Origin of the sequence: Ornithinimicrobium humiphilum (assembly GCF_006716885.1) — a bacterium.
Taxonomy (GTDB): domain Bacteria; phylum Actinomycetota; class Actinomycetes; order Actinomycetales; family Dermatophilaceae; genus Ornithinicoccus; species Ornithinicoccus humiphilus.
In genome coordinates this window covers 915,151-972,038 of the sequence record NZ_VFPU01000001.1, presented here as the reverse complement: position 1 = coordinate 972,038, position 56,888 = coordinate 915,151, and the positions used below count along the sequence as shown (strand labels likewise).

Annotated in this window: 53 protein-coding genes (2 of these 53 only partly in view); 9 read left to right on the top strand and 44 right to left on the bottom strand. The window is 73.4% G+C overall.

Annotated elements, in window-relative coordinates:
* From rph to FB476_RS04410, 9 genes are all read right to left on the bottom strand, one after another.
* Positions 1-780 carry the 5' portion of a ribonuclease PH gene (gene rph / locus FB476_RS04450; RefSeq protein WP_141817714.1) on the bottom strand. The gene continues 21 nt to the left of window position 1, outside the view, so the window shows 780 of its 801 coding nt (coding positions 1-780); it begins with the start codon at positions 778-780; the stop codon falls past the left edge of the window.
* A gap of 10 nt (positions 781-790) precedes the next feature.
* Positions 791-1,240 (bottom strand): hypothetical protein, encoded by a 450-nt coding sequence (locus tag FB476_RS04445; protein ID WP_238329544.1) that lies wholly within the window; start codon positions 1,238-1,240, stop codon positions 791-793.
* A 5-nt stretch (positions 1,241-1,245) separates the two neighbouring features.
* Entirely contained in the window at positions 1,246-1,728 is a 483-nt protein-coding gene (locus FB476_RS04440) for a cupredoxin domain-containing protein (RefSeq protein ID WP_141817713.1), read from the bottom strand.
* A gap of 22 nt (positions 1,729-1,750) precedes the next feature.
* Entirely contained in the window at positions 1,751-2,491 is a 741-nt protein-coding gene (locus tag FB476_RS04435) for a hypothetical protein (protein ID WP_141817712.1), read from the bottom strand.
* Positions 2,488-3,063, bottom strand: coding sequence for an RNA polymerase sigma factor (locus tag FB476_RS04430; RefSeq protein WP_141817711.1), 576 nt, complete (start codon positions 3,061-3,063; stop codon positions 2,488-2,490). The genes FB476_RS04435 and FB476_RS04430 overlap by 4 nt, the downstream gene beginning before the upstream one ends.
* 37 nt (positions 3,064-3,100) lie before the next feature.
* A complete protein-coding gene (locus tag FB476_RS04425; RefSeq protein WP_141817710.1) occupies positions 3,101-3,859 on the bottom strand; it encodes an MBL fold metallo-hydrolase in 759 nt (252 codons plus the stop codon).
* Positions 3,860-3,930: 71 nt separating this feature from the next.
* Positions 3,931-4,701, bottom strand: coding sequence for a trans-aconitate 2-methyltransferase (locus FB476_RS04420; RefSeq protein WP_141817709.1), 771 nt, complete (start codon positions 4,699-4,701; stop codon positions 3,931-3,933).
* A gap of 51 nt (positions 4,702-4,752) precedes the next feature.
* Positions 4,753-5,571, bottom strand: a complete 819-nt coding sequence (gene murI / locus FB476_RS04415) for a glutamate racemase (protein ID WP_141817708.1) — start codon at positions 5,569-5,571, stop codon at positions 4,753-4,755.
* Positions 5,572-5,575: 4 nt separating this feature from the next.
* On the bottom strand, positions 5,576-6,364 hold the full coding sequence (locus FB476_RS04410) for a fumarylacetoacetate hydrolase family protein (RefSeq protein WP_141817707.1): 789 nt from the start codon (positions 6,362-6,364) through the stop codon (positions 5,576-5,578).
* Positions 6,365-6,498: 134 nt separating this feature from the next.
* On the opposite strand from FB476_RS04410, the gene FB476_RS04405 reads away from it, so the two are divergent.
* Entirely contained in the window at positions 6,499-7,413 is a 915-nt protein-coding gene (locus FB476_RS04405) for a 3-methyladenine DNA glycosylase (RefSeq protein WP_141817706.1), read from the top strand.
* On the opposite strand, the gene FB476_RS04400 is transcribed toward FB476_RS04405, so the two are convergent.
* Together FB476_RS04400 and FB476_RS04395 are read right to left on the bottom strand one after the other, a co-directional pair.
* On the bottom strand, positions 7,398-8,498 hold the full coding sequence (locus FB476_RS04400; protein WP_141817705.1) for a branched-chain amino acid aminotransferase: 1,101 nt from the start codon (positions 8,496-8,498) through the stop codon (positions 7,398-7,400). The two genes, FB476_RS04405 and FB476_RS04400, sit on opposite strands and share 16 nt — an antisense overlap.
* Before the next feature lie 104 nt (positions 8,499-8,602).
* Positions 8,603-9,493 (bottom strand): ketol-acid reductoisomerase, encoded by an 891-nt coding sequence (locus FB476_RS04395; protein WP_170233517.1) that lies wholly within the window; start codon positions 9,491-9,493, stop codon positions 8,603-8,605.
* A gap of 107 nt (positions 9,494-9,600) precedes the next feature.
* Between FB476_RS04395 and FB476_RS04390 the strand changes: the two genes are divergently transcribed.
* Complete coding sequence (locus FB476_RS04390) at positions 9,601-10,083, top strand: hemerythrin domain-containing protein (protein ID WP_141817703.1); 483 nt, start codon at positions 9,601-9,603, stop codon at positions 10,081-10,083.
* A gap of 1 nt (position 10,084) precedes the next feature.
* Here the strand turns inward: FB476_RS04390 and FB476_RS04385 are convergent, their stop codons facing one another.
* The 24 genes from FB476_RS04385 to FB476_RS04270 all read right to left on the bottom strand — a co-directional run bounded on the left by FB476_RS04385 (position 10,085) and on the right by FB476_RS04270 (position 32,357).
* Positions 10,085-10,894, bottom strand: a complete 810-nt coding sequence (locus FB476_RS04385) for an ABC transporter permease (protein WP_141819851.1) — start codon at positions 10,892-10,894, stop codon at positions 10,085-10,087.
* A 32-nt stretch (positions 10,895-10,926) separates the two neighbouring features.
* Positions 10,927-11,793, bottom strand: coding sequence for an ABC transporter permease (locus FB476_RS04380; RefSeq protein ID WP_238329543.1), 867 nt, complete (start codon positions 11,791-11,793; stop codon positions 10,927-10,929).
* Positions 11,786-12,712, bottom strand: a complete 927-nt coding sequence (locus FB476_RS04375; RefSeq protein WP_141817702.1) for an ABC transporter ATP-binding protein — start codon at positions 12,710-12,712, stop codon at positions 11,786-11,788. The genes FB476_RS04380 and FB476_RS04375 overlap by 8 nt, the downstream gene beginning before the upstream one ends.
* 59 nt (positions 12,713-12,771) lie before the next feature.
* Entirely contained in the window at positions 12,772-13,566 is a 795-nt protein-coding gene (locus FB476_RS04370; protein WP_141817701.1) for a deoxyribonuclease IV, read from the bottom strand.
* Between the two features lie 43 nt (positions 13,567-13,609).
* Positions 13,610-14,125, bottom strand: a complete 516-nt coding sequence (locus FB476_RS04365; RefSeq protein WP_141817700.1) for a SixA phosphatase family protein — start codon at positions 14,123-14,125, stop codon at positions 13,610-13,612.
* Between the two features lie 23 nt (positions 14,126-14,148).
* Positions 14,149-15,093 carry an NAD(P)-dependent oxidoreductase gene (locus FB476_RS04360; protein WP_141817699.1) on the bottom strand — a complete coding sequence of 315 codons (945 nt, stop codon included), beginning with the start codon at positions 15,091-15,093 and terminating at the stop codon, positions 14,149-14,151.
* Between the two features lie 105 nt (positions 15,094-15,198).
* Positions 15,199-16,728: an Asp-tRNA(Asn)/Glu-tRNA(Gln) amidotransferase subunit GatB gene (gene gatB, locus FB476_RS04355; protein ID WP_420359365.1), complete on the bottom strand. Its 1,530-nt coding sequence runs from the start codon at positions 16,726-16,728 to the stop codon at positions 15,199-15,201.
* Between the two features lie 2 nt (positions 16,729-16,730).
* Positions 16,731-18,296 (bottom strand): Asp-tRNA(Asn)/Glu-tRNA(Gln) amidotransferase subunit GatA, encoded by a 1,566-nt coding sequence (gene gatA, locus FB476_RS04350; RefSeq protein WP_141817697.1) that lies wholly within the window; start codon positions 18,294-18,296, stop codon positions 16,731-16,733.
* 8 nt (positions 18,297-18,304) lie between these two features.
* Positions 18,305-18,601: an Asp-tRNA(Asn)/Glu-tRNA(Gln) amidotransferase subunit GatC gene (gatC, locus tag FB476_RS04345; RefSeq protein ID WP_141817696.1), complete on the bottom strand. Its 297-nt coding sequence runs from the start codon at positions 18,599-18,601 to the stop codon at positions 18,305-18,307.
* 55 nt (positions 18,602-18,656) lie between these two features.
* Positions 18,657-19,085 (bottom strand): glutaredoxin domain-containing protein, encoded by a 429-nt coding sequence (locus FB476_RS17175; protein ID WP_337678336.1) that lies wholly within the window; start codon positions 19,083-19,085, stop codon positions 18,657-18,659.
* Between the two features lie 29 nt (positions 19,086-19,114).
* The gene (locus FB476_RS04335) at positions 19,115-19,591 is read right to left on the bottom strand and encodes a DinB family protein (RefSeq protein WP_202876898.1); all 477 of its coding nucleotides are present in this window, start codon (positions 19,589-19,591) and stop codon (positions 19,115-19,117) included.
* A complete protein-coding gene (gene ligA, locus FB476_RS04330; RefSeq protein ID WP_141817695.1) occupies positions 19,588-21,843 on the bottom strand; it encodes an NAD-dependent DNA ligase LigA in 2,256 nt (751 codons plus the stop codon). The genes FB476_RS04335 and ligA overlap by 4 nt, the downstream gene beginning before the upstream one ends.
* Entirely contained in the window at positions 21,840-22,853 is a 1,014-nt protein-coding gene (locus FB476_RS04325; protein ID WP_141817694.1) for a DMT family transporter, read from the bottom strand. Before FB476_RS04325 ends, ligA begins: the two co-directional genes overlap by 4 nt.
* A gap of 120 nt (positions 22,854-22,973) precedes the next feature.
* A complete protein-coding gene (locus FB476_RS04320) occupies positions 22,974-24,047 on the bottom strand; it encodes a uroporphyrinogen decarboxylase/cobalamine-independent methonine synthase family protein (protein WP_141817693.1) in 1,074 nt (357 codons plus the stop codon).
* Positions 24,048-24,137: 90 nt separating this feature from the next.
* A complete protein-coding gene (locus tag FB476_RS04315) occupies positions 24,138-24,596 on the bottom strand; it encodes a DUF2752 domain-containing protein (RefSeq protein WP_141817692.1) in 459 nt (152 codons plus the stop codon).
* Positions 24,597-24,664: 68 nt separating this feature from the next.
* The gene (locus FB476_RS16625) at positions 24,665-25,006 is read right to left on the bottom strand and encodes a hypothetical protein (RefSeq protein WP_202876897.1); all 342 of its coding nucleotides are present in this window, start codon (positions 25,004-25,006) and stop codon (positions 24,665-24,667) included.
* Between the two features lie 135 nt (positions 25,007-25,141).
* Positions 25,142-26,263: a tRNA 2-thiouridine(34) synthase MnmA gene (gene mnmA / locus FB476_RS04305; protein WP_141817691.1), complete on the bottom strand. Its 1,122-nt coding sequence runs from the start codon at positions 26,261-26,263 to the stop codon at positions 25,142-25,144.
* On the bottom strand, positions 26,260-27,471 hold the full coding sequence (locus FB476_RS04300) for a cysteine desulfurase family protein (RefSeq protein ID WP_141819843.1): 1,212 nt from the start codon (positions 27,469-27,471) through the stop codon (positions 26,260-26,262). Before FB476_RS04300 ends, mnmA begins: the two co-directional genes overlap by 4 nt.
* A 159-nt stretch (positions 27,472-27,630) precedes the next feature.
* Positions 27,631-28,593 carry an electron transfer flavoprotein subunit alpha/FixB family protein gene (locus tag FB476_RS04295; RefSeq protein WP_141817690.1) on the bottom strand — a complete coding sequence of 321 codons (963 nt, stop codon included), beginning with the start codon at positions 28,591-28,593 and terminating at the stop codon, positions 27,631-27,633.
* Between the two features lie 31 nt (positions 28,594-28,624).
* Positions 28,625-29,404 carry an electron transfer flavoprotein subunit beta/FixA family protein gene (locus tag FB476_RS04290; RefSeq protein WP_141817689.1) on the bottom strand — a complete coding sequence of 260 codons (780 nt, stop codon included), beginning with the start codon at positions 29,402-29,404 and terminating at the stop codon, positions 28,625-28,627.
* 87 nt (positions 29,405-29,491) lie between these two features.
* Positions 29,492-30,265, bottom strand: coding sequence for a hypothetical protein (locus FB476_RS04285; protein WP_141817688.1), 774 nt, complete (start codon positions 30,263-30,265; stop codon positions 29,492-29,494).
* 1 nt (position 30,266) lies between these two features.
* The gene (locus FB476_RS04280; RefSeq protein ID WP_141817687.1) at positions 30,267-30,623 is read right to left on the bottom strand and encodes a PadR family transcriptional regulator; all 357 of its coding nucleotides are present in this window, start codon (positions 30,621-30,623) and stop codon (positions 30,267-30,269) included.
* Positions 30,624-30,987: 364 nt separating this feature from the next.
* Entirely contained in the window at positions 30,988-31,788 is an 801-nt protein-coding gene (locus FB476_RS04275; protein WP_141817686.1) for an enoyl-CoA hydratase/isomerase family protein, read from the bottom strand.
* On the bottom strand, positions 31,785-32,357 hold the full coding sequence (locus FB476_RS04270; protein ID WP_141817685.1) for a hypothetical protein: 573 nt from the start codon (positions 32,355-32,357) through the stop codon (positions 31,785-31,787). The genes FB476_RS04275 and FB476_RS04270 overlap by 4 nt, the downstream gene beginning before the upstream one ends.
* 115 nt (positions 32,358-32,472) lie before the next feature.
* Here FB476_RS04270 and glgX point away from each other — a divergent pair, with 115 nt between their 5' ends.
* Positions 32,473-34,617 (top strand): glycogen debranching protein GlgX, encoded by a 2,145-nt coding sequence (gene glgX, locus FB476_RS04265; RefSeq protein ID WP_141817684.1) that lies wholly within the window; start codon positions 32,473-32,475, stop codon positions 34,615-34,617.
* Between the two features lie 106 nt (positions 34,618-34,723).
* Here the strand turns inward: glgX and glgP are convergent, their stop codons facing one another.
* Complete coding sequence (gene glgP, locus FB476_RS04260; RefSeq protein WP_141817683.1) at positions 34,724-37,306, bottom strand: alpha-glucan family phosphorylase; 2,583 nt, start codon at positions 37,304-37,306, stop codon at positions 34,724-34,726.
* A gap of 122 nt (positions 37,307-37,428) precedes the next feature.
* Here glgP and FB476_RS04255 point away from each other — a divergent pair, with 122 nt between their 5' ends.
* The 5 genes from FB476_RS04255 (at position 37,429) to FB476_RS04235 (ending at position 49,535) form a co-directional block, all read left to right on the top strand.
* Positions 37,429-39,519, top strand: coding sequence for an alpha-1,4-glucan--maltose-1-phosphate maltosyltransferase (locus FB476_RS04255; protein ID WP_141817682.1), 2,091 nt, complete (start codon positions 37,429-37,431; stop codon positions 39,517-39,519).
* A 9-nt stretch (positions 39,520-39,528) separates the two neighbouring features.
* Positions 39,529-41,283, top strand: a complete 1,755-nt coding sequence (treS, locus tag FB476_RS04250) for a maltose alpha-D-glucosyltransferase (RefSeq protein ID WP_141817681.1) — start codon at positions 39,529-39,531, stop codon at positions 41,281-41,283.
* Positions 41,283-47,498, top strand: coding sequence for a 1,4-alpha-glucan branching protein GlgB (gene glgB, locus FB476_RS17170; protein ID WP_141817680.1), 6,216 nt, complete (start codon positions 41,283-41,285; stop codon positions 47,496-47,498). Before treS ends, glgB begins: the two co-directional genes overlap by 1 nt.
* Before the next feature lie 145 nt (positions 47,499-47,643).
* A complete protein-coding gene (locus tag FB476_RS17100) occupies positions 47,644-48,207 on the top strand; it encodes a MarR family winged helix-turn-helix transcriptional regulator (protein ID WP_202876896.1) in 564 nt (187 codons plus the stop codon).
* Positions 48,204-49,535 (top strand): MFS transporter, encoded by a 1,332-nt coding sequence (locus FB476_RS04235; RefSeq protein ID WP_202876895.1) that lies wholly within the window; start codon positions 48,204-48,206, stop codon positions 49,533-49,535. The genes FB476_RS17100 and FB476_RS04235 overlap by 4 nt, the downstream gene beginning before the upstream one ends.
* A 54-nt stretch (positions 49,536-49,589) precedes the next feature.
* Here FB476_RS04235 and FB476_RS04230 read toward each other — a convergent pair whose 3' ends face one another.
* From FB476_RS04230 to pip, 4 genes are all read right to left on the bottom strand, one after another.
* Positions 49,590-49,778, bottom strand: a complete 189-nt coding sequence (locus FB476_RS04230) for a PspC domain-containing protein (protein ID WP_141817679.1) — start codon at positions 49,776-49,778, stop codon at positions 49,590-49,592.
* Between the two features lie 71 nt (positions 49,779-49,849).
* The gene (locus FB476_RS04225; RefSeq protein ID WP_141817678.1) at positions 49,850-50,848 is read right to left on the bottom strand and encodes a co-chaperone YbbN; all 999 of its coding nucleotides are present in this window, start codon (positions 50,846-50,848) and stop codon (positions 49,850-49,852) included.
* Between the two features lie 74 nt (positions 50,849-50,922).
* The gene (locus tag FB476_RS04220) at positions 50,923-52,038 is read right to left on the bottom strand and encodes a prolipoprotein diacylglyceryl transferase (RefSeq protein ID WP_141817677.1); all 1,116 of its coding nucleotides are present in this window, start codon (positions 52,036-52,038) and stop codon (positions 50,923-50,925) included.
* 102 nt (positions 52,039-52,140) lie between these two features.
* Positions 52,141-53,109 carry a prolyl aminopeptidase gene (gene pip, locus FB476_RS04215; protein ID WP_141819837.1) on the bottom strand — a complete coding sequence of 323 codons (969 nt, stop codon included), beginning with the start codon at positions 53,107-53,109 and terminating at the stop codon, positions 52,141-52,143.
* Between the two features lie 79 nt (positions 53,110-53,188).
* Here pip and FB476_RS04210 point away from each other — a divergent pair, with 79 nt between their 5' ends.
* Positions 53,189-54,463: an NRAMP family divalent metal transporter gene (locus tag FB476_RS04210; RefSeq protein WP_141817676.1), complete on the top strand. Its 1,275-nt coding sequence runs from the start codon at positions 53,189-53,191 to the stop codon at positions 54,461-54,463.
* 12 nt (positions 54,464-54,475) lie between these two features.
* Here FB476_RS04210 and FB476_RS04205 read toward each other — a convergent pair whose 3' ends face one another.
* The 4 genes from FB476_RS04205 to FB476_RS04190 form a co-directional block, all read right to left on the bottom strand.
* Positions 54,476-54,991 (bottom strand): GNAT family N-acetyltransferase, encoded by a 516-nt coding sequence (locus tag FB476_RS04205; RefSeq protein ID WP_141817675.1) that lies wholly within the window; start codon positions 54,989-54,991, stop codon positions 54,476-54,478.
* 1 nt (position 54,992) lies between these two features.
* Complete coding sequence (locus tag FB476_RS04200; RefSeq protein WP_141817674.1) at positions 54,993-55,298, bottom strand: thiamine-binding protein; 306 nt, start codon at positions 55,296-55,298, stop codon at positions 54,993-54,995.
* A 99-nt stretch (positions 55,299-55,397) separates the two neighbouring features.
* Positions 55,398-56,360: a methylmalonyl Co-A mutase-associated GTPase MeaB gene (gene meaB, locus FB476_RS04195; protein ID WP_141817673.1), complete on the bottom strand. Its 963-nt coding sequence runs from the start codon at positions 56,358-56,360 to the stop codon at positions 55,398-55,400.
* A gap of 79 nt (positions 56,361-56,439) precedes the next feature.
* Positions 56,440-56,888 carry the final stretch of an acetyl-CoA C-acetyltransferase gene (locus FB476_RS04190; RefSeq protein WP_141817672.1) on the bottom strand. The gene runs 757 nt beyond the window's last position, so 449 of the gene's 1,206 nt are visible here — the last part of the coding sequence; the start codon falls outside the window, past its right edge; it ends in the stop codon at positions 56,440-56,442.

Here is a 56,888-nt window from a genome sequence, read left to right as displayed (position 1 = left end):
GTCGATGTCGGCACCCACGGCGCGGGCGTCGGCACCGCCGATGTCGTCGGCGCCCAGCGCCGCCTCCTGGCGGGCCGTGAGCTCGGCGCAGCCCTCGGCGGCGACGTCGAGGAGCACGTCGAGCAGCTCGCGGTCGAAGGGCACGCCCTCGGCGGTGCCCTGCACCTCGACGTAGCGCCCGTCGCCGGTCATGACGACGTTCATGTCGGTGTCGGCCCCGGAGTCCTCGACGTAGTCGAGGTCGAGCACGGCCTCGCCGTCGACGATGCCGACGCTGACCGCGCACACGGAGCCGGTGATCGGCTCGGCGTCCTGCGGGATCAGGCCCTGCTCGCGGGCGGTCTCGACGGCGTCCACGAGCGCGACGAAGGCGCCGGTGATGGCCGCGGTGCGGGTGCCGCCGTCGGCCTGCAGCACGTCGCAGTCGAGGTGGATGGTGTTCTCGCCCAGCGCGTCGAGGTCGATGACCGCGCGCAGCGAGCGGCCGATGAGCCGGCTGATCTCGTGGGTGCGCCCGCCGACGCGGCCCTTGACGGACTCGCGGTCGGAGCGGGTGTGGGTCGCGCGGGGCAGCATGGCGTACTCGGCGGTGGTCCAGCCCTTGCCGCTGCCCTTGCGCCAGCGCGGCACGCCGGCCTCGAAGGACGCCGCGCAGAGCACGCGGGTGCGGCCGAACTCGACGAGCACGCTGCCCTCGGCGTGGTCGAGCCAGTTGCGGGTGATGCGGATCTCGCGGAGCTGGTCAGGTGCGCGGCCGTCGTGGCGGCTACCGGTCGTCATACCGCCCAGACTAGTTGGTGCCCGGCCCCCGGCCCGTCTGCCGCAGGCCCACCACCGCGAAGATCGCGGCGAGCGCCTCCCCGGCGACGCTGACGACCTTCTCCGGCGACCAGAACGGGTCGTGCATCCGCGGGACGGGGCCGATCGGCGGCACGTCCACGAAGTGGTAGAGCAGCACGGGCCCCAGCGCCGACAGCGCCGCGAGCAGGGCGAGCGCGTAGGCCCACCGACGCCCCGTGACGAGCAGCAGCAGGGCGACGACGGCGGCGACGACGGCCTGGGCGCGGAAGAGGGTGCCGCCGCCGACCCCGCCCGGCGCGGCCACCTGCATGACGGGGGCGAGCATCAGGTGCACGACGGTGTCGGCGACGAGACCGAGCACGACGATCGCGCGGCTGACGAGCTCGGCCCGCGGCCGTGACGTCGCGCGGGCCGTGGGTGCCTCGGCGCGGGTGGTCATGGCGCTCATCCTTCCTCGGCGACGACGAGCGTCGCGGTCATCGCGGGGTGCGGGGTGCAGTGGAAGGGGACCTCGCCGGGCTCCTCGGGCGCGGTGAAGGTGACCTCCTCCCCCGGCCCGACGGGCACGTCGAAGGTCGCGCCGCCGTCGTCGGAGGTGACCGTGTGCCCGACGCCGTCGGCGTTGCGGACGGTGATCTGCGCGCCCGGGGGCACCGAGTCGGGCACGGAGTAGGCGAAGCCCTCGATGGTGATCACGACCTCCTCGGCCGCGGCCTCGTCGGAGGTGCCTGTCGACTCGTCGTCGGTTCCCGGTGCCGTCGAGGTCGCCGCCGGTGTGCTGGGTGCCGGCGCCGCGCCGTCGCCGCTGTCGCCCCCTCCCGGGTCGCCGCAGCCGGCCAGCAGGACGGCGGCCAGGGTGAGACCGCCGAAGGAGGAGAGCAGGGGTGCCCGGCGGGGGCCGCCGTCCTGTGCTGGGGTGCCGTGCATGGTGGTGGTACGGCCGGCCGCCTCAGGCGGATTGCGCCCCGAGGGCGGCGGTCGACCAGACGGCGCCGCTGGGCCCGACCAGCTCGACCGCCACGACGGCGTCCGGGTCCTCCACGGCCACGACCCAGCTGTTGGGGCGGTCGTCGGCCAGGCTCCAGGTCGCCACGTCCTGGGAGCTCCCGTCGGCGGTCCGCAGCCGGCAGGTGTAGCTGCGGCCGGACGGCCCGTGGGTCACGTCGACCACGAGGAAGGCGCCGGCGTCGCCGTAGCTCGGCGAGACCGTGCCGACCCGTCGGCCGTCGGCCGTGAGCAGCGGCGTCGCCCAGGGCGAGGGCTCCCCCCTCGTCAGGTATGCCGTGGCGCCGGCCCCGGTGGCCGCGCCCAGCACGGCCGCGGCGGCGGCGACCAGCACGGCGCGGCGTCCGGGCCTTGGATCCGGTGCGGGGCGGCGGGTCGGACCGGGGCCGCCGGCGGGGTCGGACGGTCCCGGGGCGTAGGCCTCGGCCAGGTCCTGGCGCGCCTCCTCCAGGCGCTGCAGCGCGATCTCCTCGAAGCCGGGCGGGGGCGCGATCCGCGGCACGGCGGGCAGCACGGCCTCGACCGCTCCGGCCAGGTCGTCGTAGGACCGTCGGCAGGCGGCGCAGGTCGCCAGGTGGACCGAGAGCCGGTCGGCGCCCAGGCGGTCGGCGTGGCCGAGCGCGAGCTCGACCAGCTCGTCCTCGTCGGGGCAGGGGCCGGGACCGGCCTGCTGCAGCTCACTCATCGCGTGCTCTCCATCGTGGCCCGCAGCCGGCGCAGGCCGGTGCGGATGCGGGTCTTGGCGGTGCCGAGCGGGATCTGCTCCCGCTCGGCCACCTCGGCGGCGGTGCAGCCGCCCAGCACCGCCAGCACGACCGCCCGGGCCTGCTCGGGCGCGATGCTGTGCAGCCGGCGGACCGCCTGCTCGGTCTCGAGCCGGTGCACCGCGCTCTCCTGCAGGTCGGGCGGCTGGGCGGTGGTGTCCTGCACGAGCTGGTCGAGCAGGTCGTCCTCGGTCGGCGCGCTGCGGCGGGCCCGGACGGCGTCGATCGCGGCGTTGCGCGTGATCGTCAGCAGCCAGGTGAGGACCGAGGCGCGGCGCACGTCATACCCTCCGGCGGCGCGCCAGGCGCGCACGAAGACCTCCTGGCTCACGTCCTCGGCGAGCGCGGCATCACGGGTGATGCTCACCGCGAGCCCGAAGACCGGCCCCTGGAAGCGGCGCACGAAGGCCGCCGACACGGCGGGGTCGTCCAGCGCCAGCCCCGCGAGCAGGGCGGCGTCGGCGGCGCGGTCGGCGCGCGAGACGGGGGCCATGTCCGGGACTACGGTCGGGCGGCCCGGAGGGATTGCCTCAGACCGTCACGGTGAGGCCGGGGCGGGCGACCTCGACCTCGCCGTGCCACACCTGGGAGGCCTCGGCGACGGCGTCCTCGGCGCTCGTCCAGGGCGGGAGGTGGGTGAGCATGAGCCGCCGGGCGCCCGCGTCCCGGGCGGCGGTCGCCGCGCGGTGGGCGGTGAGGTGGACGCCACGGCCGGTATCGCGGCCCTCGAGGTAGGAGGCCTCGGAGAGCACGAGGTCCGCTTCGTGCATGAGCGGCTCCAGCCCCGGGCAGGTGTCGGTGTCGCCCGTGAAGGCCAGCACCACGCCGTCGGCCGCGATCCGCAGGCCGAAGGTGGGGACCGGGTGCCGCACCGAGTAGGGGGTGACGCTGAACGGCCCGATCGTCACGGGCACGCCGTCCTCGAGGGCGACGAAGCGCATCCCGGCCATCGGGTCCGGCTCGTCCACGCCGTAGGCGCGGGCCAGCCGCTCCCCGGTGTTGCCGGGGCCGTAGACGACCAGGTCCTCGGTGGCGGGCCGGGGGCCGTGCTGGCGCATGACCCGCAGCCCGGTCATGTCGAGGCAGTGGTCCGGATGGAGGTGGGACAGGATCACGGCGTCCAACGACATCGGGTCGGTATGCCGCTGGAGCGCGCCGAGGGCGCCGGAGCCGAGGTCGAGGAGCACCTGCCATTTGCGGCCCTCGGCCTGCGCGCGGACGAGATAGCAGCTGGCCGGTGACTCCGGCCCCGCGAGGGACCCCGAGCACCCCACGATCGTGAGATCCATGCAGACATGGTGCCCGCTCGACCCCCTCCGCGTCAGGGGCAGGAGGACCCAATCTTCGACAGACCCCTCGGTCAGGCGCGGCGGGCGACGGCGAAGACCCGCCGGAAGGGCAGCACGACCCGCCCCTGGTCGTCGGCGGGATAGGCCTCCCGCAGGCGTGCCCGGAACTCTTTCTCGAAGCGCTCGCGCAGCCCGTCGGGCAGCGCCTGCAGGGTCGGCCTGGCGCCGGTGCCCGAGACCCACGTGAAGACCGGGTCGGGTCCGGTGAGGACGTGCAGGTAGGTGGTCTCCCAGGCGTCCACCTCGCAGCCGGCCTCCTGCAGGACGCTCAGGTAGGTCGCGGCGTCGTGCGACGCCGGGGCGGCGACCCCCCGCGTGTGCTCGGCGTAGGGAGGCCGGTCGGCGACCTCGGCCCGCAGGGTGTGGCTGGGCTCGCCGACGTTGCCCGGCACCTGCATCGCGAACCAGCCGCCGGGCGCGACGCGGCCGACGAGGGTCGGCAGCAGCTCCAGGTGACCGGGAACCCACTGCAGGGCGGCGTTGGTGACGAGCACGTCCACCGGGTCACCGTCGTGCGCGGCCCAGTCGCGCAGGTCGGCCAGCTCGGCGGTGATCCCGTGCACCCCGCCGGCGCGCTCCACCATCTCGGGGCTGGAGTCGACGCCGACCACCTCGGCCGACGGCCACCGCTCGGCGAGCAGCCGCGTGAGGTTGCCGGGGCCGCAGCCGAGGTCGACCACGGTGCGCGGCTCCTCGGCCCCCACCCGGGCGACCAGCTCGACGAAGGGGCGGCCGCGCTCGTCGGCGTAGGTCAGGTAGCGGTCGGGGTCCCAGCTGCGCACGCGGCCTCCTCGGCAGATTTATCTTGACGTCAAGATAATAGCGCGCCGGGCTCAGACCCGCTCATCGGCGCGGCCGACGAAGGCGCGGTGCACCTGCTCGACCTCGGGGCCGAGGAAGCGCCGGGCCAGGAAGGTGAAGCCCTGCGGGTCGCCGGTGGTCAGCCACTGGTGCTCGGGCTCGGTGCCCGCCGGCGCGAGCAGCCCACCGTCGGTGAGCACGCGGAAGAGGTCGGCGGCGGTCGCGGCCGCCGAGCTGACGAGCGTGACCTCCTCCCCCAGGACGTACTGCAGCGCCGAGGTGAGCAGCGGGTAGTGCGTGCACCCCAGGATCAGGGTGTCGACCTCACGCTCCCGCAGCGGCGCGAGATAGCCGCGCGCCGTCTCGAGCACCTCCGGCCCGCTCGTCACGCCCGCCTCCACGAGCTCGACGAAGCGGGGGCAGGGCTGGGACCACACCTGCACCTGCGGCGGCGCCGCGACGAAGGCGTCGAGGTAGGCGCGTGACTGGTGGGTGGCCTGCGTGGAGATGACCCCGATCCGGCCCGACCGGGTGACCGCGACCGCCCGCCGCACGGCGGGGCGGATGACCTCCACCACGGGCACGTCGTAGCGCTCCCGGGCGTCGGCCAGCACGGCGGCCGAGGCGCTGTTGCACGCGATGACGAGGGCCTTCACGCCGTGGTCGACGAGCCGGTCGAGGCACTCCAGGGCGAAGCGCCGCACCTCGGCGATCGGACGCGGACCGTAGGGGGTGCGGGCGGTGTCCCCGAGGTAGAGCACCGACTCGTTCGGCAGCTGGTCGAGCACCTCGCGCGCGACCGTCAGCCCGCCGAAGCCGGAGTCGAAGACCCCGATCGGGGTGTCGGCCATGCCGTCAGTCGCGCTCGCGGTCGTCGGCCGAGACGAAGGGGTTGGCGAGCGAGCCGATCCCCTCGACCGCGACCTCGCAGCGCTGGCCGGCGACGATCGGGCCCACACCCGCCGGCGTGCCGGTGAGGATGACGTCGCCGGGCAGGAGGGTGAAGGCCGCCGAGGCGTGCGCGATGATCTCGGCGACGCCGAAGACCATGTCGGCCGTGGTGCCGTCCTGGCGCGGCTCGCCGTCGACCGTCGCGGTGATCCGCAGGTCGGAGACGTCGAGGTCGGTCTCGATCCACGGCCCGAGCGGCGTGAAGGTGTCCATGCCCTTGGCACGGGCCCACTGGCCGTCGCCGCGCTGCAGGTCGCGCGCGGTGACGTCGTTGGCGACGGTGTAGCCGAAGATGACGCTGCGGGCGTCCTCGGCCGCGACGTCCTTGCAGACCCGGCCGATGACGACGGCGAGCTCGGCCTCGTAGGAGATCTCCTGCGCGAAGGAGGGGATGACCACGGGGTCGCCCGGGCCGCAGACCGAGGTGTTGGGGATGAAGAACATCAGCGGCTGCGCCGGCAGCTCGGAGCCCATCTCCTTGGCGTGGTCGGCGTAGTTCTTGCCGATGGCCACGACCTTGCTCCGTGGGATGACGGGGGCGAGCAGCCGCACGTCGTCGACGAGGAAGGTCTCGCCCGTGAGCTCGATGCGGGTGTACAGGGGGTCGCCGGTGATCTCGGCGATCTTCTCGCCGGCCCCGTCCACGAGACCGAACCGCGGGTCGTCACCGGTGGTGAATCGGCAGATGCGCATGGCCCCCAGCGTATGGGGTTCCGCCCGGTCGGCCGGGTCGCGGACCGGATCTGGGCGGGCGAATGTGACGAGGGGCACATCGCGCGGAGGGCGCGTGCGGGAGCGGGGCGTCCCACCACCTACCCTGGGACGTCGTGCAGGTCCTCCCCGAGCAGGTATGGCGCGAGCGCGCGGCGGTGCACGCCGCCGCCGTCGAGCGGCTGTCCGCCGACCGGCTCGCCCGCCGTGTCGAGGGCCGCAAGCACCCCGTCGACGACTTCCTCTGGGAGTACTACTCGATGCGGCCGGCCCAGCTGGCGCGCTGGCACCCCGGGGCCGGCGTGGCCCTCGAGGGCGCCCGGGAGCGCGAGGGGTGGTCCTTCTACACCTGGCACGAGGGCGCGGGCGACGGTGCGGGCACGGCATACCTGGACCTGGAGCGGTTCCGCGCGAAGCGCGGGCGGGCCGTGGAGTTCGTCCGCGGCCTGCTCTCCGCGACGCTCTCGCGACCGGGACGCTTCGGCTGCTTCGGGCTGCACGAGTGGGCGATGGTCTACCGCGCCTCCGAGGAGCAGGTGCGGCACGCCGGCTGGCCGCTGCGCCTGGGTGCCGGCGGCACCGACGAGGTGGTCGAGTCGCACACGGTGGCGTGCTCCCACTTCGACGCCTACCGCTTCTTCACCCCCGACGCGGCCCCGCGCAACACCCTGACGCCGACCCGCGAGGGCCAGCTGGACAACGAGCAGCCCGGCTGCCTGCACGCGGGCATGGACCTCTACAAGTGGTGCTACAAGCTGGCGCCGCTCGTGCCCGGCGAGCTGACGCTGGAGGCCTTCGACCTGGCGCGGGAGATCCGCGAGCTCGACATGCGCGCGGCCCCCTACGACCTGCGACCGCTCGGCTACGAGCCGGTGCGGATCGAGACGCCGGAGGGCAAGGCGGAGTACGTCGCGGCCCAGCGCGACTTCACGGTGCGCAGCAACGCGCTGCGGCGTCGGCTGCTCGACGCGCTGGGGCCGGCCCTCGCGGAGCCGGCCCCGGCGGTCGGAGGGGCTCAGACCAGCTTGTAGAGCCAGCCGTGGCGGTCCTCGGCGCGGCCGTACTGGATGTCGAGCAGCTCCTGGCGCAGCGACAGGGTCAGCTCGTGGCCGCCGGCCATCTCGAGCTCGCCGCCGTTCCAGGCGAGGCGCCCGACGGGCGTGATGACCGCGGCGGTGCCGCAGGCGAAGACCTCGGTGATCTCGCCGGAGGCGACGCCCTCGCGCCACTCGTCGATGGTGAAGCGGCGCTCCTGCACGTCCAGGCCGCGCTCGCGGGCGAGCTCGATCAGCGAGGAGCGGGTGACGCCCGGCAGGATCGTGCCGGTGAGCTCGGGGGTGACCACCCGGCCGTCGGCGTAGACGAAGAACAGGTTCATGCCGCCGAGCTCCTCGACGTAGCGATGCTCCTGCGCGTCGAGGAAGACGACCTGGTCGCAGCCGTGCTCGATGCCCTCGGCCTGCGAGGCGAGCGAGGAGGCGTAGTTGCCGCCGCACTTGGCCGCGCCGGTGCCGCCCGCGGCGGCGCGCACGTAGTGCTCGCTGACCCAGAGGCTGACGGGCTTGAGGCCGCCGCTGAAGTAGGCGCCGGCCGGGGAGCAGATGACCGAGAAGAGGTAGCGGTTGCTCGGGCGGACGCCCAGCGCCTCCTCGGTGGCGATCATGAACGGCCGCAGGTAGAGCGAGGTCTCGCCGGAGTCCGCCGACGGCACCCACCCCTGGTCGACGGTCACGACCTCCTTGATGGCGTCGAGGAACATCGTCGGGGGCAGCTCGGGCATCGCCAGGCGACGGGCCGAGGCGTTGAAGCGCTCGGCGTTGCGCTCGGGGCGGAAGGTCCAGATCGAGCCGTCCGCGTGGCGGTAGGCCTTCATGCCCTCGAAGATCTCCTGGGCGTAGTGGAAGACCGCCGCGGAGGGGTCGAGCTGGATCGGGCCGTAGGGCACCACCCGCGGGTCGTGCCACCCCTGCTCACGGTCCCAGTCGATCAGCGCCATGTGCTCGGTGAAGAGGTTGCCGAAGCCGGGGCTCTCCAGCAGCTGGGCGATCTCCTCCGCGGAGCGGCGCTCGGGGCGCTCGGTGACGGCGAAGGACGTGGACGTCGGCGTCATGGTCATGGGGCCAATGTATGCCGCTCCGCCGGTGGTCGGCACGGCGGCTCGGGTGCCCCGACGTCAAGGACGGGCCGCGGGCAGGCTTCCGGCGCCAGGTGCTCCGCGGCTCAGCGGATCCAGCTCATCATCGCCCGCACCCGCCGGCCGACGTGCTCCAGCGGGTGGGCCGCCCGTGCGGCGGCACGACGGGTCAACGGCTCGCCCTCGGACCCCCCGATGGGGTGGCCGGCGGGGCCGTACTGGCTGGCGAAGCCCGCCCCGTTGATCTGGTCCACGCGGGTCTTGAGGTCGTGCACGACCGCGAGGTAGGCGACCTCGTCCTCGACGCCGCGGCGGACGAGCTCGTCGAAGGCGGCCTCTACGGCCTTGCGCAGCGGGACGTGCACCCACTCCTCGGCCAGGTCCAGGGCGGTGGCCTGGTGCTCGACGGTGGTGACGATCGCACCGGAGCGCAGCGAGCCCATCGCGGCGGCGTAGGCGGTCAGCGTGGCCCAGGCGGCGCCGCTGCCGTCGCGGGCGACCGCGACGAGCGCCGGGCAGCCGCGGCCGTCGAGGAATTCCTCCCGGATGCGCTGGCCGTCGCCCACCGCGCGCAGCAGCGCCAGGTCGACGCCCTCGGGCACGCTCAGCGCGCCCGGCAGCACCTGGGCGCCGGAGGTGACGATGACCAGGTCACCGGGCTCGGTGTGCTCGTCCAGCAGCCGCTGGAGGTGCTCCAGGTCGAAGGTGGCCGGACCGGGGCTGTGGTCGTCGGCGGCGGGCACGAGCACGATGTCGCAGTGGGCGACGGCCTCCTCGGGCGACCGCACGGTCAGGCCCTCGATCTCGGCGCTGACGGCGCGACGGCTGTCGGGGTCGATGCCGACCCAGACGTCGACGCCGGAGTCGCGCAGGTTGAGGGCGTGGGCCTCGGCGACCGCGTCGTAGCCCAGGACGGCCACCTGCCGGTCCTGGAGCAGCGTCAGGTCTGCGGAGTCGGGGTCCAGGACGGTGCTCACGCGCACCACCCTAAGCGGGCGGGGCCCTTCTCCCCCCGCGGGGCCGCGCGGGGCGCCGGTTCGAGGGGTGCCCAGCCGCTCCGTCCCTCGCTAGGGTGGGCCGCCAGATGTCCGGAGCCTCCTCCCCCGACCGTGCCCGGGCGCTCAGCCTGGAGCTGCGTGCCGTGCACGATGACCTGCGCGAGCAGCTGCACACCGCGCTCGATGCGGTTCAGCAGGGTCGCGTCCCCGAGCCCGCACCGCGCCCGCTCGACCACTGCATCGCCTTCTGCGTGGCGCTGCACGAGCACCACACCGGCGAGGACCGCTCGGTCTTCCCGGCGCTGCGGGACGCCGCGCCCGAGCTGGGGGACACCATCGATGCCCTGGTCCAGGACCACTCGATGATCTCCTGGCTGCTCCAGCGGGCGGCGACCGCCATCGAGCGGGCCGCGGCCGGCACCGACCTCGGTGCCGTGGCGGCCGAGCTCGAGGGCATCGGCGCGATCCTGGAGTCGCATTTCCGCTACGAGGAGCGGACCATCTCCGAGGCCCTCGACCGCCTGCCGGACGCGGGCCCGCTCGCCCAGGCCCTGCGCCCGGGCGGCTGACTCAGCGCAGGAAGAGCTTGCGCAGCCGGACCGTCGTCAGACCGAGCCCGAGCACGGTCATGCCGACGAAGTAGAGGACGTGCACCAGGGTCGCCCCGGTGAAGTGCCCGAAGGACAGCTGGCGCATGAGCTCCACGCCGTGCCAGAGCGGCATCGCCATGACGAACCACTGGATCGGCTCGGGGTAGACCGAGATCGGGTAGAGGGTCGCCGAGAAGAGGAACATCGGCAGCATGACGAAGTTGATGAGGTCCATCTGCTGGAAGGTCTTCATGTAGCTCGTGATGCCCATGCCGAGGGCGGCGAAGCCGAAGGCGATGAGCACCGCGACGGGGACCATGAGCAGCGACCACCAGCTCGTCACGAGCCCCATGACCGCGAGCACGCCGAGGAAGCCCAGGGCGTAGAGGAAGCCGCGGAAGAGGGCCATGAGGATCTCGCCGAGCGCGACGTCGAGCGGGCCCAGGCTGGTCTGGAGCATCGCCTGGTAGAGCTTGGCGAAGCGCAGCTTGAAGAAGACGTTCCAGGTGGAGTCGTAGATCGCGCCGTTCATCGCCGAGGTCGCCAGCAGCGCCGGAGCGATGTAGGCGGCGTAGGGGATCGGCTCCCCCGCCGGGCCGGTGACCTCGCCCACGAGCCCGCCCATGCCGATGCCCATGGCCAGCAGGTAGAAGACCGGCTCGAAGAAGCCGGAGACGAGGATCATCCAGTTCTGGTTGCGGATGACCGTGAAACCGCGCTCGAGGACGGCGCCGACGTTGCCCGAGGAGAGGGCGCGCCTCGACAGCCCGCGGGTGCGGGGCGCCTCCACGGGGGCGGACGAGGGCGCGGGCGTGCTGGCGGTCACGAGCGCAACCTCCGGGTGTAAAAGCGGACGGCGAGCAGCATGCCGGTGACCGTGCAGGCGAGCAGGAAGGCGAGGTGCACGACGAGCATGAGCGGCGACATCGGCGCGCCGTAGCTGGCGAGCCGGGCGAGCTCGGTGCCGTGCCACACCGGCGAGATCCAGCCGATCCAGTGCAGGTAGGTCGGCATCGCCGAGAGCGGGAAGAAGGTGCCGGCGAAGAGGAACATCGGCATGACGACGAAGCGCTGGATGAAGGAGAACTGGAAGCCCTCGTCGGTCAGCGTCGAGGCGTAGGCCTGCAGCGGCGCACCGAAGGCGGTCGCGGTGAGCACGCCGATCGGGACCACCAGCCACGACCAGCCGCTCGGGGCGGCGCCGAAGGCCAGCATGATCAGCCAGAAGATCGTCGACTGGACCAGGAAGCGGATGACCACGGCCAGCAGGTGGCCCAGGGCGATCTGCCCCGGGCTGACCGGCGTGGAGACCGGGCCGTAGTAGAGGCGCTGCCACTTGAAGCCCTGCATGACGGGATAGGTCATCTCGCCGCTCACGGACATCACGACCGTGGAGACGAGCAGCGCCGGGGCCACGAACGTCAGGTAGTCGACGCCGTCGACGGAGCCCACGCCGGAGCTGACGAGCGTGCCCAGGCCGATGCCCATGGCGACCATGTAGAGGAGGGGCTGGCCGACGGCGTAGAGCATGATCGGCCAGAAGTAGGCGCGCATGCCGCGGAGCACCGTCTCGGCGTAGAACCAGGTGCCACGGGCGCGGGCACGGGCCGCCATGACGGTGTGCCCGGGGGCCCTGCCGGAGTAGGCCAGCGCGGCCGGGTCGAGCTCGGTGCGGACGTGCTCAGTCAACGAGCGTCCTTCCCGTCAGGCGCAGGAAGACGTCCTCCAGCGAGGAGCGACGCACCAGCGAGGTGATGGGGTGCAGGCCCCGGCGGTTGATCTCCTCCAGGGCGGCCTCCCCGTCGTCGGTGTAGACGAGGATGCGGTCGGGGAGCACCTCGTTGCGCGCGCCGACGCCCTCGAGCTGGGCGACGACCTGGGCGTTGCGCTCGGACCCGAAGCGGACCTCGACGACCTCGCGGGTGGAGTGCTCGCGGATCAGCTGGCGCGGGGAGCCCTCGGCCATGATCCGGCCGTGGTCGACGACGATGAGCCGGTCGCACAGCTGCTCGGCCTCGTCCATGAAGTGCGTCGTGACGACCAGCGTCGTGCCGGCCTCCTTGAGGCGGAAGAGCCGGTCCCAGAGCACGTGCCGGGCCTGCGGGTCGAGGCCGGTCGTCGGCTCGTCGAGCATGAGGATCTTGGGCTCGTTGACGAGGCCGCGCGCGATGGTGAGACGGCGCTTCATACCCCCGGAGAGGTCGCCGACCTTGGCGTCGGCCTTGGCCTCCAGCTGGGCGAAGGCCAGCAGCTCCTGCGAGCGCGGGAGCAGGTAGGAACGGGGCAGCCCGAAGTAGCGGCCGTACATGACGATGTTCTCGCGGACCCGCAGCTCTTCGTCGAGGTTGTCCTGCTGCGGGACGACGCCGAGGTGGGCGCGGATCTCCGGGCCGTGGTCGGCCGGGTCCATGCCGAGCACCGTCAGCTCGCCGCCGGAGCGGTCGAGGGTGCCGCCGATCATCCGCATCGTGGTCGACTTGCCGGCGCCGTTGGGCCCGAGCAGGCCGAAGCTCTCCCCCGCCCGGACCTCGAAGTCGATGCCGTCGACGGCGGTGAAGTCGCCGTACACCTTGCGCAAGCCACGTGCGCTGATCACCGGTTCTGCCACGTCGGAGCACTCTACGTCCGACCCCCGACAGACCTGCACGGGGTTGTCGAACAGGTTCGTCAGAGCCGCTCGCGGAGCCAGGCGAAGTCGGCCCGGTGCTCCTCCGGACCGCCCGGCGTCTCGCAGATGACCGGTGCCCCGGCGGCGCGGACCACGGCGGCGAGCTCGTCGGGATCGATCTGGCCGGTGCCGAAGCTGGTGTGCCGGTCGGCGCCGGAGTCGAAGGCGTCGCGGCTGTCGTTGGCGTGCACGAGGTCGATCCGGCCCGTGATCTCGTGGATGCGCTCGGCGGCCTCCGCCAGGGGGATGCCGCCGGCCCATGCGTGGCAGGTGTCGAGGCAGAAGCCGACGTTCTCGGCGCCGTCGGCCTCCTGGACGGCCGCCCAGAGCGCCTCGATGCGGTCCAGTCGCCGCGCCATGGCGTTGTCACCACCGGCGGTGTTCTCGATGAGCACCGGCACCTTGAGGTCGGTGGCCTGGATGGCCTTGCGCCAGTTGTCGAAGCCCGTGGCCGGGTCGTCACCCTTGTTGACGTGGCCACCGTGCACGATCAGGCCCTTGGCGCCGATCTCGGCGGCCGCGTCGACGTGCTGCTGGAGCAGCTTGCGGCTCGGGATGCGGATGCGGTTGTTGGTCGTCGCGACGTTGACGATGTAGGGCGCGTGGACGTAGAGGTCGACGCCCGCCTCCTCCGCCGCGGCCCGCAGCGCCGCCGCCCCGCCGGCGTAGTGGACCTCCGGGCCCTTGTAGCCCTGCGGGTCGCCGAGGAAGTGCTGCACGAGCGTGGTGCCGCGTGCCAGCGCCTCGGCGACGGGGTCGGTCTGGTCGACGTGCGCACCGATCCGGATCGTCATACCCGCCACTGTAGGCGGCGCCGGGGACAGGTGGTCGGCCCGCTCAGGCGCGGGCGGTGCGGACGGCGACGAGCCGGGCGTCGCCGGGGCCGAGGTCCGCCCAGGCCTCCTCGGTGGTGAGCACCGCGCAGGTGGCCGTGGGGAAGCCCTCGTCGAGAGCGGCCAGCGCGTCGGGGTCGGAGGCGTCCTCGTCGGCGAGACCGGCGGCGACGATGCCCATGACCGGCTGGTGGCCGACGAGCCAGACGACCGAGCTCTCCTCCGGCACCTCGCGGACCGCCTCGAGCACCCGCTGGGCACCGCCGTCGTAGAGACCGCGGCCGCCCCAGACCTCGACGTCGTCGGCGTCCGCACCCGTGAGCGCGTGCGCGGTGGTCTGCCGCGTCCGGGCCGCCGGGGAGGAGAGCACGAGGTCGGGGACCAGCGCCTCCCCCGCCAGCCACCGACCGAGCTCCTCGGCGTCGGCGCGGCCGCGGGGCGCGAGCTCGCGGGCGACGTCACCCTGCGGGTGCCCCTGCTCGGCCTTGGCGTGACGGATGACGACGAGCGTGCGGGTCATGGGGCCCACGCTAGCGCCGGGGCTCAGCCGGTCGCGACGACGTGGTCCAGCCGGCCCCGGTCCCGGTATGCGGTGAGCTGGCGGGTCAGGTAGCGCCCCATCCGCGGGAAGGAGGCGGGGCTCCCGCCGCCGACGTGCGGGCTGACCAGCACGCCGGGGGTCGACCACAGCGGGTGCCCCTCCGGCAGCGGCTCGGGGTCGGTGACGTCGAGCGCTGCGCGCAGGCGGCCGGCGGCGCACTCGCGCTGGAGGGCCTCGGTGTCCACCACCGGTCCGCGGGCGACGTTGACCACGAGGGCGTCGTCGGGCAGGGCGGCGAGCGCGGCGGTGTCGACCAGCCCGCGGGTCGCCTCGGTGAGCGGGACGGCGAGCACGAGGATGTCGGCCTCGGGCAGCAGCGCGGGCAGCTCCTCGATGCCGTGGACCCGGTCGACGAGGTCGTCGCCGGGGCGCGGCTGGCTGGCCACCGCCACGACCTCGCACTCGCTGGCGAGCAGCCGCCGGGTCAGCGCCCGGCCGATGCCGCCGTAGCCCACGACGAGCACCCGCGAGTCCGCGAGCGAGCGGAGCTTGCCGTCGCCGCCGCGCTCCCACCGGCCCTCGGACTGCGCCCGCACGTAGCCGGGCAGCCCCCGCTGCGAGGCGAGGATCAGCGCGAGCGCCAGCTCTGCCGTGGCGGTGTCGTGCACGCCGACCGCGTTGGCGAGGTCGACGCCGGCGGGCAGGTAGGGCAGCGCGTGCTCGTAGCCCGCGCTGGCGAGCACCACGCCCCGCAGGCCGGGGATCTCCTCGAGCCGGGTCAGCCAGCGGCCGGCCACGAACGGCAGCGACAGCACGTCGACCTCGCGGCCACCGCCGGGAGGCGTCTCGAGGTCCCGGGGGTCGTAGGGCAGGACCTCGACCCCGTCGACGGGGTCGAGGTGCTCGACGAACATGGTCGGGACCGCGACGACTGGCTGCCTGCTCATCCCGCACACGCTACGTCGCGGCCGTACCGGCCCCGAGCAGGGGTCGGACGGGCACGGCATACCCACGAGAGCAGGGGTCGTGCGATCAGCTGCGCGTGGCCCGGGTCAGCCCTCCACACCGAGCGTCGACAGGATGAGATCGCGGGCGCGGGCCGCGTCGGCCTGGCCGCGCATCTCCTTCATGACCTGACCGATGAGCGCGCCGACGGCCTGCACCTTGCCGCCGCGGATCTTCTCCACGACGCCCTCGTTGGCGGCGATGACCTTGTCGACCGCGGCCTGCAGCGCGCCGTCGTCCTGGACGAGCTCCAGGCCGCGGGCGTCGGCGACCTCGGTCGGGCCGCCCTCGCCGGCGAGCACGCCGTCGAGCACCTGGCGGGCCATCGAGTCGTTGAGGCGACCGCCGGTGACGAGGGAGTCCAGCTCGGCGATGTGCGCCGGCGTGACGCCCAGCTCTGTCACGGCCACGCCCTGGGCGTTGGCCCGGCGGGCGAGCTCTCCCGACCACCACTTGCGGGCGGCCGCGGGCGAGGCGCCGGCGGCGACGGTCTCCTCGATGACGTCGACCGCCTGGGCGTTGATGACGTCGCGCATCTCGAGGTCGGTGAAGCCCCATTCCTCCTGCAGCCGGCGGCGGCGCACGGCCGGGTTCTCCGGCAGCGTGGCGCGCAGACGCTCGACGTCCTCGCGGCTCGGGGCCACGGGCACGAGGTCGGGCTCGGGGAAGTAGCGGTAGTCGTCGGCGTCGGACTTGGGACGGCCGGCGGTGGTGATGCCGGTGTCCTCGTGCCAGTGCCGGGTCTCCTGGAAGATCTTCTCGCCGGCGTCGAGGACTGCGGCGTGCCGCGTGATCTCGTAGCGCACCGCCCGCTCGACCGAGCGCAGCGAGTTGACGTTCTTGGTCTCGGTGCGCGTGCCGAAGGTGTCCGAGCCGACGGGCATGAGGGAGACGTTGGCGTCGCAGCGGATGTTGCCCTGCTCCATGCGGCCGTGGGTGACGTCGAGGGCCCGCAGCAGGTCGCGCAGCGCCGAGACGTAGGCACGCGCCACCTCGGGGGCACGGGAGCCAGCGCCGGTGATCGGCTTGGTGACGATCTCGATGAGCGGGATGCCGGCGCGGTTGTAGTCGACGACGGAGTAGTCGGCGCCGTGGATGCGGCCGGTCGCGCCACCCACGTGGGTCGACTTGCCGGTGTCCTCCTCCATGTGTGCGCGCTCGATCTCGACGCGATAGGTCTCGACGCCCTCACCGTCCAGCGCCGGCAGCTCGACGTCCATGTAGCCGTTGAAGGCGATCGGCTCGTCGTACTGCGAGGTCTGGAAGTTCTTCGGCATGTCCGGGTAGAAGTAGTTCTTCCGGGCGAAGCGGCACCACTCGGCGATCTGGCAGTTGAGCGCCAGGCCGATGCGGATCGCGGACTCGACGGCCGTGGCGTTGACCACCGGCAGCGCGCCGGGCAGGCCCAGGCAGACCGGGCAGGTCTGGGTGTTGGGCTCGGCGCCGAAGTCGGTGGCGCAGCCGCAGAACATCTTGGTGGCCGTCGACAGCTCGACGTGCACCTCGAGGCCCATGACCGGCTCGTAGCGGCTCATCGCCTCGTCGAAGGGCACCACGGGGGCGCTGGTCTGGGTCACGCTCACGCGCGCGCCTCCTCGGTCTCGTCGGTGCGGGTATGCGGTGCCGCCGGGGCGGCCTCGGGCACCTCGGGCAGGCGGTCGATGACCAGGCCGCCCTGCACCTCGGCGAGACGGGCCTCGAGGGCCGCGCCCACGGCATACATGCGCTGGTCCTCCATGGCCGGGGCCAGGATCTGGAAGCCGACCGGCAGGCCGTCCTCCTCGGCGACGCCCGCCGGGATCGACATGCCGGGCACGCCGGCGAGGTTGGCCGGGATGGTGGCGATGTCGTTGAGGTACATCGCCATCGGGTCGTCGAGCTTGTCGCCGATCTTGAAGGCCGTGGTCGGCGCGGTCGGGCTGACGAGCACGTCGGCCTGCTCGAAGGCCGCGGCGAAGTCGCGAGCGATGAGCGTGCGGACCTTCTGCGCCTGGCCGTAGTAGGCGTCGTAGTAGCCGCTGGACAGCGCGTAGGTGCCCAGGATGATGCGGCGCTTGACCTCGTCGCCGAAGCCGGCGTCGCGGCTGGCGGCCATGACCTGCTCGGCGCTCGGGCTGCCGTCCGGCACGACGCGCCGGCCGTAGCGCATGGCGTCGTAGCGGGCCAGGTTGGAGCTCGCCTCCGACGGGAGGATGAGGTAGTAGGCCGCCATCGCGTAGGTGAAGTGCGGGCAGGAGACCTCGACGATCTCGGCGCCCAGCTCGCGCAGCTGGTCGAGCGCCTCCTCGAATCGGGCCAGCACGCCGGGCTGGAAGCCCTCCCCGCCGATCTCCTTGACGACACCGACGCGCAGGCCGGTCAGGTCGCGGGTGCCGGTGGCCGCCGCGACGACCGGCGGCACCGGGGCGTCGATGCTGGTGGAGTCCATCGGGTCGTGGCCGCCGAGCACCTCGTGCAGGAGCGCGGCGTCGGCGACGGTGCGGGCGCACGGGCCGATCTGGTCCAGGCTCGAGGCCAGCGCGATGATGCCGTAGCGGCTCACCCCGCCGTAGGTCGGCTTGGCGCCCACGGTGCCGGTCACGGCCGCGGGCTGGCGGATGGAGCCGCCGGTGTCGGAGCCGATCGCCAGCGGGGCCAGGAAGCCCGCGACGGCCGCGGACGAGCCACCGCCGGAGCCGCCGGGGATGCGCTCGAGGTCCCACGGGTTGCGGGTCGGGCCGAAGGCGCTGTGCTCGGTGGAGGAGCCCATCGCGAACTCGTCCATGTTGGTCTTGCCCAGGATGGGCATCCGCGCCTCGCGCAGCCTGGTCACGATCGTCGCGTCGTAGGGCGGGACGAAGTCCTCGAGCATGCGGGAGCCGGCGGTCGTGGTCAGGCCCTCGGTGCAGGCGATGTCCTTGACGGCGACGGGGACGCCCGCCAGGCGGGGCAGGCTCTCGCCCGCCGCGCGCGCCCGGTCGACCTCGGCCGCGGTGGCCAGGGCGCCCTCGGCGTCGACGAGCAGGTAGGCGTTGAGCGCGGGGTTGAGGCGCTCGATGCGGTCCAGATGGGCCTGGGTCAGCTCGACGGAGGTGAACTCCCCCGCGGCCAGGCCGTCGGCCATCTGGACGGCGGTGAGACGGGTCAGGTCGGTGGTCTGCGTCATGTCCGTCCTCACTCCTCGTCCAGGATCCGCGGCACGCCGAAGCGCCCGTCCTCAGGGTCGGGCGCGTTGGCCAGCGCCTGCTCGGCGCTCAGGCTGGGCCGCACCTCGTCCGGCCGGGTGACGTTGACCAGGGGCAACGGGTGCGACATCGGGGGCACGTCGGCGGCGGCGACCTCGTTGACCTGGCCGACCCACCCGACGATCTGGTCGAGCTGCCCGGCCAGGGTGTCGAGCTCGTGCTCCTCGAGCTGGATCCGGGCCAGCATGGCGACGTGCGCGACGTCCTCGCGCGAGAGGTTGGACATGGGGGCCAGTCTAGGTGCCACCCGCCGGGGCTCCTGCCCCCGTCCCCTCGTCCGGTCAGGCGCTGGTGAGGCGCTCCAGCACCATCGCCGGCTGCGGGTTGGTGTGCGGCACCCCGTCGATCACGACCGTCGGCACGGTCTCGTTGCCGTCGTTGACGCTGCGGACGAAGGCGGCCGCCTCCTCGTCCTGCCAGATGTTGACCCAGACGGCGCGCTCGCCGTCCTTGCCGAGGTGGCCCTTGAGGCGCTGGCAGAAGCCGCACCCCGGCCGCCAGTAGATGACCACCTGACGCTCGGACTCGGGCATGGCGAGGACCTCCTGGTGGGTGGTGGTGCGGCCGCCCCGCCAGGGAGCGGTCCACCACACGAGGGCGAGACCGACCACGGCGTAGCCGACGGCGAAGAACCAGTCGCGCTGCCAGAGGGAGGTGCCCACGACCAGCGCCACGAGGACGAGCAGGACGATCCACAACCGGCGACGCATGTCTCCAGGGTATGTCGTGCGCGCGCCGTTCAGCCGGTCGCGGCCCGGTGGCGCAGCAGGTCGGCGGTCACCTGCAGCTGGCCGTGGTGCTGCATCAGCTCCTCGAGCACGTGGACCAGCGCACCACCCTGGGTGCGGCCGGCGGGTCGGGCCGCGGTCTCGGGGCGGTCCTGACCGGGGCACGGCGCCGTCCAGTCGGCGCCGGCAAGGGCCTCGGCGAGCACCGCGCGGGCGGCCCGCACACGCTCCTCCAGGTCGGCGACCGTCCCCGCGGCGCGGAACTCGGCGTCGCGGTCACGATGGTTGGGCCGCCCGGCGACCTTGTGGCCTGCCCAGAAGTCGATGACGCCCGCGCAGTGCACGACGATCGCGTAGGGGCTGTTGCTGCCGGGCGCCTCGAGCCGATCGTTGACGAGGTCGTCGCCCAGCTCGCGGCAGAGCGCCAGCATCCCGTCGAGCGCGGTGTCGGCGAAGGACAGGACGTCGGCGTCGTCGAGGTGGTTCACCCCTCGTCCCCCTCACCCTCGTCGCCGTCGCCGTCCTCGGCCTCCTCGCCCAGACCCAGCGCGGCCGGGCCGCCCTCGAGCAGCCGCACGAACTGCTCCTCGTCGAGGATGGTCAGGCCCAGCTCCTCGGCCTTGGCGGCCTTGGAGCCGGCATTGGCACCGACGACGACGAAGTCGGTCTTCTTCGACACCGACCCGGCGGCCTTGCCGCCGCGGCTGACGATGGCCTCCTTGGACTCGTCGCGGCTGAAGCCCTCGAGCGAGCCCGTGACGACGACGGTCAGGCCCTCGAGGGTCCGCTCGACCGACTCGTCGCGCTCGTCGGCCATCCGCACGCCGTCGGCGGCCCAGCGCTCGACGATCTCGCGGTGCCAGTCGACCTCGAACCAGTCCTTGACCGACTCGGCGATCACCTGACCGACGCCCTCGGTCGCCGCCAGCTCCTCCACGCTGGCCGACCGGATCGCGTCCATGGACCCGAACTCGGTGGCCAGGGCCCGGGCTGCGGTGGGCCCGACGTGCCGGATCGAGAGGGCGACGAGCACCCGCCACAGGGGCTGGTTCTTGGCCTGCTGCAGGTTCTCGACGAGCTTGAGCCCGTTGGCCGAGAGCACCCGGCCGTCGACGACGGCGTCCTCCGGGTCGCTCTTTTTCGCGGCGCGGGTGTAGAGCGGCACCCGGCGGATGTCGTCGGCCGTCAGGGAGAAGAGGGTGGCCTCGTTGGTCAGCACGCCGGCCTCGAGCAGGGCGTTGACCCCCTCGCCGCCGAGCGCCTCGATGTCGAAGGCGCCCCGGCTCGCCAGCGAGTAGAGCCGCTCCCGCAGCTGGGCGGGGCACTTCTCGCTGTTGGGGCAGCGGATGTCCTTGTCGCCCTCCTTCTCCGGCCGCAGCGGCGTGCCGCAGGACGGGCACTCGGTGGGCATCACGAACGGGCGCTCGCTGCCGTCGCGCTTGTCGACGACCGGCCCGAGGATCTCGGGGATGACGTCGCCGGCCTTGCGCAGCACCACGGTGTCGCCGATGAGCACGCCCTTGCGCTCCACCTCCGAGGCGTTGTGCAGCGTGGCCCGCTCCACCGTGGACCCGGCCACCTGCACCGGCTCCATCAGCCCCCACGGCGTGACCCGGCCGGTGCGCCCGACGTCGACGCGGATGTCGAGGAGGGTGGTGGTGACCTCCTCGGGCGGGTACTTGAACGCGATCGCCCACCGCGGCGCCCGCGAGGTCGACCCGAGCCGACGCTGGACCGAGACCTCGTCGACCTTGACGACGACCCCGTCGATCTCGTGCTCGACGTCGTGCCGGTGCTCGCCGTAGTAGGCGATGTAGTCGAGGACGTCCTTGATCGTGGGCACGACCCGGGTGCGCTCGGAGACCGGCAGGCCCCAGGCGGCGAGCAGCTCGTAGGCGTGCGACTGGCTGGCGATGTCGAAGCCCTCCCGGGCCCCGATGCCGTGGACGTACATCCGCAGCCCGCGCTGGGCGGTGATGCGGGGGTCCTTCTGCCGCAGCGAGCCCGCGGCGGTGTTGCGGGGGTTGGCGTAGGGCGGCTTGCCCGCCTCGACGAGCGCGGCGTTGAGCTCCTCGAAGGCCGCCACCGGGAAGAAGACCTCGCCCCGCACCTCGACAAGGCGCGGGATCGGCACGGGCGCGTCGGTGTCGTCGCCGCCCTCGACGACGGCGCCCTCCTGCGGCACGCCCTCGGCCTCCTGCTGCTCCGGCGCACGCAGCTGGTGGGGCACCCCCTTGATCGTGCGCACGTTGAGCGTGACGTCCTCGCCCGTGCGGCCGTCGCCACGGGTCAGCGCCCGCACCAGGCGGCCGTCCTCGTAGAGCAGGTTGACGGCCAGGCCGTCGATCTTCAGCTCGCAGAGATAGCTGATCCCGGCGCCGCCGGCGTCGCGCTCCACGCGCTCGGCCCACTGCTCCACCTCCTCGGTCGAGAAGGCGTTGTCCAGGCTGAGCATGCGCTCGAGGTGGTCGACGGCCCGGAACTCGGTGGAGAACGTGCCGCCCACGACCTGGGTGGGGCTGTCGGGCACCCGCAGACCGGGATGCGCCTCCTCCAGCTCCTCCAGCTCGCGCACCAGCGCGTCGAACTCGCCGTCGCTGATCGTCGGCGCATCCTTGACGTAGTAGGCGAACTGGTGGCCCCGGATCTCCTCGGCCAGCTCGGTCCAGCGGTGGCGCGCCTCCTCCGGCACGTCGTCGGCGACGGGGACGGTCGGGTGGTCCGCGGTGCTCTCGCTCACCCGTCCATCTTGGCAGGCTCCACCGACAGCCCGGCGTCCTGCGGCGCGTCGCCCGCACGGGCGGAGGGGCGGCGCTGCGGACCGGTGATCAGGACCGACCCGGCCAGCACCACGACGGCGCCGACCAGCACGACCGGGCCGACGCTCTCACCGAGCGCGACCACGCCGAGCAGCACGGAGACGACGATGATCGGGTAGGTCACCGAGGTGGCGACCGTGGGGCCGGCGGCGCGGACCACGGCATACTGCATCGCCTGGGCGAGGCCCGTGCCGACGATGCCGAGCACGACGACCGCCAGGACCGGACCCCACAGCGACCAGCCGCCGTCGGCGGCACCGGGGCCGCCCGGCGCGAGCGGGCCCCCGCCGGACGCACCGCGTACGAGCCAGTCGAGCAGGAGCAGGACAGGCACCTGGGCGGCCGCCACGAGCAACTGGGCGGCGGGCATGGAGAAGCCGCCCGGGTCGGCGTCGCGCAGGAAGCGCCGCACGTAGGTCCAGCCCACGCCATAGCTCGCCGACGCGGCCAGCACCATCGCCAGGCCGAGCGGGTCGGGGCCGTGCTCGGCGGACCAGGGCTGGGCGATGAGCACGACGCCGAGGAAACCGATGGCCACGCCGAGCTGGCGGCGCCGGCCGACCGGCTCGCCCGGCAGCAGCAGCGCGGTCGCGAGGACCGTGACCACGGGGGTGGTGGCGTTGGAGATGCCGGCGATCGCCGTGGTCACCCGTTGCTCCCCCGCCGCGAAGAGGAACCACGGCAGCGTGCACAGCAGCGTGCCGGTCACGAGCAGATGGCCCCAGGTGCGGCGACCGCGCGGGAGCCGGGTGCGCGTCAGCGCGACCAGGAGCGCCAGCACTGCCGCGCCGCACAGGATGCGCAGCGCGGTGACCTGGACGGGCGTCAGCGACCCCAGACCGAGCTTGATGAGCAGATAGCTCGAGCCCCAGATGAAGGCGAGCGCGACGTACCAGACCTGCCACGGCAGGGCCCCGGTCCGGCGGCTCACCGGGCAAATTCTTCGTTCACGCGGCACATCGTCCCACCGGGGTCGGACGGACCCGCCGGGAGGTGGGTATGCCGTTCGCGCGGGTGTCGTCGACGCCTTGCTGCGCGGCGTGCAGGTCGCTCAGGCGAGCGCGACGTCGGCCAGGCGCGCGGCGGCCGTCACGGTGCCGGCGGTCAGGGCACGGGCCCCCTCCGGGGCGGCGCCCGCGAGGCCACAGGCCGGCGTGACGGTGACACCGGTGAGATCGCGGACCGGCAGGCCGAGCTCGCGCCAGCGGCGCACGAATGCGTCGACCCGCGGTCCGGGCTGAGGGTCGCCGTCCGTCGGCAGGAGGCCTGCCCAGACCGCGACCCCCGCGTCGAGGAGCTCGGCGACGCGCTCCCAGCCGGCGGTCGACAGCAGCGCGACGTCGAGCGCCACCGCGTCGGCGCCGGTCTGGCGCAGCAGGTGGAGCGGCACGTCGGGGGCGCAGGAGTGGACCGCGACCTGCACCGCTCCGGCACCGCGCGCGGCGTCCACGACGGAGGCCATCGACGTCACGAGCTCGCCCGTGCTCGGCGTGCGCAGGACGCGGTAGCCCGACTCGGACCGGATGCGGCCCAGGGAGACGGCCGTCAGCGACGGCTCGTCGACCTGCACCACGACGTCGGCGCCGGGCACGAGGCGGCGGACGGCGGCCACGTGGCCGGCCACGCCCTCGGCGATGGAGGCGGTCAGGTCACGGGTGGCGCCGGGGTCGGAGAGCACCCGGTCGCCCAGCGGGAGCCAGAGCGACGCGGCGAGGGTCCAGGGGCCGCCGACCTGCAGCTTGAGCGGGCCGGTCCAGCCGTCGAAGGCCTCGGCGAGCTCGTCGAGGTCCTGGCGCCACCAGGCGGCGGTGCGCTCGGCGTCGCGGCCGGGGCGGTCGACGAGCCGCCAGCCCTGGGGCTGGAGGTCGACGGGCAGGTCGACGAGGAGCCCTGCGGAGCGGCCGACGAGGTCGCTGCCGGGTCCGCGCGCGGGCAGCTCGGGCAGGTAGGGCAGTCCGGTCACGCCCTCCGGGGCTGGGTCGGCGAGCTCGCCCCGGACCACCCGCAGCGCCTCGCGGACGTCGGTGCCGGGCCAGGAGCCGACGCCGGTGGCGACGACCCGTGGGTCGACGGTCGAGCCGGTCGGGCGCGCGGGCTCGGAGGACGTCGGGTTGGGGTCGGGCACGACCCCAACCCTAGTCGCGGCCGGCGGTGCGGACCCTGCGCGGGTCGGACGGCCGGGCCTCCAAGGGTCGGGTGCGGCCCGGACGGGGCGTCAGGCTCCCGGACCCAGCCACTCCAGCCCGGGCACGTTGCGGAGCACCCAGTAGGCCGCGACGAGGACCGGGATCGTGGCGAGCAGCCGGGGGCCCGGGGTCCAGCGGCGCGGGACGCCCAGCCACGCGCGTCGCACGGCGGTCAACCACACGAGCACGAGCAGCGGACCGACGACCAGCAGGGCCGGGTTGCGCTGCCAGGCGGTCGCGACGTCGCCGTGACTGAGGGCGTGGATCGCCCGCAGCGTGCCGCAGCCGGGGCAGACGAGGCCGGTGGTCGCCAGGTAGGGGCAGGTGAGCCAGCTGCCCGGGTCGTTGGGGTCGCGCAGGGCAACAGCGGTGCAGAGGCCGAGGGCGCTGGCGGCGGTGAGCAGCGGCGTGCGCAGGCGGCGCCACCGCCCGGTGGCCCGGTCGGGGGCCGCGGCGGTGCCGTGCGAGGGCGGTGCGGTGCTCGTCATACCTGGTCTCGATCTGGTGGTGCCGGCTGGTCCGGGGGCCCACCCGACGGCGGGCCCCCGGGGACCTGTCAGAAGTCGGAGAAGTTGGACATGGCGCCGGTCGACCAGTTGAAGACGATGCCGAGGGCCCACAGCACCAGCGAGACGATCGCGATGATGCGGGCGGTCTTGACCTTGTTGACGTCGTAGCCGCCGGGGGCCCCGAGGATGCCGTTGGACTTGACGAGCACCCAGATGTTGACCGGGGCGCAGCAGATCAGGGCGATGATGCTGGTGATGAGGAGCTTCTGCCCCTCCGGGTGCTCGGCGCCCGGGCCACCGAGGCCGAAGCCGCCCTGGCCGCCGGGAGGCGGCTCCCAGCCGGGGGTGCCGCCTCCGGGGGGCGGGGGCGGGGAGGACTCGTAGGACATCTGGGACTCCTTCGTCGCTGTGCTCGACTGGCCGGAGGGGCTCTCCGACCGCGCCGCCGATCCTCGCACACCGGCAGGTCCGAACGCCGGACGTGCGGCCGTCCCCTGGGGACGACGTGCCGCCGGGCGGTGTCCTCAGTCGGCGGCTGCCGCGCGCCCGGCGCGCGCGATGGTGCCCGAACCGACGACCCGGGTGCCCTCGTAGAGCACCACCGACTGCCCCGGCGCGACGCCGCGGACGCGCTCCTCGAGACGCACGACGAGGCGGTCCTCACCGTCGCCGCGCTCGACCCGGGCGGTGGCGGGGTGCTCGGCCCCGTGGGCGCGCACCTGGGCGCCCACGCGCACCTCGTCCTCCGGCGCGGGGCCGCACCAGCGCACGTGGTCGGCGGTGATCAGGTCGACGCCGAGCAGCTCCTCGGGACCGACGACGACGGTGTTGGTGCGGGTGTCGGTGGACACGACAAACCTCTTGGAGCCGTCCGGCGGCGGCACCTTGAGGCCGAGCCCGCGGCGCTGCCCGACGGTGTAGCCGTGGGCGCCGTCGTGCTCCCCGAGCACCGTGCCCTCGGTGTCGACGACCGGGCCGGGGCGCCGGCCGAGGCGACCGGCGAGCCAGCCGCGGGTGTCGCCGTCGGAGATGAAGCAGATGTCGTGGCTGTCGGGCTTCTTGGCCACGGAGAAGCCGCGCTCGGCGGCCTCCTGCCGGATCTGCGGCTTGGTCGTGTCGCCGAGCGGGAAGAAGGAGCGGGCGAGCTGGTCGGCGTCGAGCACGCCGAGCACGTAGGACTGGTCCTTGGCGGCGTCCACGGCCCGGTGCAGCTCGCGCCGCACGCCGCCGGGTGCGTCGGGGGCGGGCACCTCGACGACCTGGGCGTAGTGCCCGGTCGCGACGGCGTCGAAGCCGAGGGCCAGCGCCTTGTCGAGCAGCGCGGCGAACTTGATCTTCTCGTTGCAGCGCAGGCACGGGTTGGGCGTGCGGCCCGCGGCGTACTCGGCGACGAAGTCCTCGACGACGTCCTCGCGGAAGCGCTCGGCCATGTCCCAGACGTAGAACGGGATGCCGAGGCGGTCCGCCACCCGACGTGCGTCGCCGGCGTCCTCGATCGTGCAGCAGCCGCGGGCGCTCTCGCGCAGGGTCGCCGCCGACTGGGCCAGCGCGAGGTGCACGCCCACGACCTCGTGCCCGGCGTCGAGCATGCGCGCAGCGGCGACGGCGCTGTCCACGCCGCCGCTCATCGCGGCCACCACCCTCACACGCGGCTCCGGGAGGCGGCGTGGGCCCGGCGGGCGCGCTCGAGGGCGGCGGGCAGGGCGGCGAGGAAGGCGTCGACGTCGGCCTGGCTGGAGCCGTGGCCGAGGGTGAGGCGCAGGGCGCCGACGGCCTCGCGCTCCGGGACGCCCATCGCCAGCAGCACGTGGCTGGGCCGGGGCACGCCGGCGCGGCAGGCCGAGCCGGTGGAGCACGCGATGCCGGCGGCGTCGAGCAGGTAGAGCAGGGAGTCGCCCTCGCAGTCGGCGACGCGCAGGTGGACGTTGCCGGGCAGGCGACCGGTGACGTCGCCCGGGGACCAGCGGCCGCTGACGCGGATGGCGTCGTCGATGGCCAGCGCGCCCTGGATGAGGGAGTCGCGCAGCACCGAGAGGTGGCGGGCGTGGCTGGCCTGGTGCTCGGCCGCGTGCGCGACCGCCTCGGCCAGGCCGGCGATGCCGGGGGTGTCGAGGGTGCCCGAGCGCAGCTGGCGCTCCTGGCCGCCGCCGTGGGTCAGCGGCACCGGCTTCTGGTCGCGGCCGGCCGTGAGCACGCCGACCCCGAGGGGGCCGCCGATCTTGTGGCCCGTGATCACGCCGAGGTCGACGGTGGACAGGTCGACGGGCACCTGGCCGAGCGCCTGCACCGCGTCGGAGTGGAACGGTATGCCGTGCGCGCGGGCGAGCGCGGCGAGCTCGGGCACCGGCTGGACGGTGCCGACCTCGTTGTTGGCCCACATCACGCTGGCGACCGCGACGTTCTCCGGGCCGCCGTCGGCCTCGAGCGCGGTGGCGAAGGCCTGCGGGGTGACGAGGCCCTCGGCGTCCGGCTCGACCCAGGTGACGCGGGCGCCGTGCGCGCGGACGAGGTGCTCGACCGAGTCGAGGACGGCGTGGTGCTCGACGCCGGAGACGACCAGGCGGTCGCGCCGCAGACCGTCCGGGCCGTGGAGTCGCGCGGCGTAGGTGCCCTTGACGGCGATGTTGTCCGACTCGGTGCCGCCCGAGGTGAAGATCACCTCCGAGGGGCGCACCCGCAGCGCCTCGGCGACCCGCTCGCGGGACTCCTCGACGACCCGCCGTGCCTCGCGGCCGGGGCCGTGCAGCGAGCTGGCGTTGCCGACCTGGCGCATGGTGCGGGCGACGACCTCGACAACCTCGTCCAGCACCGGGGTGGTGGCGGCGTGGTCGAGGTAGACGGAGGTCGAAGTCAGCACCGGACGAGTCTACGTGCGCCTGCCGGGAGGCTCCTGGGCGGCGGGCACGGGCCGGGGCTCCCTGTGAGCGAGCGGAGAGGCGCCCGGGAACGCCGCGTCCCGCAGGCCTCCGGCCGGAGCCGGGTCCTGCGGGACGCGTCGGGACGTGCGGGGCGGTCAGCCCTTGAGCTTGCCGATCTCCTCGGTGGCCTGCGGAAGGACCGTGAAGAGGTCGCCCACGACGCCGTAGTCGACGAGCTCGAAGATCGGGGCCTCGGGGTCCTTGTTGACCGCGACGATCGTCTTCGAGGTCTGCATGCCGGCGCGGTGCTGGATGGCACCGGAGATGCCGGCCGCGACGTAGAGCTGCGGGGAGACCTGGACACCGGTCTGGCCCACCTGTGCCGAGTGCGGGTACCAGCCCGCGTCGACGGCGGCGCGGGAGGCGCCGACGGCCGCGCCGAGGGAGTCCGCGAAGGCCTCGACCGGCGAGAAGTCGCCACCGGTGCCGCGCCCGCCGGAGACCACGATGGCGGCCTCGGTCAGGGACGGACGGCCGCTGGCGGCCTTCTCCTTGCGCTCGGTGATGCGGGCCGCCTTCGCGGCGTCCGAGAGCTGCACGTCGACGGTCTCGACGGCCGCCGGGGCGCCGCCGGTCTGCTCGACCGGGATGCTGTTGGGCTTGAGCGTGACCACCGGGGACCCCTGCCGCACCACGGAGGTGACGGTGTAGGAACCGGCGAAGACCGACTGGACGGTCTGCACGCCGCCGCCGTCGGCGGGGGTGACGTCGACCGCGTCCGTGATGATGCCGGAGGAGGTCTTGACCGCGAGGCGGGCGGCGACCTCCTTGCCCTCGCTGGTGGAGGGCAGCAGCACCGCCGCCGGGGAGGTCTGACCCACGAGGGTGGCCAGGACCTCGGCGAGCGGGGCCACGAGGTGGTCCGTCACCTCGGAGGACTCGACCGCGTAGACCTTGGTCGCGCCGTGCGCGCCCAGGGTCTCGGCGGCGGCCGGGGCTCCGGCGCCGACGAAGACCGCGGCGGGCTCGCCCAGGCGGGCGGCAGCGGTCAGGGCCTCCAGGGTGGACTTGCGGACGTCGCCGTCGACGTGGTCGACCAGGACGAGAACTTCAGCCATCTGCGCTATCTCCTTGAGGTCTTGGTCGGTCTCAGACGAACTTGCGGGAGGCCAGGAACTGCGCCAGCTTCACGCCGCCGTCGCCCTCGTCGGTCACGACCTCGCCGGCCGCGCGCGGCGGGCGGGCGGTGATCTCGACGACCTGCGAGAGCGCGGCGTCGAGACCCACCTGCGAGGCGTCCACGCCGAGGTCGGCGAGGCTCCAGGTGTCCACGGGCTTCTTCTTGGCGGCCATGATCCCCTTGAAGGAGGGGTAGCGCGGCTCGTTGATCTGGTCGGTGACGCTCACCAGCGCCGGCAGCGAGGCCTCGACGGTCTGGGAGTCGGTCTCGGAGTCGCGGCGGACGCGCACGGTCGAGCCCTCGACGGACAGCTCGGAGGCGAAGGTCACCTGGGGCAGGCCCAGGCGCTCGGCCAGCATGGCGGGCACGACGCTCATCACGCCGTCGGTGGAGGCGAGACCGGTGACGACCAGGTCGACGTCGCCGATCTTCTTGATGGCCTCGGCGAGCACCAGGGAGGTGGCCAGCGCGTCGGAGCCGGCGATCGCGTCGTCGGTCACGACGACGCCCTTGTCCGCGCCCATCTGCAGCGCCTTCTTCACCGCGGCCACCGCGTCGTCCGGGCCCATCGTCAGGACCGTGACCTCACCCTCGCCGGCCTCGACCAGCTGCAGCGCGGCCTCGACGGCGTACTCGTCCAGCTCGGACAGGAGCCCGTCCACGGACTCGCGGTCAGCGGTGTGGTCAGCCTCGAAGCCCCGGTCACCCTGGGCGTCGGGCACGTACTTCACACAGACGACGATGTTCATCTGTCACGTCCTCGTGGTTGCGGAATCAGGTGGGGTCCATCTTGACACTCACGGCAGGCGTTCCCGAACACGGGGGTCGGCAGGCACTTAGCCGAGGATGGCGTGCAGCGCCCAGGTGAGGGCGAGCAGGAGGAGCGTCATCAGCGGGAGCACCAGGGCCGAGAAGACCCGGACGCCCCTGACCGGCCCACGCCCCTGACCCGGGGCGGTGATCCGGTCGCCGTCCGCGGGTCCGTCGAACCAGCTGACGACCGTGCTGACCACGAGGAGCAGGACCCCGGCCAGCCCCAGGGGCAGGGCCGGCACCGTGAGGAGCGGCTCGGCGAACAGGCCGTAGAGGCCGACGACGACGCCGACCAGCACCGCCGGGGCGAGGAGGGCCAGCCAGCGGTGCTCCACGACCACGCGCAGGGTGGCGTCGAGGAACAGGGTGGAGGCGAGCAGCACCAGGACCGCCAGGCCGACCAGCTCGCCGGTCGTGACCTCGACCGGTCCGCCGTCCAGCCAGCCGCCGAAGGCCGCGACGGTGACGAGCATCCCGACCAGGCCGAGCAGCGTGCTCACGACCGTCGCGGCCCCGACGCGCCAGCCGGTGCCGGCGGCTCCCGTGGCGGCAGCGATCTCGCGGGCGTAGGTCCGGGCGTCGCCGAACGCCTCGGACGCGGGCTCCCCCGCCTCCACGACGTGGGCCTCGACGGTCAGCAACGCGTCGCCAATCCTGGCACCGGGGACGGAGAGGAGACGCAGCTCCACGACGAACTCCTCGCGCCAGTCCGGGTCGACGTGCGGGGCGATGGCGGCGGGGTCGCCGGCGACCTTCTCGGCCAGCCTGCCGCGGGCCCGTCCGGGGGTGTGGTCCATGTCAGCTGCTCCCTGCCTGCTGGGCGAGCGCACCGTCGGTGAGCTCGCGGGTGGTCGTGGTGAAGGCGGCCCAGCGGGCGGCCAGCTCGGCGGCCTCGCGGCGCCCCTGGGCGGTGAGCGCGAAGTACTTGCGGCCGGGACCGCCCTCGCCGGGCCGCCACTCGACCTCGACGTGGCCCGCCTCCTCGAGGCGGCCGAGCAATGGGTAGAGGGTGCCGCCCTTGACGGCGCCCAGGCCGGCCTCCGCGAGGCGCTGGGTGAGGGCATAGCCGTAGCTCGGGCCGTCGAGCAGGATCCGCAGGACGCACACGCCCAGCACCCCGCGCAGCCACTCGCTCGGCCACTGTTCCGCGCTCATGACTAGATCGTATGACTGACTAGTCAGAGACGCAAGCTAGTGATGAGCGTTCCCCCTGCCCACGCCATACCCGGTGCTCCCTCCTGGAGCAGTCGGCCGCCGCCTCGTGCGAACAATGGGACGGGTTCGTGCCGCCATGACGACACGAACTCGTCCCACTCTCGGGCGCCCCGGCCCGCAGGGGCCTCCGACTGCCGGCCACCGACCTCATCGACGCAGTGGTGGGTTGTGGTCGCTCTGGCGACCACAACCCACCACTCTGTTCGACAGCCGCCCACGAGCGCCCTCCCACCCCCACACCCCCGGTATGCCGCAGGCCGGGTGCTCCGTCGTGGAGCACCCGGCCTGGCGGCGGTCGGACGGGTCAGCGGCCCTCGAAGGAGGCCTTCCCCGGACCGTCCTTGACGAAGGACGTCATGCCGATCTCGCGGTCCTTGGTGGCGAAGACGCCGGCGAACTGCATCGCCTCGATCGCCAGACCGGTCTCGAGGTCGTTGTCCAGACCCCGGTCGATGGCCTCCTTGGCGGCGCGCAGCGCGAAGGCCGGGCCGTGGACGTAGCGCTCGACGCGGGCGACGGCGGCGGCGTAGGCGCCACCGGCCGGGGCGACCTCGTCGGCGAGGCCGATCGCCAGCGCCTCCTGGGCGTCGATCATGCGGCCGGTGAAGACCAGGTCCTTGGCGCGGGAGGCGCCGACGAGGCGGGCCAGGCGCTGGGTGCCGCCGGCCCCGGGGATGACGCCGAGCAGGATCTCCGGCTGGCCGAGGCGCGCGTCCTCGGCGACGACGCGGAAGTCGCAGCACATCGCCAGCTCGCACCCGGCGCCCAGGGCGTAGCCCTCGATCGCGGCGACGGTCGGCTTGGGGATCCGGGCGACGGCGGTGAAGCAGGCCTGGATGAGCGGGGCGCGCTGGACCATGTCGGTGTAGGACATGCCCTGCATCTCCTTGATGTCCGCGCCCGCGGCGAACACCTTCTCGCCGCCGTAGACCACGACCGCCGCGACCTCGTCGTCGGCGGAGACGATGCTGGCCGCCTCACCGATGGCGTCCTGGATCTCGATCGACAGCGGGTTCATCTTCGGCCGGTCGATCCGGATGGTGGCGATGCTGGAGTCGATCTCCACCCGGACGAACTCGCTGGCCGTGCTCACGGTACGGCTCACTTCTCACCTTCCTCGGGGGTCGCGGCGCCCCAGCCCTGCTGGCCGGCGGAGCCGATGGACAGCCACGGGCCGACGGCGGTGCCCTCGGGGGCGTTCTCCGGCAGCTCGGGCTCCAGGCCCTGCTCGGCCTGGGACTTGGCGACGACGTTGCGGTGCCAGAGCGACAGCGCCTGCAGGATGAGGCCGGTCGCGATCTGCAGCTTGGGCTTGGGCTGCTCCTGGCGGGCGATGATCTGCTCCACGGCGAGCACGAGGTTGCCGCCGGCGATGCCGGCCTTGACGAGGTTGACGCCCAGCGTGACGTCGTTGCAGCCGTTGAGGCGCGTCAGCATGTCGGCCGGCACGGTGCTGGCGACCTGCCACTGCCCGAAGACCCGCATGATGTCGAACTGCTCGCCCTGGACGACCTTGACGAACATCTTCTGGTCGTTGATCTCGAAGGACACGTCGCCCTCGGGGTCCAGGTTGGGGCTGAGGTTCATGTCCTGCAGCGCATCGATCACGCGGCCGGAGAGCGGGCGGTCCTGCGGCGGCGGCGGGAAGTTGGGGAACGACGTGGGATCGGTCATGGCCCCAACGTACCCGGCAGGCCAGGACGGCCGAAGCCGCCCCGGTGGGAGGCGGTGCGCGGCGCCCGCGGCGGGGTCCCACGGGGACCCGTGCGCGCTGCATACCCTGGGGCGCATGGTCCCGCCCGCGCGCCCGCGCCGCAGCCCCGAGAGCCCGCCGCCGCTGGGCGTCACCACCTCCGAGCTCGGCACCGAGGTGGCGGTCGTGGCCCGCCACGCCACCGCCGTCGAGCTGTGCGTCGACACCCCCGACGGCGAGCGCCGCGTGCCCCTGCGGTGGCACGTCTCCGGCATCTGGTGGGACGTCGTGCCGGAGGGCCTGCTCGCCCCGGGCACCCGCTACGGCTTCCGGGCCGACGGCCCCTGGGACCCGGCGGCCGGCCACCGCCACAACCCCGCCAAGCTGCTGCTCGACCCCTACGGCCGGGCGGTCGACGGCTGGGTGCACTGGGAGCCCGAGGTCTACGGCCACGTGGTGGACGCCGACGGCCGGCACCACCCCGACGAGCGGGACGACCGCGACTCAGCCGCCCTCGTGCCGCGCTCGGTCGTCGTCGACCACGCCTACGACTGGGGCGACGACGAGCCGCCCGCGGTGCCGTGGTCGCGCACGGTGGTCTACGAGGCTCACGTCCGCGGCCTCACCATGCGCCACCCGGAGGTGCCGCCCGAGCTGCAGGGCACGTATGCCGCGCTGGGCCACCCCGCGGTGCTCGACCACCTCACCGGTCTCGGTGTGACCTCGCTGGAGCTGCTGCCCGTGCACGCCTTCGCCTCCGAGCCGGCGCTGGTGGAGCGAGGCCTGCGCAACTACTGGGGTTACAACACCCTGGGGTTCTTCGCGCCGCACGCCGGCTACGCCTCCGCCAACGACCCGCAGGGCGTGGTCGACGAGCTCAAGGGGGCGGTGCGCGCGCTGCACTCCGTCGGCATCGAGGTGCTGCTCGACGTCGTCTACAACCACACCGCCGAGCAGTCCTGCACCGGCGGGCCCACGCTGTCGTGGCGCGGCCTGGACAACCAGACCTACTACCGCCTCGACGCGCACGGCCGCGACGCCGACGTCACCGGCACCGGCAACTCCGTCGACCTGCGCGACCCGCTCGTCGTGCGGATGGTGCTCGACTCGCTGCGGCACTGGGTGGAGGACTACCACGTCGACGGCTTCCGCTTCGACCTCGCGCCGGCCCTGGCGCGCGGCTCGCACGGCTTCTCCCCCGACCACCCCTTCCTCGTGGCGCTGCAGACCGACCCGGTGCTCTCGCAGGTCAAGCTGATCGCCGAGCCCTGGGACGTCGGTCCGCACGGCTGGCGCACCGGGCAGTTCCCGCCGCCCTTCCGGGAGTGGAACGACCGCTACCGCGACACCGTGCGCACCTTCTGGCTCGCCGACGTCGCCCGCGAGCGCGAGGGCCACGCCGGCCACGGCGTGCGCGAGCTGGCCACCCGCATCGCCGGCTCCGCCGACGTCGTCGGCACCGACCGGGGCGCCACCGCCTCGGTCAACATGGTCACCGCCCACGACGGCTTCACGCTCGCCGACCTCACGGCCTACGACCACAAGCACAACCACGCCAACGGCGAGGACAACCGCGACGGGCACGGCGACAACCGCTCCTGGAACCACGGCGTCGAGGGCCCGACGACCGACGCCCGGGTGCTCGAGGACCGGCGCCGCTCGATGCGCAACCTGCTCGGCACGGTGCTGCTGTCCACCGGTGTGCCCATGATCGTCGCCGGCGACGAGCTCGGCCGGACCCAGCAGGGCAACAACAACGCCTACAACCAGGACAACGCCCTCTCCTGGGTGTCCTGGCGGCTGGAGCCCTGGCAGGAGGAGCTGCTGGCCGACGCCCGGACGCTCGTGGCCCTGCGGCGCGAGCTGGCGGTCCTGCGTCCCGCGCTGCTGCCGACCTTCGAGCCGGAGCCGGGGCGGACGCGGCTGCGCTGGTACGCCGAGGACGGTGGCAGCGTCTCGCACCAGGCGTGGGAGGACCCGCGCAGACGGACCGTGGTGGCGCTCTACGACACGCTGCACGAGGAGCACGACCGGCAGGCCGTGGCCCTCGTCCTGCACGCCGGCTCCTCCGGCACCGAGGTGGCCCCGCCGGCGGTCGACGGGGTGCAGGCCTGGACGGTCCGCTGGAGCAGCGCGGCGTCCCTGCCCGAGGGCGACGAGCTGGAGCCGGGTATGCCGTGGGCCGTCCCCGCGACGAGCCTCACCGTGCTGGTCGGCCAGCTGGAGGAGCCCCCCGCCTGACGGCGGGGGCCGACCCCGACGCGGACCCGGGCGACGGCATACCGGAACGGGCGACGGCCCGGCTCCCCGTGAGGGGAACCGGGCCGTCGGCGTCGTCGGGGCCGCGTCAGGGCAGGGTGACGAGCCCCAGCTCGGCGTCGGACGAGAGGTGCTCGTGCCGCGGCAGCACCCGGACCGTCCAGCCCAGGGCGCCCGTGCGGGCGAGGCGGAGGCGGCCGTCGAAGCGGTGGCGGCCCTCCTCGTAGGACTGCGTCGGCTGCAGGTCGACGTACTCCGGGTCGGTGATGGTGTCCTCGGCGTTGGCCCGGCCGTAGGCCATCTGCACCCGGACCTCGCGCGGGTCGAGGTCGCCGAGCGCCACGTAGGCGTGCACCGCGATCTCGTCACCGATCTGCGGGGCGTCCGCCAGGCCTTCGGCGTCCACGTGGTCGACGCGCACGTGCCGCCAGTTGGCCTTCACCTTGTCGACGTAGGCCGCCAGCGAGCGCGCACCGGCGTACCCGTCGGCCTCGACCGCCCAGGCCGCGTGGGCGGCCGGCCAGTAGAGGGACTCGGTGTAGTCGCGGACCATGCGGTCGGCGAGGACCTTCGGGCCGAGCGTGGACAGCGTGTGGCTGACCATCTCGAGCCACCGCTGGGGCAGGCCCTGCTCGTCGCGGTCGTAGAACGTCGGGACGACCGTCTTCTCGAGCAGCTCGTAGAGGGCGGAGGCCTCGAGGTCGTCGCGGCGCTCGGGGTCCTCGACGCCGTCGGCGGTCGGGATCGCCCAGCCGTTCTGGCCGTCGTACCACTCGTCCCACCAGCCGTCGAGGATCGAGAGGTTGAGGGCGCCGTTGAGCGCGGCCTTCATGCCCGAGGTGCCGCACGCCTCGAAGGGGCGCAGCGGGTTGTTGAGCCAGACGTCGCAGCCCGGGTAGAGGCGCTGGGCCATCGCGATGTCGTAGTTGGGCAGGTAGATGATCCTGCCGCGGACCTCGGGGTCGTCGGTGAAGCGGACCATCTGCTGGATGAGCGCCTTGCCGGTGTCGTCGGCCGGGTGCGACTTGCCCGCGATGACGACCTGGACCGGCCGCTCGGGGTCGGTGAGCAGCTTCTTGAGGCGCTCGGGGTCGCGCAGCATGAGCGTGAGGCGCTTGTAGGTGGCGCCGCGCCGGGCGAAGCCGATCGTCAGCACGTCGGGGTCGAGGATGTCCTGGGTCCAGCCCAGCTCGGCCGCGGTCGCCCCCCGGTCGAGCAGCGACTGGTGGAAGCGTGCGCGGGCGTCCTCGATGAGCTGCTGGCGCAGCTCGCGCTTGGTCTCCCAGAAGGCGTCGATCGGCACCTGGTGGATGCGGGTGAAGACCGAGCGCGCGGACACCTCGGGCCCGAGGTGGTCGCGGGCGAGGTCGTAGAGGCTGCGGTCCACCCAGGTGCCGGCGTGCACGCCGTTGGTGACCGAGCCGATCGGCACCTCCTCGACGTCGAAGCCCGGCCACAGGCCCTGGAACATCTCCCGGCTCACGGCGCCGTGCAGCTTGCTCACGCCGTTGACCCGCTGGCCCAGGCGCATGCCCATGACGGCCATGTTGAAGCGGGAGGGGTCGCCGCCGTCGTAGTCCTCGGCGCCCAGCGCCAGGAGCCGGTCGACGGGGACGCCGGGCAGGCCGTTGCCCTCGCCGCCGAAGTGGGCGTGGATCGCCTCCATCGCGAAGCGGTCGATGCCGGCCGGCACGGGGGTGTGGGTGGTGAAGACGGTGCCGGCACGGACGGCCTGCAGCGCCTCGTCGAAGGCCAGACCGTGCTGGGTCACCAGCTCGCTGATCCGCTCGACGCCCTGGAAGCCGGCGTGGCCCTCGTTGGTGTGGTAGACGGTCGGCGCGGGGGCGCCGGTGATGCGGGAGTGGGCCCGCAGCGCGCGGACGCCGCCGATGCCGAGCAGCATCTCTTGCTCGAGGCGCTGGTCGCCACCTCCGCCGTAGAGGCGGTTGGTCACCTCGCGACGGCTGGGGTCGTTGGACTCGACGTCGGAGTCGAGCAGCAGCAGCGGCACGCGTCCGACCTGGGCGCGCCACACGTGCGCGTCGAGGTGGCCGCCGTGGGGCATCGCCAGGCGGATGACGACCGGGGCGCCGTCCTCCTCGCGCAGCAGCGACAGGGGCAGGTCGTCCGGGTCGAGGACCGGGTAGGACTCCTGCTGCCAGCCGTCGGCGTTGAAGCGCTGGGCGAAGTAGCCGGACTTGTAGAAGAGGCCGACGCCCACGATCGGGATGCCCTGGTCGGAGGCCGCCTTGAGGTGGTCGCCGGCGAGGATCCCCAGGCCGCCGGAGTACTGCGGCAGCACCGAGGTGATGCCGAACTCCGGGGAGAAGTAGGCGATGGCCTCGAGGGTGCGGCCGTCGCGCTCCCCTGCGCCGTGCTCGTGGTACCAGCGGGGCGTGCTCAGGTAGCGCTGGAGGTCCTCGTGGACCTCGCGCACGCGGGCGACGAAGTCCTCGTCCGCCGCCAGCCGCTCCATGTCCTCGCTGCGCAGCGAGGACAGGATCGCCACCGGGTCCTGCCCGGTCGACTCCCACAGCTCGGGGTCGAGACCGGCGAACAGGTCGCGGGTCGGCGGGTGCCAGGACCAGCGCAGGTTGAGCGCAAGGTCGTGCAGCGGGGAGAGGGTCTCGGGGAGGGCGGTCCGGACGTGCAACCGACGAATAGCCTTCACGAGGGGCAAGGATAGGGGACCGCACTGCAAGATCTTGCAGGCACGGCGTAGGGATCACGTCAGGGCAGGTGGGGGCGCGGTGGGGATGCCCGGTGACCGCTTTCACGGGTAGCGTGAGGCGCGTGACCGAGCACTCGACCACGCCCGCAGCCGCCGCCGATGTCTCGCCCCGCCCCGCCCCGATCGACAGGTCGGTGCTCACCGTCCTCGGTCAGGCGCCCGTGGGCCGCATCCCGGTCCTCGACGTCGAGCCCGTGGTGGACGGAGGACGCCGTCCCACCAAGTCGGTGGTGGGCGAGGTCTTTACGATCACCGCCACCGTCTTCCGCGAGGGTCACGACGCGGTCAACGCGACCGTCGTCCTCGTCGACCCCGACGGCGGCGAGCACCCCGTCACGATGACCTGCGTCAACGAGGGCCTGTCCCACTGGCGCGCCGCGGTCTCGGCCGACCGCGAGGGCGTCTGGGGCTTCCGCGTCGAGGGGTGGTCCGACCCCTACGCCACCTGGCGCCACGACGGCCAGATCAAGATCCAGGCCGGCGTCGACGTCGAGCTCATGCTCGAGGAGGGCGCGCGCGTGCTGGAGCGGGCGCTGGACGAGGTCGCGCGCCCCGCCGAGCACGAGCGGGTCCTCGAGGAGGCCATCGCCCGGCTGCGCGCGAGCGCGCTCCCGGTGCCCGAGCGCCTGTCGTCCGGCCTGACCCCCGAGGTCCGCGAGATCCTCGCGGCCGCCCCGCTGCGTGACTACGTCAGCCCGAGCCCCACCTACACCTGGTGGGTGGAGCGCAAGCTGGCCCTCACCGGTGCCTGGTACGAGATCTTCCCCCGCTCCGAGGGCGCCCGCCGCGACCCCGTGACGGGGTTGTGGACCAGCGGCACCTTCGAGACCGCCCAGGAGCGGCTGCCCGCGATCGCCGCGATGGGCTTCGACGTCGTCTACCTCACCCCCGTGCACCCGATCGGCCGGACCAACCGCAAGGGCCGCAACAACACCCTCACGGCCGAGGAGCACGACCCCGGCTCGCCCTACGCCATCGGCGCCGAGGAGGGCGGGCACGACGCGCTCCACCCCGACCTGGGCGACTGGGACGACTTCGACGCCTTCGTGGCCCGCGCGGAGCAGGAGGGGCTGCAGGTCGCGCTCGACCTGGCCCTGCAGGCCTCCCCGGACCACCCCTGGGTCACCGAGCACCCCGAGTTCTTCACCACCCGCGCCGACGGCACGATCGCCTACGCCGAGAACCCGCCCAAGAAGTACCAGGACATCTACCCGCTCAACTTCGACAACGCCCCCGAGGCGATCTACGCCGAGATCCGTCGCGTGGTGCAGGTGTGGATCGACCACGGCGTGACGATCTTCCGCGTCGACAACCCCCACACCAAGCCGGTGGAGTTCTGGCAGTGGCTCATCGCCGACGTCGCGGTCGACCACCCCGAGGTCATCTGGCTGGCCGAGGCCTTCACCCGCCCGGCGATGATGCGCACCCTGGCCAAGGTCGGCTTCCAGCAGTCCTACACCTACTACGCCTGGCGCAACACCGCCGGCGAGCTGCGCGACTACGTCACCGAGCTGGCCACCGAGACGGCGCACTACATGCGCCCCAGCTTCTGGCCGACGACGCACGACATCCTCACGCCCTACATGCAGCAGGGCGGCATCACCGCCCACCTGGTGCGCTCGGCGCTCGCCGCCACGCTGGTCCCGACCTACGGCATCTACACCGGCTACGAGCACGTCGAGCACATCCCGCGTCCCGGCGCCGAGGAGCACGTCGACAACGAGAAGTACGAGTACAAGGACCGCCGCTGGGACGACCCCGTCCCCGGGCGTCCTGACCTCACGGGCTGGCTGACGATGCTCAACCGCGTCCGGCGTGAGCACCCCTCGCTGCACTGGCTGCGCAACATCACCTTCCACCACGCCGAGGACGAGAACGTCCTGGTCTTCTCCAAGCACGGCGGCGGGGCCGGCGACGGGTCGGAGTCCGACACCGTGCTGGTCGTGGCCAACCTCGACCCCTTCACGGTGCGGGAGACCCGCCTGCACCTGTCGCTGCCGGCGCTCGGCCAGGGCCTGGGCTGGCACGACAGCTTCACCGCCCACGACCTGGTGACCGGCCAGCGGTGGACGTGGGACGACTCGCCCTACGTCCGGCTCGGACCGGGCTACGGCGAGGAGCCGCTGCACATCATCTCCGTGACGAAGGACTGAGAGGACACGATGCGAGGGCTCAACCTGCACCAGCCGGGTCTGAAGAACGACCCCGACTGGTTCCGCAAGGCCGTCTTCTACGAGGTGCTCGTGCGGGCCTTCGACGACTCCACCGGGTCGGGGTCGGGCGACTTCAGCGGTCTGGTGAGCCGGCTCGACTACCTCCAGTGGCTCGGGGTCGACTGCCTGTGGATCCCGCCGTTCTACGCCTCCCCGCTGCGCGACGGCGGGTATGACGTGGCCGACTACACCGCGGTGCTGCCCGAGTTCGGCACCCTGCCGGACTTCCGCGAGCTCATCAGCCAGGCGCACGCACGCGGCATCCGCATCATCACCGACCTGGTGATGAACCACACCAGCGACCAGCACCCGTGGTTCCAGGCCAGCCGCTCCGACCCGGAGGGCCCCTACGGCGACTTCTACGTCTGGTCCGACACCGACGAGAAGTACAGCGACGCGCGCATCATCTTCGTCGACACCGAGACCTCCAACTGGACCTTCGACGCGGTCCGGCGCCAGTACTTCTGGCACCGGTTCTTCTCCCACCAGCCCGATCTCAACTTCGAGAACCCGGCCGTCCAGGAGGCGATGTTCGACGTCGTCCGGTTCTGGATGGACATGGGCATCGACGGCTTCCGGCTCGACGCCGTGCCCTACCTCTTCGAGGAGGAGGGCACCAACTGCGAGAACCTGCCGCGGACCCACCGGTTCCTCGCGGACCTGCGCGCGATGGTGGACCGGGAGTATCCCGGCCGGGTGCTGCTGGCCGAGGCCAACCAGATGCCTGCCGAGGTCGTCGACTACTACGGCACCGACGACGCCCCCGAGTGCCACATGTGCTTCCACTTCCCGGTCATGCCGCGGCTGTTCTACTCCCTGCGCGAGGAGAAGGCCGAGCCGATCATCCGGGTGATGAACGAGACGCCCCCGATCCCGCGCGGGACGCAGTGGGGCACCTTCCTGCGCAACCACGACGAGCTCACGCTCGAGATGGTCACGGCGGAGGAGCGCACGGCCATGTACGGCTGGTACGCCCCCGACCCGCGCATGCGTGCCAACGTCGGCATCCGCCGCCGGCTGGCACCGCTGCTCGACAACTCGCGCAGCGAGCTGGAGCTCATCAACGCCCTGCTGCTGTCGCTGCCCGGCTCACCCTGCCTCTACTACGGCGACGAGATCGGCATGGGCGACAACATCTGGCTCAACGACCGCGACGCGGTCCGCACGCCGATGCAGTGGACACCCGACCGCAACGCCGGCTTCTCCACCGCCGACCCCGGCAAGCTCTACCTGCCGGTCATCACCTCGCTCGTCTACCACTACAACTCGGTCAACGTCGAGGCGCAGATGGCCAGCGGGTCCTCCCTGCTGCACTGGATGCGCGGGATGCTGCAGGTCCGCGCGGCCCACGAGGTCTTCGGCCTGGGCGAGTTCCACCTGTGCGAGGCCGACAACGACACCATCCTGGCCTTCGTGCGCGTGCTGCCCGAGGACGACGCCGGCGAGCGCGACGGCCACCCCGCCGTGCTGTGCGTCAGCAACCTCTCCTCGCGGCCGCAGGCGGCCACCATCACCCTGCCGCCCTCGCTGGCGGGCGCGGTGACCAGCGACCTGTTCGGGGGCACCGGCTTCCCCGACATCGAGGAGGACGGCACCGTGCGGCTGACCCTCGGCTCGCGCGACTTCTTCTGGCTCGGCCTGGAGCCCGCGGCGGCCGCCGCGGCCCCGGCCGCGTCCCCCACCCTCGCCAAGGAGGACTCCTGATGGCATCCCTGTCGCCCGGTCCCGCCGACTTCCTGCCCGCGTGGGTCGCCCGCCAGCGCTGGTACCGCGGCAAGGGCCACGTGCCCGTGCTCGAGCGCGTCGGCGGCTACCGGTGGGAGGACCCCGCCGGCGAGGTCGGCCTCGAGGGCCACCTCGTCGTCGACCGCTCCGGGGACGAGGAGATCGTCTACCAGGTGCCGCTCACCTACCGCGCCGCGGCGGAGGAGTCGCTGGCCGACGCCCTCGTCGCCGTCACCGAGCACTCCGAGCTCGGCACCCGCTACGTCTACGACGCCCCGCACGACCCGGTCTTCGTCCAGACCCTGCTCGAGCAGGTCTACGCCGAGGGCGAGACCGACGGCACCTACGGGCACCGCGTCATCGCCGGCGGCAGCGCGCCGCGCCTCGGTGCCTCCCGCGTGCTGCGCGGGGAGCAGTCCAACACCTCCGTGGCCGTCGAGCCGGAGGGCGAGACCCGTCCCGTCCTCGTCAAGATCTTCCGCGTCCTGCAGCCGGGCGAGAACCCCGACGTCACCGTGCCCAGCGCCATCGCGCCGCTGGGCAACCGGATGGTGCCGGGGCCGATCGGCTACCTCGAGGGCGGCTGGACCCAGCCCGACGGCTCCCCCGCGGACGGGCACCTCGCCTACGTCCAGGAGTTCCTCCAGGACACCCGCGACGCCTGGCAGGTGGCGCTCGACGCCGCCCGCGCCGGCGAGGACCTGACCGAGCAGGCGCATGCCCTCGGGGTCACCACCGCACGTGTGCACGCCTCGCTGCGCGACGCCTTCGGCACGGTCCCCGCCGACGCCGCCACCCGCACCGACCTCGCCGACCGCATGCGCCGCCGCGCCGAGGCCGCCTTCGCCGAGGTGCCCGAGCTCGAGGCCTACCGCGCACGGGTCGAGGACGCCTACGCCGCGCTCGAGGAGCTCGACACGCCCCCGCTGCAGCGGGTCCATGGCGACCTCCACCTCGGCCAGGTGCTCGAGGTGCCCCGCCGGGGCTGGGTGCTGCTCGACTTCGAGGGCGAGCCCATGCGGCCGCTGTCCGAGCGGGTGGCCCCCGACCTCGCGCTGCGCGACGTCGCCGGCATGCTGCGCTCCTTCGACTACGCGGCCGGCTCCGTCGAGCTGGCCGGAGACGGCGAGCGCCGGGAGTGGGCCGAGGCCGCCCGCGCCGCCTACCTCGAGGGTTGGGCCGCCGAGAGCGGCGAGGACCTCGACGACCCCGCCCTCCGGCGGGTGCTCGACGCCCTCGAGCTCGACAAGGCCCTCTACGAGGTCGTCTACGAGGCGCGCAACCGGCCCGACTGGACCCCGATCCCGGTCGCGGCCGTCCAGCGGCTCGTCGGCCGGCCCCAGGGTCGGCACGCCGCGCCCGGGGGCAACCCGCCCGAGACCGGTCGCCCGGAGCGCTCCGGCCGCGGCGGACGTCACCGCGCCCCCGAGCCCGAGGCCGCCTACACGGGTATGCGGTCGCGCGGCTCGTCCGAGGCCGGCACCTCCGGGGGCATCGGCTTCGCCTCTCCCGACGCCGACCCCGGCACGCAGGCCACCGCCCCTGCCGACGGGCCGGTGCCCGCCGACTTCGGCGTCGTGGACGGTCCGGCCGACGGTGCCGGCTCCCTGGTCGACGCCGAGGGCGTGGTGCGCTCCGAGGCCGCCCCCGAGGAGGGCGCCGCCCGTCCCGTCGAGGACGTCCCCGTGCCCGCGGCCCCCGCCGCGTCGGACGCCCACCACGTCGTCGGGGCGCCGGGCTCCGGGGCCGCCGCGACCGACGTCGCCGGCCTGGCCTCCCTCCCGGAGGACGTCGCCCCGAGCACCGGCCCGTCCACGGGCGAGTCCGAGGCCGGCGCGCCCGCGGACCGGGGTGCACCGCATACCCCTGCGCCGTTCACCGCCAGCGGCAGCCGCCCGCACGCCCCCGTGCCGCCGCCGCCGGAGATGGTCACCGCCTTCGGCACGGTCGGTGCCCCGGGCGGGCCCGACTCCGAGCCGCAGCCGTCCGTCGACCGCCTGGCCGCCGAGGTCCGGTGGGACTACCCCGGCGCGAGCGGGTCCACCCCCGCGCTGGGCCCGGACGGGCGACCCGTGGACCCGGTCGTCCAGCGCGAGCGGGCCTGGAGCGAGGCCCTGGCCTCCCCCGCCGTCGTGACCGGCAGCGTCCTCGAGGACGACGAGCCCGCCGTGCCGGGCACCCGCGCCACCCAGGTGCGCCGCATCCCCCTCACCCCGCCGGAGGAGCCCCCGCCGCCGCACACCCTGCCGCTCGACCTCGACGAGGCGACCGACGTGGTCCACGGCCTGCACCGCGACCCGCACCGCGTGCTGGGCGCCCACCCCCACGAGGGGCACGTGACCATCCGCACCGTGCAGCCGACCGCCGAGGCCGTCGCCGTGCAGCTCGCCGACGGCACCGAGGTGCCGATGACCGAGGAGACCGGCGGCATCTGGGTCGCCGTCGTCCAGCAGGAGGACGTGCCCGACTACCGTCTGGCCGTCTCCGAGCGCGGCGCGCGCCGGGTCGTCGACGACGCCTACCGCTACCAGCCGCAGATCGGCGAGCTCGACCTGCACCTCATCGGCGAGGGACGCCACGAGGAGCTGTGGAAGGTGCTGGGCTCGCACGTGCGCACCGTGCGCGACGAGCTCGGCGAGGTCACCGGCACCCACTTCGCCGTCTGGGCGCCCAACGCCCTCGCGGTCCACGTCATCGGCGACTTCAACGGCTGGGACGGCAACGCCCACGCGATGCACGTGCACGAGACGGTGGGCGTCTGGGAGATCTTCATCCCGGGCGTCGGCGCCGGCGCGCACTACAAGTACGACATCACCGGCCCCGACGGCACCCGCCGCGCCAAGGCCGACCCGATGGCCCGTGCCACCGAGGTGCCGCCCTTCAACAACTCCGTCGTCTCCGTCTCGACCTACGAGTGGAACGACCGGGAGTGGATGGAGCGGCGTGCGCGGACGGACGTCCACCACGGCCCGATGAGCGTCTACGAGGTCCACCTGGCCTCCTGGCGGCAGGGCCTGGGCTACGAGGAGCTGGCCGACCAGCTGGTCTCCTACGTGGCGGAGATGGGCTTCACCCACGTCGAGCTCATGCCGGTCATGCAGCACCCCTACGGCCCCTCGTGGGGCTACCACGTCACGGGCTACTACGCCGCGGACAGCCGGTTCGGCCACGAGGACGGCCTGCGGCTGCTCGTCGACCGGCTGCACCAGGCGGGCGTCGGCGTGATCCTGGACTGGGTCCCGGGCCACTTCGCCACCGACCCGTGGGCGCTGGCCCGCTTCGACGGCACCCCGATCTACGAGCACCCGGACCCCCGCAAGGGCTGGCACCCGGAGTGGGGGTCCTACATCTTCGACTACGGCCGCCCGCAGGTGCGCAACTTCCTCGTCGCCAACGCCACCTACTGGCTCGAGGAGTTCCACGCCGACGGCCTGCGCGTCGACGGCGTCGCGTCGATGCTCTACCTCGACTACTCGCGCGAGCCCGGCCAGTGGATCCCCAACCGCCACGGCGGCCGGGAGAACCTCGAGGCGGTGGCCCTGCTGCAGGAGACCAACGCCACGGCATACCGGCGCAACCCGGGCGTGGTGATGATCGCCGAGGAGTCGACCTCCTGGCCGGGCGTCACCGCGCCGACCGACGAGGGCGGACTGGGCTTCGGCTTCAAGTGGAACATGGGCTGGATGCACGACACGCTCAACTACCTGGCGCAGTCCCCCTACGCCCGGGCCCACCACCACAACGCGCTGACCTTCTCCCTGGTCTACGCGTTCAGCGAGAAGTACATCCTGCCGATCAGCCACGACGAGGTCGTGCACGGCAAGGGCTCGCTGGTGCGCAAGATGTACGGCGACGCCTGGCAGAAGTTCGCCACGACCCGGGCGTTCCTCGCCTACCAGTGGTCGCACCCGGGCAAGCAGCTGCTCTTCATGGGCTCCGAGTTCGCCCAGGTCAAGGAGTGGGCCGACGGCGGCACGCTGTCGTGGGAGCTCACCGAGGACCCGATGCACCGCGGCGTGCAGCACCTCGTCCGCGACCTGAACCGGCTCTACGACGAGCTGCCCGCGCTGTGGCAGATCGACCACCACGAGGACGGCTTCCAGTGGCTGGACGCCGACGACGCCTCGCGCAACGTCTTCTCCTACCTGCGCTGGGGCAACGAGGGCCCGGACGGCCTGCGTCCGGTCGTTGCGGTCGTCATCAACTTCAGCGGAACCACCCAGGAGCGGGTGCACACCGGTCTGCCCTACGGCGGCCGTTGGCGCGAGGTGCTCAACACCGACGCCGAGCACTACGGCGGCTCCGGCCAGGGCAACCTCGGCTACGTCCAGGCCTACGACCACGAGCACCAGCGGCAGCCGTTCTCGGCGCTCGTCACCGTGCCTCCGATGGCGGCGGTGTGGCTGGTGCCGGACCCGGTCGAGGTCGAGGAGGCCGACGCGGCCACCGCGGTCGTCGCCGGCGAGACGGTCGAGGACGCCGGGGGCGCCGACGCGGCGGAGGGCGCCGACGTGGCCACCGAGGACGACACCTCGGGGCGTTCGTCGCGTGCCGGCACCCCGGCGCGGCCGGAGGACCTCATCGACGTCGACGCCGTCGTGCGGGCCTACACCGAGATCGTCCCCGACCCGGAGGACGTCGACCAGCAGGTCGCCTTCGGCACCTCCGGGCACCGCGGCAGCTCCCTGGACGGCTCGTTCAACGAGCACCACATCCTCGCGACCACCCAGGCGATCTGCGAGTACCGCGCCGCCCAGGGCATCGAGGGGCCGCTCTTCCTCGGCAAGGACACCCACGCGCTGTCCCTGCCGGCCTGGCGCAGCGCCCTCGAGGTGCTCGTCGCCAACGGCGTCGACGTCTGGGTCGACGTGGGTGGGGAGGAGAGCTACACCCCGACCCCGGCGGTCTCGCGGGCGATCCTCGCCCACAACCGCGAGATCGAGAGCACAGAGGGGACCGCCGACGGGATCGTCGTCACGCCCTCGCACAACCCGCCACGCGACGGCGGGTTCAAGTACAACCCGCCGTCGGGCGGACCGGCGGACACCGACGCCACCGGCTGGATCGCCGACCGGGCCAACGAGCTCATGCGCGCCGGCCTCGAGGGCGTGCGGCGGGTGCCGTTCGAGGAGGCCCTGACCTCCGCCGAGCTCTACGACTTCATGGCCGAGTACGTCCTCGGCCTGGACCGGGTCATCGACATCGACGCGATCCGGGAGGCGGGCGTGCGCATCGCCGCCGACCCGCTCGGCGGCGCGGCCGTGCACTACTGGCAGATGATCGCCGACCACTACGACCTCGACCTCACCGTCGTCAACACGCGGGTCGACCCGACCTGGGAGTTCATGACCCTGGACTGGGACGGCAAGATCCGCATGGACTGCTCCTCCCCCAACGCCATGGCCTCCCTCATCGGGACCATGGCCGAGGGCTCCGGCTACGACGTCGCGGTCGGCAACGACGCGGACGCCGACCGGCACGGCATCGTCACCGCCGACGGCGGGCTGATGAACCCCAACCACTACCTCGCCGTGGCGATCGACTACCTCTTCGGCGGGGCCCGGCCCGAGTGGCCGGCGAGCACCGCGATCGGCAAGACGCTGGTCTCCTCCTCGATGATCGACCGGGTCGCCGCCTCGCTCGGTCGCGAGCTGGTCGAGGTGCCGGTGGGCTTCAAGTGGTTCGTGGACGGCCTGCTCGACGGGTCGATCGGCTTCGGCGGTGAGGAGTCCGCGGGCGCCTCCTTCCTGTGCCGGGACGGCTCGGTGTGGAGCACCGACAAGGACGGCATCCTCCTGGCGCTCCTGTCGGCGGAGATCATCGCGAGGACGGGCCAGACCCCCAGCCAGCGGTATGCCGAGCTCGTCGCCGAGCACGGCGACCCCGCCTACGCCCGGATCGACGCCCCGGCCGACCGGGCCGCCAAGGACCGCCTGAAGAAGCTCTCGGCCTCCGACATCACGGCCGAGAGCATCGCCGGCGAGCCGGTCACGGCCATCCTCACCGAGGCGCCCGGCAACGGCGCAGCCATCGGCGGCGTGAAGGTGACGACCGAGTCGGCGTGGTTCGCCGCCCGGCCGTCGGGCACCGAGGACGTCTACAAGATCTACGCCGAGTCCTTCCGCGGACCCGAGCACCTCGCGCAGGTGCAGGCGGAGGCTCAGCAGATCGTCGACGCGGCCCTGGAGGCCTGAGCACCGCATACCGGCGACCCCCGACGCTCCCGAGCACGACCGGGCCCCGTCCTCCGCACGGAGGGCGGGGCCTCGTCGTGGGTCGGCGGACCAACCAGGGCCCGCTCCGCCGGCCCGATCTGACAGCGCTGTTAGAGTTGGCCGGGTGCCCACCTCCGACCCCACCCGCGTCCCCGGGCGCCTCGACCTGCTCTTCGCCACCCTGCGCGGCCTGGACGAGGCGATCACCACGCTCTACGCCGAGCGGGGCGAGAGCCGGGTGCGGCAGCGGTTCGTCTGGCCGATGCTGCGGCTGGCCCACGAGGGCCCGATGACGATCGTCGAGCTCGCTCGCTCCCTCGGCCTGACCCACTCGGCGGTGTCCCAGACCGTGGCCTCGATGCGCTCGGCCGGCCTCGTCACGAGCAAGCCCGCGACCGAGGGGGACCGCCGCACCCGGCGCGTCGGCCTGACCGACGCGGGACGAGCCCTCGTGCCGTTGCTCGAGGCCGAGTGGCGGGCCACCGAGGCGGCGATCAGGGAGCTCGACGACGAGCTGGAGCACCCGTTGAGCCTCGCCGCGGGCGACCTCGTCGCGGCCCTGCAGCGCCGCCCCTTCCTCGACCGGATCGCCGCGCACCTCGACGCCGCCTCCCCGTCGATCCCGGCGGTCGCCACCCCGGGCGAACCCTCCCCCACCATCGACGCCCCCGCAGCAGCGGACCGGTGACCCGCCTCCGCAAGGGCCTGCTCGACCTGCGCCCGCTGCGGGTCAGCACCGACTACCGCCGCCTGTGGGCCAGCGGCCTGGTGACCGGGTTGGCCGGCCAGATGGCGGTCGTGGCCGTGCTCTTCCAGGTGTGGGAGCTGACGCGCAGCCCCGTCTGGGTCGGCACCATCGGCCTGGTCCAGGCCGTCCCGATGATCGTCCTGGGTCTGCTGGGCGGCGCGGTGGCCGACGCCCTCGACCGCCGGGCGGTCGTGGTGCGCACGACGGCCGTGCAGGCCCTGGTGGCGATCGCGCTCGCGACCCAGGCGGTGCTCGAGGTGGGCTCGCTCCCGCTCGTGCTGGCCCTGGTGGCCGCGCAGTCCGGGGCGGCGGCGCTGGGCGCCCCGGCCCGTCGCACCTTCGTCAAGCGGTTGCTGCCGGCCCCGCTGCTGGCCGCCGGCATCGCCCTGCACTCCGTGGGCTTCCAGGCCTCGATGATGGTCGGCCCCGCCCTGGGCGGGCTGGCGATCGGGGCCCTCGGCGTCGCCGCCTGCTACGCCCTCAACGCGGCGGGCTTCCTGGTGTCGCTGTGGGCGGCCTACCGGCTCCCGGCGATGCCGCCCGTCCCGCCGCAGGAGGAGAAGGGCACGGCAGCGGTGCACGAGGGACCGGCGCAGGCGGACGGCGAGGCTCCCGCAGGTGCGGGCCACCGCCCCCTCCGGCTGCGCCGGGTCGTCGGCTCCCTGCTCGAGGGGGTCCGGATCACCGTGCGCCGGCCGGTGCTGCGGGGCAGCTTCGCCGTCGATCTCGCCGCGACCCTGTTCGCCTTCCCCGTCGCGCTCTTCCCGATGATCAACGAGCTGCGCTTCGGCGGCGACCCGACCACGCTCGGCCTCTTCCTCTCCTCGGTCGCCGTCGGCGGGCTGCTGGCCGGGGTATGCTCCGGGCTGGTCACCCGTTCGGCGCACCTGGGCTGGATCCAGCTCGGGGCGGCGACCGTCTGGGGCGTGGCCGTGGCCGGCTTCGGCCTGGCGAGCCCGTTGTGGCTCGCGCTGGCCTGCCTGGCCGTGGCGGGGGCTGCCGACACCACCTCGGTGACCTCGCGGGCGGCGATGGTCCAGCTGGACACCGAGGACCACGTCCTCGGGCGGGTGTCCTCGGTCGAGCACGTCATCGGGATCGCCGGGCCCGACCTGGGCAACTTCCGTGCCGGGCTGGTCGCCGGCGTGTGGTCACCGGCCGTGGCGGCCTTCAGCGGCGGGGTGCTGTGCGTGGTCGCCGTGCTCGCGGTCGCGGTCACGCACCCGCAGGTGGCACGCTTCCGGGTGCCGGGGCACGGCTCGCACTGACCGGGGACGGCGGTCACGAACCCACCTGCCCCGAACGGCAGAGCAGAAGAGGGCTCAGCGCTCCCTGGGGATCATGATCCACAGCAGGACGTAGACCAGCTCGCCGATCCCCACGATCCCGAAGATCACGAAGCCGACCCGCACGAGGAGGCACGGCAGCCCGAAACGGTCCGCGAGGGCGGCGCAGACGCCGGCGATCCAGCGTCCACGACGGGGGCGCATCAGTCCGTTGGTCCTGGCCATGTCGGATCCTTCCTCGGGGTGCTGCCGGTCTGCCCGGCCCGCGCCGACGGCGCAGGCCGGGCCGGCCGGTCTCAGAACAGGGCGCTCATCAGCGAGCCACGGGCCTTCTGGACCCGGGGGTCGGACGGACCGACCACGTCGAAGAGCTCCACGAGGTGCTTGCGGGCGGCCTCGCGGTCGTCGCCGGTCGTGCGGCGCACGACGTCGATCAGGCGCAGGAAGCCGTCCTCGACGTGCCCGCCCACGACGTCCACGTCGGCCGCCTCGATCTGGGCCCGGACGTCGTCGGGGCGCTCGGCCGCCGCCTGCCGGACCGCGCTGAGGTCGAGCGTGCTGGTGCGCTCCAGGAGCCGCACCTGGCCCAGCCCGAGGCGGGCCAGCTCGTCGGAGGGATCCTGCTCCAGGGCGCGCTCGTAGGCGCTGATCGCCGCGGCCCAGTCCCCGCGGTCGATCGCGTCGTAGGCCTCCTGGTGCAACGGCGGGAGCTGCTCGTCGCCCTCGTCGTCGGCAGCATCCTCGGCACCGAGCTCCACCCGGCCGGTGACCGCGTTGGCCACGGCCGCCTCGAGGAACTTGTCGAGCAGCTGGTCGACCTGCTCCATCGACTGCACGCCGAGGTAGAACGGCATCGGCTGCCCGCTCAGCAGGCCCATCACCACGGGCAGCGCCGAGACCTGGCCGAAGGTCTGCTGGAGCACCGGGGTGAGCGCCTGCATGATGCCGGGGCTGGCGGCGAGGTCGACCCCCACCACCTGGAAGCGCCCCTGCTTGGCGCGAGCGGCGTCGGCCAGCTCACGCAGGTGCTGCAGCGACTCGGGGACCTGCGGGGTCCAGAGCACCAGCACCAGCGGCGTCGTGAGGCTGGCGTTGACGACGCTCTCGAAGGTGGCGTCGGTCGCCTCCACCAGGGCGCCGGAGCGACCGGGCACGCCACCGGACGGCTTCGCGCCGGACGCGCCGGCGGCGTCACCGGCGGGGGCCGCCGAGGGACGCTGGGCGCCCCGGGCACCGAGCCCGGAGAGGTCGACGGCGCCGCGGAGGGCGGCGGTGCTGAACGGCTGCTGTGACAAGACGAGCTCCTTGGGAACGTGCGGCAGTCGTGCGGCGTGCGCACCTGACCCCAGCGTATGGGGTGCGCGGGGGCTCAGTCCCCCCAGGCCTCGACGAGCTGCTCGCGGGCGGCGATCATCTCGGGCTTGAACTCGACGCCCTCGGCCGGCACGCGCATGCCCACGAACACCATGGTTCGCAGCACCGCCTCGTCGGTGATCTCGTCGTCGTCCGCGAGGGTGACGAAGGTCTCCGGCGGGGTCAGCACGCTGTTGGCGTTGACGGTGAAGGTCGTGTCGCGCAGCAGGGTGCCGATGACGAAGGCCGAGCCGTCCTCGAAGAGGAGGGTCTTGGTGTCGTCGGAGACGAGCCAGTTCTTCTCGCGCAGCGTCGCCTGGTCGGCGACGGCGGCGGCCTGCTGCTCGGCGGCCTTGCGGACGGCAGGGCTGTAGCCGTGGGTCCGGTAGTCCGGGATGTCGTCGGGCTGCGGCCAGCTGATGTAGGCCGCGAGCTCCTTGAGGGTCTCGCGCGGGCTGGCGAGCAGGTCGCCCTTGCCCTCGCGGAGCACCGGCGAGCCGACGGAGCGGCGGTCGAAGGTCGGCACCTCGGTGCCGGGCAGCATCCTGGCCTCCCAGATGATGCGGAAGTCCTTCTCCTCGCCCGTGCGGCTCTCGAGGAGGTGCAGCACGGGCACCTCGTCCTCGGGGACGGTCTGCACGAGGATGAACTGCGGCAGCTCGCCGTCCTCGCGGCTGATCGCCAGCACGTTGGGCTCGGGGGCCGACTCGGCCTCGGCCTCCTCCGGCGCCCCGAAGACCGACTCCAGCTGGTCGGCCGCCTCGGCCGCGGTGCGCGCCGACCCCATGAAGGCCTGGCGCTGGGCGTCGCGGACGTCCTCGCCGTCGCCCTTGAAGGACTCGTAGCGCGCCTCCAGCACGGTGGCGGCGACGGACTCGGCGGCGTCGACGGACAGGGCCGCCGATGCCTCGTCGGTCGTCATCTCCGTGGTGGAGGAGGCGTCGTCCGCCGTCGCGGTCACGGCCTCGCCGTCGGCCGTCGCGCTGGCGGCGTCGCCGTCACCGGCGGTCGTCGCGCTCGCGCCGTCGGCCGAGGTGCCACCCGGGTTGGCGGGCTCGTCGGCCCCGGTGCAGGCGGCCAGGACGAGCGCCGACGAGAGGCACACGGCAGCGGTCATTCGGGAAAACTTCATAACAAAACGGTAAACACCCGTTCTGCCTGTGCCAAATCAGGAAGTTCCCAGGCGCACGCCGGACCGCCCACGGCACGTGGCCCCGGGCGGTGTCCGCGCTGGTCAGCGCGACGCGAAGGCGTCGGTGGCGCGCACCAGCCGGTCGAGGTTGCCGGGCTCGGAGAAGGCGTGCCCGGCGTCCGGGACGACGACGAAATCGGCCCCGGGGAGCCGTTCGGCGAGCTCGAAGGCCGTCCTCGCAGGGGTGCACATGTCGAGCCGGCCCTGCACGATCACGGTCGGGATGTCGGCGAGCCGGGGTGCGTCGTCGAGCAGCTGGCCCTCGCGCAGCCAGCCGGAGTTGACGAAGAAGTGGTTCTCGATGCGGGCGAAGGACACGGCCTGCGCGTCCTCGACGGCCTTCCGGTAGCCCTCCTCGTCGGGCTGCACCGTGATGATCCGCGCCTCGAAGCCGCTCCACGCCTTCGCGGCCGGCAGGTGCACGGCGGGGTCGGGGTCGAAGAGCAGCTCGTGGTAGGCGATCTGCATCTCGTCGCGGCGCGCCGGGTCGACGGGCGCGACGAACTCGGCCCACAGGTCGGGGTAGACGTGCTCGAGGTGACCGCGCTCGTAGGTCCACGCCAGCTCCCGGCGGCGCAGCGTGAAGATGCCGCGCAGCACCAGCTCCGTGACGCGCTCGGGGTGGGTCTCGGCGTAGGCGAGCGCCAGGCAGGAGCCCCACGAGCCGCCGAAGACCTGCCAGCGGTCGATGCCGAGGTGCTCGCGGACGGCCTCGATGTCGGCGACCAGGTGCCAGGTGGTGTTGGTCGCCCAGACCCCCGGGTCGAGGGTGGTCGCGGCCGAGGGCCGCGACCGGCCCGCCATCCGCTGGTCGAGCAGCACGATGCGGTAGCGCTCGGGGTCGAAGACCCGGCGCTGGTTCGGGCTGGTGCCGCTGCCCGGCCCGCCGTGGAGGAAGACGACCGGCTTGCCCTCGGGATTGCCGGACTGCTCCACGTAGATCTCGTGCCCGTCCCCCACCGGCAGGTGGAAGGTGTCGTAGGGCTCGATCGGGGGGTAGAAGGTCCGCAGCTCGCTCACCCCTCCTGCTTATCACGCGCCCTCGCGAGGTGCCGACGCGGCCGGCGGAGGTCGGGTAGCGTCGAGCCGCATGTCACCCACGCCGACCTCCGTCACCCCCGTCGAGCCGGAGAGCACCTGGCGCACGCGCGTCTCCGCGCTGGGACCCGGGCTGCTCGCGGCCTCCGCCGCGATCGGGGCCTCCCACCTGGTCTCCTCGACCCAGGCCGGGGCCCTCTTCGGCTGGCAGCTCGCCCTGGTGATCGTGCTCGCCAACCTGCTCAAGTACCCGTTCTTCCGGTCCGGGCCGCAGTTCGCGGCCGAGACCGGCCTCAGCCTGGTCGAGGGCTATGCCCGCAAGGGACGGGCCTACCTGTGGGTCTTCCTGGCCCTGTCCCTCTTCGCCGGCGTCGTCTCGGCGGCCGGTGTGGTCCTGCTCTGCGTGGTGATCCTGTCCTTCCTGCTGCCCGCGAGCTGGGGCCTCGGCGTGCCGCTGCTGGCCGTGGTGGTCGTGGGCGTGACGCTGGTCCTCCTGCTGGCGGGGCACTACAAGGCGCTCGACGGGGTCACCAAGGTCATCGTCGTCACGCTCGCGGTGAGCACCGTCGTGGCCGTGGCGACGGCCGCCACCAACCCGACGGTGCGGGAGGCGACCTTCGTCGACCCCTCCCCGTGGAACCTCGCGACCCTGCCCTTCCTCGTGGCGCTCGTCGGCTGGATGCCGGCGCCGATCGAGGTGAGCGCGATGAACTCGCTGTGGGTCAAGGCCAAGCAGCAGGACCGACGGCTGGCCACCCGCGACGTGCTCTTCGACTTCAACGTCGGCTTCGTGACGTCGGCGGTGCTGGCGCTCTTCTTCCTCGCGCTCGGCGTGCTCGTGCAGTACGGCAACGACGAGGAGCTGCAGATGGCCGGCGGTGCCTACATCCCGCAGCTGATGTCGATGTACGGCGACGCCATCGGCGGCTGGGCGGTGCCCCTCATGGCCCTCATCGCCTTCGCCGCGATGTTCGGCACGGTCATCACCGTGATCGACGGCTACGCCCGGCTGATCGGCGAGTCGATCCGGCTGCTGCGGGGCCGCGAGCGGCTGGAGCGGCGTGGCAAGGACGGATGGATCCTGGCGATCGGCGTCGTCGCGCTCGGGATCGTGCTGTGGATGAGCGACCAGCTCGCCACCATGCTCAACTTCGCGATGATCAGCGCCTTCGTCACCGCGCCGGTCTTCGCCTGGCTCAACTTCAGCCTGCTGCGCGAGTCGCGGTCGCTCTCACCGGTGCTGCGCGTCCTCGCCTGGGTGGGCCTGGTCTTCCTCGCCGGCTTCGCGGTGCTCTTCGTCCTCCACCTGGCGGGGCTCGTCGGCTGAGCCGGCCGCGCGTCAGGCCGGCCGGACCATCCGCAGCTCGACCACGCCGTCCTCCCGGTCCGCGGAGGTGCCGTCGAGGCGGAAGCCGTTGCGCTCGTAGAACCGGATGGCTCGGCCGTTGCCCTCCGCCACCCAGAGGTAGGCGGCGCCCGGGCCGAGCCCCTCGTCCATCAGCCGCTGCGCGACGCCGGTGCCGTGGTGGTCCGGGTGGACGTTGAGCGCGTGCACCTGCTGCTCCACCGGGCGGTCCTCGTCACGACCGGGACCGAAGAAGAGGAAGCCGACGGGCTGCTCCTCCAGCGTGGCCACCCAGAAGCCGCGTCCGTCGTCGGGGACCGTGCCCTCGTCGTAGCCGCTGCCGACCGCCATCCACAGGGCAGCGAAGCTGGACGGCTGGAGCTCCTCGAGCACCTCGTCGTCCATCACGCCGCGGTAGGTGGCCCGCCAGATCTCGACGTGGAGGGTCGAGAACGGGACGGTGTCGCTGCGCGTCGGGCGACGGAGGAGGTAGGCGGAGGCGTCGGGCATCTCAGCCCTCCTGCAGGTGGGCGTTGACCCGGTCGACCTTGGCCGTGAGCTGGCCGGTGTGCCCGGGGCGCAGGTCGGCCTTGAGCACGAGCGAGACGCGGGGGCCGTGCTGCGCGACGGCGTCGCAGGCGGCTCGGATGACCGGCATGACCTCGTCCCACTCCCCCTCGATCGTGGTGAACATCGAGGTGAGCTCGTAGGGCAGGCCGGAGTCGCGCACGACGCGCAGCGCGTCGGCCACGGCGGCGCTGACCGAGCCGGTCTCGTCGGAGGCGGTCGGGGCGACGGAGAACGCGAAGAGAGCCATGCCCCAACCCTAAGCACCGGGGGCGACGGCCTACCCGGGTGGGCGGGTCCGGTGGGCCCCCGTGGGTGCGCGGGCGCGCACCCCGAGGGGTGGCGGACCTCAGGCGAGGTCGGCGACGACCCGGTCGGCGGCGGCGTAGGGGTCCAGCCGGCCCGCCAGCACCTCGTCGACCACCTCGCGCAGGACGCCCTCGGTCGGGCTCCCCATGCGCGAGCGCAGCTGCTCCAGCGCGAGCGCCTGCACCTCGCCGGCCGCACGGGCCCGGCGCCGCTCCTCGAGCTGACCGTGCTCCTGCAGCCAGGCCCAGTGGGAGTCGAGGGCCTCGAGCACCTCGTCCCCGCCCTCCCCGCGGTCGGCGATGGTCGTCAGGACCGGCGGACGCCACAGGTGGGGCTCGGTGCGGTCGCCGAGGGAGATCATGTGGCGCAGCTCGCGGACGGTCGCCGGGGCGCCCTCGCGGTCGGCCTTGTTGACGACGAAGACGTCGCCGATCTCGAGGATGCCGGCCTTGGCCGCCTGGACGCCGTCGCCCATGCCGGGCGCCAGCAGCACGATCGTGGTGTCGGCGAGGCCGGCGATCTCGACCTCGCTCTGCCCCACGCCGACCGTCTCCACGAGGATGACGTCGCAGCCGGCGGCGTCCAGCACGCGGATCGCCTGGGGCGTGGTCCAGGCCAGACCGCCGAGGTGCCCGCGGGAGGCCATCGAACGGATGTAGACCTGCGGGTCCAGCGCGTGCTCGACGAGGCGGATGCGGTCGCCCAGCAGCGCGCCGCCGGAGAACGGGCTCGAGGGGTCGACCGCCAGCACGCCGACGCGCAGGTCACGCCTGCGGAGCACGCTGACGAGCATCGAGGTGCTCGTGGACTTGCCCACGCCGGGGCTGCCGGTCAGCCCGACGATCCGGGCGCGGCCGGTGTGCGGCGCGAGCGCCGCCATGATCTCCCGCAGCTCGGGAGCCGCGTTCTCGACGAGGGTCAGCAGCCGCCCGAGCGCGCGGGGGCTGCCCTCCCGGGCCTCGCGGACCAGCGTGGGGACGTCGACCGTCCGGCGTGAACGCATCGCTACCTCGACCTCGTCTCTGCTCGACGTGCGACGCGGCGGCCGGGCGCACCCGGCCGCCGCGCGACGATCGTCCTGCTCAGGCCTGGGCCGGGACCCGCACGATCAGCGCGTCGCCCTGACCGCCGCCGCCGCAGAGGGCGGCCGCGCCGACCCCGCCGCCACGGCGCTGCAGCTCCAGCGCCAGGTGCAGCACGATGCGGGCGCCCGACATGCCGATCGGGTGCCCCATGGCGATCGCGCCGCCGTTGACGTTGACCTTCTCGGGGTCGATGCCCAGCTCGCGGGTGGACGCCAGACCCACGGCCGCGAAGGCCTCGTTGATCTCGACGAGGTCGAGGTCGGTGGGGGCGATGCCCTCCTTGGCGCAGGCGGCCGCGATGGCGCGGGACGGCTGGCTCTGCAGGGTGGAGTCGGGGCCGGCGACCATGCCCTGCGCGCCGATCTCGGCGATCCAGGTCAGGCCGAGCTCCTCGGCCTTCGCCTTGCTCATGACGACGACGGCGGCGGCGCCGTCGGAGATCTGGG

What these genes read in the sequence shown, in the direction of transcription:
- FB476_RS16625 (WP_202876897.1), bottom strand. Translation starts at nt 25,006, where the DNA reads ATGTCCTACGAGTCCTCCCCGCCCCCGCCCCCCGGAGGCGGCACCCCC.
- FB476_RS04400 (WP_141817705.1), bottom strand. Translation starts at nt 8,498, where the DNA reads ATGACCATGACGCCGACGTCCACGTCCTTCGCCGTCACCGAGCGCCCC.
- FB476_RS04220 (WP_141817677.1), bottom strand. Translation starts at nt 52,038, where the DNA reads ATGAAGTTTTCCCGAATGACCGCTGCCGTGTGCCTCTCGTCGGCGCTC.
- FB476_RS04295 (WP_141817690.1), bottom strand. Translation starts at nt 28,593, where the DNA reads ATGGCTGAAGTTCTCGTCCTGGTCGACCACGTCGACGGCGACGTCCGC.
- gatA (WP_141817697.1), bottom strand. Translation starts at nt 18,296, where the DNA reads ATGACGCAGACCACCGACCTGACCCGTCTCACCGCCGTCCAGATGGCC.
- FB476_RS04430 (WP_141817711.1), bottom strand. Translation starts at nt 3,063, where the DNA reads ATGGCCCCCGTCTCGCGCGCCGACCGCGCCGCCGACGCCGCCCTGCTC.
- FB476_RS04410 (WP_141817707.1), bottom strand. Translation starts at nt 6,364, where the DNA reads ATGCGCATCTGCCGATTCACCACCGGTGACGACCCGCGGTTCGGTCTC.
- FB476_RS04440 (WP_141817713.1), bottom strand. Translation starts at nt 1,728, where the DNA reads ATGCACGGCACCCCAGCACAGGACGGCGGCCCCCGCCGGGCACCCCTG.
- treS (WP_141817681.1), top strand. Translation starts at nt 39,529, where the DNA reads ATGCGAGGGCTCAACCTGCACCAGCCGGGTCTGAAGAACGACCCCGAC.
- FB476_RS04280 (WP_141817687.1), bottom strand. Translation starts at nt 30,623, where the DNA reads ATGAGCGCGGAACAGTGGCCGAGCGAGTGGCTGCGCGGGGTGCTGGGC.
- FB476_RS04360 (WP_141817699.1), bottom strand. Translation starts at nt 15,093, where the DNA reads ATGAGCAGGCAGCCAGTCGTCGCGGTCCCGACCATGTTCGTCGAGCAC.
- FB476_RS04205 (WP_141817675.1), bottom strand. Translation starts at nt 54,991, where the DNA reads ATGCCCGACGCCTCCGCCTACCTCCTCCGTCGCCCGACGCGCAGCGAC.
- FB476_RS04270 (WP_141817685.1), bottom strand. Translation starts at nt 32,357, where the DNA reads ATGACCGATCCCACGTCGTTCCCCAACTTCCCGCCGCCGCCGCAGGAC.
- FB476_RS04435 (WP_141817712.1), bottom strand. Translation starts at nt 2,491, where the DNA reads ATGAGTGAGCTGCAGCAGGCCGGTCCCGGCCCCTGCCCCGACGAGGAC.
- FB476_RS04210 (WP_141817676.1), top strand. Translation starts at nt 53,189, where the DNA reads ATGTCACCCACGCCGACCTCCGTCACCCCCGTCGAGCCGGAGAGCACC.
- FB476_RS04425 (WP_141817710.1), bottom strand. Translation starts at nt 3,859, where the DNA reads ATGGATCTCACGATCGTGGGGTGCTCGGGGTCCCTCGCGGGGCCGGAG.
- FB476_RS04200 (WP_141817674.1), bottom strand. Translation starts at nt 55,298, where the DNA reads ATGGCTCTCTTCGCGTTCTCCGTCGCCCCGACCGCCTCCGACGAGACC.
- FB476_RS04445 (WP_238329544.1), bottom strand. Translation starts at nt 1,240, where the DNA reads ATGACCACCCGCGCCGAGGCACCCACGGCCCGCGCGACGTCACGGCCG.
- FB476_RS04285 (WP_141817688.1), bottom strand. Translation starts at nt 30,265, where the DNA reads ATGGACCACACCCCCGGACGGGCCCGCGGCAGGCTGGCCGAGAAGGTC.
- FB476_RS04370 (WP_141817701.1), bottom strand. Translation starts at nt 13,566, where the DNA reads ATGACGATCCGGATCGGTGCGCACGTCGACCAGACCGACCCCGTCGCC.
- glgB (WP_141817680.1), top strand. Translation starts at nt 41,283, where the DNA reads ATGGCATCCCTGTCGCCCGGTCCCGCCGACTTCCTGCCCGCGTGGGTC.
- FB476_RS04315 (WP_141817692.1), bottom strand. Translation starts at nt 24,596, where the DNA reads ATGACGAGCACCGCACCGCCCTCGCACGGCACCGCCGCGGCCCCCGAC.
- murI (WP_141817708.1), bottom strand. Translation starts at nt 5,571, where the DNA reads ATGGCCGACACCCCGATCGGGGTCTTCGACTCCGGCTTCGGCGGGCTG.
- gatC (WP_141817696.1), bottom strand. Translation starts at nt 18,601, where the DNA reads ATGTCCAACCTCTCGCGCGAGGACGTCGCGCACGTCGCCATGCTGGCC.
- FB476_RS04390 (WP_141817703.1), top strand. Translation starts at nt 9,601, where the DNA reads ATGTCCGGAGCCTCCTCCCCCGACCGTGCCCGGGCGCTCAGCCTGGAG.
- FB476_RS04290 (WP_141817689.1), bottom strand. Translation starts at nt 29,404, where the DNA reads ATGAACATCGTCGTCTGTGTGAAGTACGTGCCCGACGCCCAGGGTGAC.
- meaB (WP_141817673.1), bottom strand. Translation starts at nt 56,360, where the DNA reads ATGCGTTCACGCCGGACGGTCGACGTCCCCACGCTGGTCCGCGAGGCC.
- glgX (WP_141817684.1), top strand. Translation starts at nt 32,473, where the DNA reads ATGGTCCCGCCCGCGCGCCCGCGCCGCAGCCCCGAGAGCCCGCCGCCG.
- FB476_RS17175 (WP_337678336.1), bottom strand. Translation starts at nt 19,085, where the DNA reads ATGCGTCGCCGGTTGTGGATCGTCCTGCTCGTCCTCGTGGCGCTGGTC.
- FB476_RS04365 (WP_141817700.1), bottom strand. Translation starts at nt 14,125, where the DNA reads ATGACCCGCACGCTCGTCGTCATCCGTCACGCCAAGGCCGAGCAGGGG.
- FB476_RS04230 (WP_141817679.1), bottom strand. Translation starts at nt 49,778, where the DNA reads ATGGCCAGGACCAACGGACTGATGCGCCCCCGTCGTGGACGCTGGATC.